The organism is Streptomyces sp. 8N706, assembly GCF_052245415.1.
Classification (GTDB): domain Bacteria; phylum Actinomycetota; class Actinomycetes; order Streptomycetales; family Streptomycetaceae; genus Streptomyces.
Window position 1 is genome coordinate 57,672 of sequence record NZ_JBQQBW010000008.1, and the last position, 55,788, is coordinate 113,459.

At 69.2% G+C, this 55,788-nt stretch carries 51 protein-coding genes and 14 pseudogenes (2 of these 65 running past the window's edge); 37 read left to right on the forward strand and 28 right to left on the reverse strand.

Going from position 1 to position 55,788, the window contains the following annotated elements; genetic code table 11:
- Positions 1-42 (forward strand): annotated as a pseudogene (locus ACTWQE_RS05450) (IS5 family transposase) (its annotated part extends 499 nt beyond the left edge of the window); the annotation flags it as partial.
- Between the two features lie 183 nt (positions 43-225).
- Positions 226-378 (forward strand): annotated as a pseudogene (locus ACTWQE_RS05455) (transposase); the annotation flags it as partial.
- Between the two features lie 596 nt (positions 379-974).
- Here the strand turns inward: ACTWQE_RS05455 and ACTWQE_RS05460 are convergent.
- Entirely contained in the window at positions 975-1,106 is a 132-nt protein-coding gene (locus ACTWQE_RS05460; protein WP_443327659.1) for a hypothetical protein, read from the reverse strand.
- 206 nt (positions 1,107-1,312) lie between these two features.
- On the opposite strand from ACTWQE_RS05460, the gene ACTWQE_RS05465 reads away from it, so the two are divergent.
- The gene (locus ACTWQE_RS05465; RefSeq protein WP_443327660.1) at positions 1,313-1,480 is read left to right on the forward strand and encodes a hypothetical protein; all 168 of its coding nucleotides are present in this window, start codon (positions 1,313-1,315) and stop codon (positions 1,478-1,480) included.
- A 212-nt stretch (positions 1,481-1,692) separates the two neighbouring features.
- On the opposite strand, the gene ACTWQE_RS05470 is transcribed toward ACTWQE_RS05465, so the two are convergent.
- Entirely contained in the window at positions 1,693-2,283 is a 591-nt protein-coding gene (locus ACTWQE_RS05470; RefSeq protein ID WP_443327661.1) for a hypothetical protein, read from the reverse strand.
- Between the two features lie 125 nt (positions 2,284-2,408).
- Between ACTWQE_RS05470 and ACTWQE_RS05475 the strand changes: the two genes are divergently transcribed.
- The 8 genes and pseudogenes from ACTWQE_RS05475 to ACTWQE_RS05510 form a co-directional block, all read left to right on the forward strand.
- Positions 2,409-2,996, forward strand: coding sequence for a hypothetical protein (locus tag ACTWQE_RS05475; RefSeq protein WP_443327662.1), 588 nt, complete (start codon positions 2,409-2,411; stop codon positions 2,994-2,996).
- Between the two features lie 328 nt (positions 2,997-3,324).
- Positions 3,325-3,960 (forward strand): hypothetical protein, encoded by a 636-nt coding sequence (locus ACTWQE_RS05480; protein ID WP_443327663.1) that lies wholly within the window; start codon positions 3,325-3,327, stop codon positions 3,958-3,960.
- A 1-nt stretch (position 3,961) separates the two neighbouring features.
- Positions 3,962-4,396 carry a phage holin family protein gene (locus ACTWQE_RS05485; RefSeq protein WP_443327664.1) on the forward strand — a complete coding sequence of 145 codons (435 nt, stop codon included), beginning with the start codon at positions 3,962-3,964 and terminating at the stop codon, positions 4,394-4,396.
- Positions 4,372-5,082 (forward strand): DUF3618 domain-containing protein, encoded by a 711-nt coding sequence (locus ACTWQE_RS05490; protein ID WP_443327665.1) that lies wholly within the window; start codon positions 4,372-4,374, stop codon positions 5,080-5,082. The genes ACTWQE_RS05485 and ACTWQE_RS05490 overlap by 25 nt, the downstream gene beginning before the upstream one ends.
- 112 nt (positions 5,083-5,194) lie before the next feature.
- Complete coding sequence (locus ACTWQE_RS05495; protein ID WP_443327666.1) at positions 5,195-6,187, forward strand: YihY/virulence factor BrkB family protein; 993 nt, start codon at positions 5,195-5,197, stop codon at positions 6,185-6,187.
- 227 nt (positions 6,188-6,414) lie between these two features.
- Positions 6,415-7,170: a YsnF/AvaK domain-containing protein gene (locus ACTWQE_RS05500; RefSeq protein ID WP_443327667.1), complete on the forward strand. Its 756-nt coding sequence runs from the start codon at positions 6,415-6,417 to the stop codon at positions 7,168-7,170.
- 437 nt (positions 7,171-7,607) lie between these two features.
- Positions 7,608-8,129, forward strand: a complete 522-nt coding sequence (locus ACTWQE_RS05505) for a phosphatase PAP2 family protein (protein WP_443327668.1) — start codon at positions 7,608-7,610, stop codon at positions 8,127-8,129.
- Positions 8,130-8,983: 854 nt separating this feature from the next.
- A pseudogene (locus tag ACTWQE_RS05510) lies at positions 8,984-9,699 on the forward strand (IS110 family transposase); the annotation flags it as partial.
- On the opposite strand, the pseudogene ACTWQE_RS05515 reads toward ACTWQE_RS05510, so the two are convergent.
- The 9 genes and pseudogenes from ACTWQE_RS05515 to sfnG form a co-directional block, all read right to left on the reverse strand.
- Positions 9,700-10,097 (reverse strand): annotated as a pseudogene (locus ACTWQE_RS05515) (RrF2 family transcriptional regulator); the annotation flags it as partial.
- 97 nt (positions 10,098-10,194) lie between these two features.
- A complete protein-coding gene (locus tag ACTWQE_RS05520; protein WP_443327669.1) occupies positions 10,195-11,094 on the reverse strand; it encodes a TauD/TfdA dioxygenase family protein in 900 nt (299 codons plus the stop codon).
- A gap of 55 nt (positions 11,095-11,149) precedes the next feature.
- Entirely contained in the window at positions 11,150-11,518 is a 369-nt protein-coding gene (locus tag ACTWQE_RS05525) for a 4Fe-4S dicluster domain-containing protein (RefSeq protein WP_443327670.1), read from the reverse strand.
- Positions 11,515-13,137 carry an FAD-dependent oxidoreductase gene (locus tag ACTWQE_RS05530; protein ID WP_443327671.1) on the reverse strand — a complete coding sequence of 541 codons (1,623 nt, stop codon included), beginning with the start codon at positions 13,135-13,137 and terminating at the stop codon, positions 11,515-11,517. Before ACTWQE_RS05530 ends, ACTWQE_RS05525 begins: the two co-directional genes overlap by 4 nt.
- Entirely contained in the window at positions 13,134-13,643 is a 510-nt protein-coding gene (locus ACTWQE_RS05535; protein WP_443327672.1) for a hypothetical protein, read from the reverse strand. Before ACTWQE_RS05535 ends, ACTWQE_RS05530 begins: the two co-directional genes overlap by 4 nt.
- A gap of 651 nt (positions 13,644-14,294) precedes the next feature.
- Entirely contained in the window at positions 14,295-15,449 is a 1,155-nt protein-coding gene (locus tag ACTWQE_RS05540) for an LLM class flavin-dependent oxidoreductase (protein ID WP_443327673.1), read from the reverse strand.
- 97 nt (positions 15,450-15,546) lie between these two features.
- Positions 15,547-16,752 (reverse strand): SfnB family sulfur acquisition oxidoreductase, encoded by a 1,206-nt coding sequence (locus tag ACTWQE_RS05545; RefSeq protein WP_443327674.1) that lies wholly within the window; start codon positions 16,750-16,752, stop codon positions 15,547-15,549.
- Entirely contained in the window at positions 16,749-17,300 is a 552-nt protein-coding gene (ssuE, locus tag ACTWQE_RS05550; protein ID WP_443327675.1) for an NADPH-dependent FMN reductase, read from the reverse strand. Before ssuE ends, ACTWQE_RS05545 begins: the two co-directional genes overlap by 4 nt.
- A 40-nt stretch (positions 17,301-17,340) precedes the next feature.
- Positions 17,341-18,465 carry a dimethylsulfone monooxygenase SfnG gene (gene sfnG, locus ACTWQE_RS05555; protein ID WP_443327676.1) on the reverse strand — a complete coding sequence of 375 codons (1,125 nt, stop codon included), beginning with the start codon at positions 18,463-18,465 and terminating at the stop codon, positions 17,341-17,343.
- 390 nt (positions 18,466-18,855) lie between these two features.
- Between sfnG and ACTWQE_RS05560 the strand changes: the two genes are divergently transcribed.
- Entirely contained in the window at positions 18,856-19,791 is a 936-nt protein-coding gene (locus ACTWQE_RS05560; protein WP_443327677.1) for a LysR family transcriptional regulator, read from the forward strand.
- Positions 19,792-19,947: 156 nt separating this feature from the next.
- Here the strand turns inward: ACTWQE_RS05560 and ACTWQE_RS05565 are convergent, their stop codons facing one another.
- Complete coding sequence (locus tag ACTWQE_RS05565; RefSeq protein WP_443327678.1) at positions 19,948-21,213, reverse strand: phosphatase PAP2 family protein; 1,266 nt, start codon at positions 21,211-21,213, stop codon at positions 19,948-19,950.
- A 293-nt stretch (positions 21,214-21,506) separates the two neighbouring features.
- On the opposite strand from ACTWQE_RS05565, the gene ACTWQE_RS05570 reads away from it, so the two are divergent.
- Positions 21,507-21,638, forward strand: a complete 132-nt coding sequence (locus ACTWQE_RS05570) for a hypothetical protein (protein ID WP_443327679.1) — start codon at positions 21,507-21,509, stop codon at positions 21,636-21,638.
- A gap of 464 nt (positions 21,639-22,102) precedes the next feature.
- Here ACTWQE_RS05570 and ACTWQE_RS05575 read toward each other — a convergent pair.
- Together ACTWQE_RS05575 and ACTWQE_RS05580 are read right to left on the reverse strand one after the other, a co-directional pair.
- Positions 22,103-23,616: pseudogene (locus ACTWQE_RS05575) on the reverse strand (FAD/NAD(P)-binding protein); the annotation flags it as partial.
- Positions 23,613-24,644, reverse strand: a complete 1,032-nt coding sequence (locus tag ACTWQE_RS05580; RefSeq protein ID WP_443327680.1) for an amino acid ABC transporter permease — start codon at positions 24,642-24,644, stop codon at positions 23,613-23,615. The pseudogene ACTWQE_RS05575 and the gene ACTWQE_RS05580, both read right to left, overlap by 4 nt.
- Positions 24,645-25,312: 668 nt before the next feature.
- Between ACTWQE_RS05580 and ACTWQE_RS05585 the strand changes: the two genes are divergently transcribed.
- The 15 genes and pseudogenes from ACTWQE_RS05585 to ACTWQE_RS05655 all read left to right on the forward strand — a co-directional run bounded on the left by ACTWQE_RS05585 (position 25,313) and on the right by ACTWQE_RS05655 (position 35,972).
- Positions 25,313-26,443: an LLM class flavin-dependent oxidoreductase gene (locus ACTWQE_RS05585; protein ID WP_443327681.1), complete on the forward strand. Its 1,131-nt coding sequence runs from the start codon at positions 25,313-25,315 to the stop codon at positions 26,441-26,443.
- Complete coding sequence (locus ACTWQE_RS05590) at positions 26,440-26,967, forward strand: GNAT family N-acetyltransferase (protein WP_443327682.1); 528 nt, start codon at positions 26,440-26,442, stop codon at positions 26,965-26,967. Before ACTWQE_RS05585 ends, ACTWQE_RS05590 begins: the two co-directional genes overlap by 4 nt.
- Entirely contained in the window at positions 26,964-27,926 is a 963-nt protein-coding gene (locus ACTWQE_RS05595) for an ABC transporter substrate-binding protein (protein WP_443327683.1), read from the forward strand. The genes ACTWQE_RS05590 and ACTWQE_RS05595 overlap by 4 nt, the downstream gene beginning before the upstream one ends.
- 29 nt (positions 27,927-27,955) lie before the next feature.
- Complete coding sequence (locus tag ACTWQE_RS05600; RefSeq protein ID WP_443327684.1) at positions 27,956-29,050, forward strand: amino acid ABC transporter permease; 1,095 nt, start codon at positions 27,956-27,958, stop codon at positions 29,048-29,050.
- The gene (locus ACTWQE_RS05605) at positions 29,047-29,811 is read left to right on the forward strand and encodes an amino acid ABC transporter ATP-binding protein (RefSeq protein WP_443327685.1); all 765 of its coding nucleotides are present in this window, start codon (positions 29,047-29,049) and stop codon (positions 29,809-29,811) included. Before ACTWQE_RS05600 ends, ACTWQE_RS05605 begins: the two co-directional genes overlap by 4 nt.
- 38 nt (positions 29,812-29,849) lie before the next feature.
- Positions 29,850-30,833: an ABC transporter substrate-binding protein gene (locus tag ACTWQE_RS05610; protein WP_443327686.1), complete on the forward strand. Its 984-nt coding sequence runs from the start codon at positions 29,850-29,852 to the stop codon at positions 30,831-30,833.
- Between the two features lie 201 nt (positions 30,834-31,034).
- Positions 31,035-31,220, forward strand: a pseudogene (locus tag ACTWQE_RS05615) (LLM class flavin-dependent oxidoreductase); the annotation flags it as partial.
- Positions 31,221-31,273: 53 nt separating this feature from the next.
- Positions 31,274-31,805, forward strand: a pseudogene (locus tag ACTWQE_RS05620) (F420-dependent methylene-tetrahydromethanopterin reductase); the annotation flags it as partial.
- Positions 31,802-32,323: pseudogene (locus ACTWQE_RS05625) on the forward strand (LLM class flavin-dependent oxidoreductase); the annotation flags it as partial. The pseudogenes ACTWQE_RS05620 and ACTWQE_RS05625, both read left to right, overlap by 4 nt.
- 493 nt (positions 32,324-32,816) lie before the next feature.
- Entirely contained in the window at positions 32,817-33,710 is an 894-nt protein-coding gene (locus tag ACTWQE_RS05630; protein ID WP_443327687.1) for a glutathione S-transferase C-terminal domain-containing protein, read from the forward strand.
- Between the two features lie 54 nt (positions 33,711-33,764).
- Complete coding sequence (locus ACTWQE_RS05635) at positions 33,765-33,986, forward strand: hypothetical protein (RefSeq protein ID WP_443327688.1); 222 nt, start codon at positions 33,765-33,767, stop codon at positions 33,984-33,986.
- 9 nt (positions 33,987-33,995) lie between these two features.
- Complete coding sequence (locus ACTWQE_RS05640; RefSeq protein WP_443327689.1) at positions 33,996-34,364, forward strand: DUF6640 family protein; 369 nt, start codon at positions 33,996-33,998, stop codon at positions 34,362-34,364.
- 430 nt (positions 34,365-34,794) lie between these two features.
- Positions 34,795-35,034, forward strand: a pseudogene (locus ACTWQE_RS05645) (transposase); the annotation flags it as partial.
- A 57-nt stretch (positions 35,035-35,091) separates the two neighbouring features.
- Positions 35,092-35,493 (forward strand): annotated as a pseudogene (locus ACTWQE_RS05650) (transposase); the annotation flags it as partial.
- Positions 35,494-35,768: 275 nt separating this feature from the next.
- The gene (locus tag ACTWQE_RS05655; RefSeq protein ID WP_443327713.1) at positions 35,769-35,972 is read left to right on the forward strand and encodes a hypothetical protein; all 204 of its coding nucleotides are present in this window, start codon (positions 35,769-35,771) and stop codon (positions 35,970-35,972) included.
- Here ACTWQE_RS05655 and ACTWQE_RS05660 read toward each other — a convergent pair.
- The 7 genes and pseudogenes from ACTWQE_RS05660 to ACTWQE_RS05690 all read right to left on the reverse strand — a co-directional run.
- Positions 35,884-36,269, reverse strand: a pseudogene (locus tag ACTWQE_RS05660) (transposase); the annotation flags it as partial. The gene ACTWQE_RS05655 and the pseudogene ACTWQE_RS05660 overlap by 89 nt on opposite strands.
- Before the next feature lie 154 nt (positions 36,270-36,423).
- Positions 36,424-37,029, reverse strand: coding sequence for an AAA family ATPase (locus tag ACTWQE_RS05665; RefSeq protein ID WP_443327690.1), 606 nt, complete (start codon positions 37,027-37,029; stop codon positions 36,424-36,426).
- Between the two features lie 323 nt (positions 37,030-37,352).
- Positions 37,353-38,258, reverse strand: a complete 906-nt coding sequence (locus ACTWQE_RS05670; RefSeq protein ID WP_443327711.1) for a 2OG-Fe(II) oxygenase family protein — start codon at positions 38,256-38,258, stop codon at positions 37,353-37,355.
- A gap of 5 nt (positions 38,259-38,263) precedes the next feature.
- Positions 38,264-39,166, reverse strand: a complete 903-nt coding sequence (locus ACTWQE_RS05675) for a 2OG-Fe(II) oxygenase family protein (protein WP_443327691.1) — start codon at positions 39,164-39,166, stop codon at positions 38,264-38,266.
- Between the two features lie 33 nt (positions 39,167-39,199).
- The gene (locus ACTWQE_RS05680; protein WP_443327692.1) at positions 39,200-40,147 is read right to left on the reverse strand and encodes a 2OG-Fe(II) oxygenase family protein; all 948 of its coding nucleotides are present in this window, start codon (positions 40,145-40,147) and stop codon (positions 39,200-39,202) included.
- A complete protein-coding gene (locus ACTWQE_RS05685) occupies positions 40,148-41,710 on the reverse strand; it encodes a cytochrome P450 (protein ID WP_443327693.1) in 1,563 nt (520 codons plus the stop codon). It lies immediately after the preceding gene.
- The gene (locus ACTWQE_RS05690; RefSeq protein ID WP_443327694.1) at positions 41,707-42,309 is read right to left on the reverse strand and encodes a 2OG-Fe(II) oxygenase family protein; all 603 of its coding nucleotides are present in this window, start codon (positions 42,307-42,309) and stop codon (positions 41,707-41,709) included. Before ACTWQE_RS05690 ends, ACTWQE_RS05685 begins: the two co-directional genes overlap by 4 nt.
- Before the next feature lie 197 nt (positions 42,310-42,506).
- Between ACTWQE_RS05690 and ACTWQE_RS05695 the strand changes: the two genes are divergently transcribed.
- From ACTWQE_RS05695 to ACTWQE_RS05715, 5 genes are read left to right on the forward strand one after another with little or no spacing between them, the layout of a single operon-like run.
- On the forward strand, positions 42,507-42,923 hold the full coding sequence (locus ACTWQE_RS05695; RefSeq protein ID WP_443327695.1) for a hypothetical protein: 417 nt from the start codon (positions 42,507-42,509) through the stop codon (positions 42,921-42,923).
- Positions 42,881-43,645, forward strand: coding sequence for an ATP-binding cassette domain-containing protein (locus tag ACTWQE_RS05700; RefSeq protein ID WP_443327696.1), 765 nt, complete (start codon positions 42,881-42,883; stop codon positions 43,643-43,645). Before ACTWQE_RS05695 ends, ACTWQE_RS05700 begins: the two co-directional genes overlap by 43 nt.
- On the forward strand, positions 43,642-45,516 hold the full coding sequence (locus ACTWQE_RS05705) for an ABC transporter ATP-binding protein (protein ID WP_443327697.1): 1,875 nt from the start codon (positions 43,642-43,644) through the stop codon (positions 45,514-45,516). Before ACTWQE_RS05700 ends, ACTWQE_RS05705 begins: the two co-directional genes overlap by 4 nt.
- On the forward strand, positions 45,513-45,752 hold the full coding sequence (locus tag ACTWQE_RS05710; RefSeq protein WP_443327698.1) for an acyl carrier protein: 240 nt from the start codon (positions 45,513-45,515) through the stop codon (positions 45,750-45,752). Before ACTWQE_RS05705 ends, ACTWQE_RS05710 begins: the two co-directional genes overlap by 4 nt.
- A 13-nt stretch (positions 45,753-45,765) precedes the next feature.
- On the forward strand, positions 45,766-46,680 hold the full coding sequence (locus tag ACTWQE_RS05715; protein WP_443327699.1) for an alpha/beta hydrolase: 915 nt from the start codon (positions 45,766-45,768) through the stop codon (positions 46,678-46,680).
- Positions 46,681-46,736: 56 nt separating this feature from the next.
- Here ACTWQE_RS05715 and ACTWQE_RS05720 read toward each other — a convergent pair.
- Positions 46,737-47,024 (reverse strand): annotated as a pseudogene (locus ACTWQE_RS05720) (MFS transporter); the annotation flags it as partial.
- A gap of 254 nt (positions 47,025-47,278) precedes the next feature.
- Between ACTWQE_RS05720 and ACTWQE_RS05725 the strand changes: the two are divergent.
- Positions 47,279-47,893 (forward strand): HdeD family acid-resistance protein, encoded by a 615-nt coding sequence (locus tag ACTWQE_RS05725; protein ID WP_443327700.1) that lies wholly within the window; start codon positions 47,279-47,281, stop codon positions 47,891-47,893.
- Between the two features lie 16 nt (positions 47,894-47,909).
- Here the strand turns inward: ACTWQE_RS05725 and ACTWQE_RS05730 are convergent, their stop codons facing one another.
- Complete coding sequence (locus ACTWQE_RS05730) at positions 47,910-48,428, reverse strand: hypothetical protein (protein WP_443327701.1); 519 nt, start codon at positions 48,426-48,428, stop codon at positions 47,910-47,912.
- A gap of 102 nt (positions 48,429-48,530) precedes the next feature.
- Between ACTWQE_RS05730 and ACTWQE_RS05735 the strand changes: the two genes are divergently transcribed.
- Complete coding sequence (locus ACTWQE_RS05735; RefSeq protein WP_443327702.1) at positions 48,531-49,925, forward strand: DUF2252 domain-containing protein; 1,395 nt, start codon at positions 48,531-48,533, stop codon at positions 49,923-49,925.
- Between the two features lie 141 nt (positions 49,926-50,066).
- On the opposite strand, the gene ACTWQE_RS05740 is transcribed toward ACTWQE_RS05735, so the two are convergent.
- Both ACTWQE_RS05740 and ACTWQE_RS05745 read right to left on the reverse strand, forming a co-directional pair.
- Positions 50,067-50,639: an SHOCT domain-containing protein gene (locus tag ACTWQE_RS05740; protein WP_443327712.1), complete on the reverse strand. Its 573-nt coding sequence runs from the start codon at positions 50,637-50,639 to the stop codon at positions 50,067-50,069.
- Positions 50,616-51,234: pseudogene (locus ACTWQE_RS05745) on the reverse strand (DUF2252 family protein); the annotation flags it as partial. The gene ACTWQE_RS05740 and the pseudogene ACTWQE_RS05745, both read right to left, overlap by 24 nt.
- A gap of 558 nt (positions 51,235-51,792) precedes the next feature.
- Here ACTWQE_RS05745 and ACTWQE_RS05750 point away from each other — a divergent pair.
- Both ACTWQE_RS05750 and ACTWQE_RS05755 read left to right on the forward strand, forming a co-directional pair.
- On the forward strand, positions 51,793-52,092 hold the full coding sequence (locus tag ACTWQE_RS05750; RefSeq protein ID WP_443327703.1) for a hypothetical protein: 300 nt from the start codon (positions 51,793-51,795) through the stop codon (positions 52,090-52,092).
- A 57-nt stretch (positions 52,093-52,149) separates the two neighbouring features.
- Positions 52,150-52,335 (forward strand): annotated as a pseudogene (locus ACTWQE_RS05755) (DUF7144 family membrane protein); the annotation flags it as partial.
- 34 nt (positions 52,336-52,369) lie between these two features.
- Here the strand turns inward: ACTWQE_RS05755 and ACTWQE_RS05760 are convergent.
- The 3 genes from ACTWQE_RS05760 to ACTWQE_RS05770 all read right to left on the reverse strand — a co-directional run.
- Positions 52,370-53,986 carry an MFS transporter gene (locus ACTWQE_RS05760; protein WP_443327704.1) on the reverse strand — a complete coding sequence of 539 codons (1,617 nt, stop codon included), beginning with the start codon at positions 53,984-53,986 and terminating at the stop codon, positions 52,370-52,372.
- Between the two features lie 365 nt (positions 53,987-54,351).
- Positions 54,352-54,777, reverse strand: coding sequence for a class I SAM-dependent methyltransferase (locus ACTWQE_RS05765; protein WP_443327705.1), 426 nt, complete (start codon positions 54,775-54,777; stop codon positions 54,352-54,354).
- A gap of 229 nt (positions 54,778-55,006) precedes the next feature.
- Positions 55,007-55,788: the 3' portion of a GTP-binding protein gene (locus ACTWQE_RS05770; protein ID WP_443327706.1), read on the reverse strand. The gene runs 427 nt beyond the window's last position; 782 of the gene's 1,209 nt are visible here — the last part of the coding sequence; its start codon lies off the right edge, out of view — the gene reads right to left on this strand; its stop codon occupies positions 55,007-55,009.

Below are 55,788 nucleotides of genomic sequence, written 5' to 3' on the forward strand. Positions count from 1 at the left end.
GACCTTGGCGCCCAACGTTGGGTCGTGGAGCGCGGGTTCGCCCACTGCACAGCTGGGCCTTGAGACGATATCGGCGACGGTCGAGGGGGTGCGGTCGAAGGCCAGACGTCTGGCGGAGCGCGGGTGGTTGCTCTAGGAGGCGTCGGGGGCGTTCAGTGCCGGTCGGCGGCCCGTGGCCGTGCCAGACGCCGGCTCATCCGTGTGACCATCCGTGAAGAGGTCTAGTCACTGCTGCGGCGCGGCTGACTGTCCAACGTCGCCTTCAGCACGCCGGAGCACCTCATCCGACGCATCCGCCGAGGCTTACGGCACTTCCACTACCACAGCGACCTCATAGACGGCTGCCTCGCCGGGACCGGCTTGACCATCAACCCCTGACCGCAGACGACACCACGAGTTCAATCTCAGTAACCCGGCAGCGCATGAGCATCAGGAGGACTCAATATGTCTGAGTTTTCTACCCGTAGAGCATCATGACGCGATCACAGAGGCTCCGCTCCCGACTGCCGAGGCGGAGCCTCTCCACATTGGAAGGGAATCCGCCTATCTGGCTAATCCGACCTCATTGCCTGTGCTCTCGTCCTCGGGGGCGCTGGTTGGGGACGCGTTGGGGACGCAAGGATAGGAACAGACTGACATGGGCTGAGCAGCATCAGCACGGCTTGCCCCGTCTGAACTGCAAAAAAGCCATGGATCGGCATTGATCGGCAAGGGCCGCCAAGATCTCTAAAGGACTCATAGTCCGTCGGCCGTGGGTTCGAGTCCCACCCGCCCCACCGCCGACCTACGACGCAGAATCGTTTTCACCTCCCGGTTCTCCCGGGCCGGTGATCGACTGCCCCTCCGGAGCGACTCTCCAAGATCGTTAGCTGGCCCGCTGCTGGCCCGAAAGGTAAACGATCAAGAAGCGAAGAGGCCCCGGCCCTCCGCCACCGGGTGGAGCGGACGACCGGGGCCGGTCACGTGCTGCCGTGTCAACCTTCCGGGGTGGGGACGATGAAGCCGCGTAGCGGACGCTCAGGCAACCCGGCCTTCGCCTCGGCTTCCTTGCGTGCCTGGATGTCGGCGGCGACCTGCTTGTACCGCGGGTCTGTCCAGTCCTCCATGGCTACCTCCCTGTCAGTGCCACCACGGTAGCGGCCGGCGCTACTGGCCGGGGTTGCTCGGGCCGGGGCCGGGCTGCGGGTTCGGACCGATCGGTCCGCAGCCTCCCGGCGGGGTGTGCCCGCAGTCCGCCGCGACGGACACGAGTTCCTCCGTCGGCACACGCCACAGCTCACGATCCACCGTGTACCCGGCCTCACCGCTGAGCGTGTTCACCTTCGATGATCAGATGCTGGTGACCCCGCACATCTCGAACCTGCTGGGGCACGAGTCGCCGATGCTGCACTTGCGGCGTCTGGGCGAGGATGGCCTGTACGACCGGTTCGCGTCCCACGTTGCGGCGTTGTGGGAGACGGGCCGCCCGGTCTGGCCCTGAACGCACGAAAGCGCCCCCGCTGGCCGAAGCCAGCGGGGGCGCTGTGGTGTTGAGGTCAGGCGGGGGCGATGGTCGTGACGGTGCCGGAGCTCCCGCGGTACTTCAGGGCGCCGGCCTCCACGTACAGCACGCCGCCGCTGGCCGGGTTGCTGGCACGGTGGTGGCGTTGGCCATGCCGATGACGCCCGATCCGCCGCCCATCGATGTGGTGTTCATCCGCAGGTTGATGCCGATGTGGAAGCTCTGATCCGTGCGCAGGGTGCCGGTGGAGCTGCGAAGAGGGTCGTGTCCCGGGCGCCGGTTTCCGGCCCGAACTCCATCTTTCCGTCGGTGTAGAGCCGGAAAGCGTCGAAGGCTTGGGCGCCGACCAGGCCCGCCACGGCGATGTCGGTGGAGTTGGCCCGGTTGACGGTGACGGCGCCGGTGAGGGTGCCGCCGGCCTTGGACAGGTAGGTGGTCGCAGCGTCGGCGATGGCGGCGGACTGTGCTGCGTTGGCCTTCGTGGTGGCGTCTGTGGCGGCCGCGCTGGTGGCCGCCGACTGGGCGGCGTCGGCCTCCGCATGGGCGCCGCTGGCGGTCTCCAGAACGGACGTGTCAGCGATGCCGTGCACCGAAGTGGTATCCGCTTCGTGGGCGGCGAGGGCAGCCGTCGCAGCCGCGCGGTCGCCGTGCGGGTCCGAGGCTGCGGTGTCAGTGCTCACCTTCGCCGCGGCGATCGGTCGCCCTTCGATGCCCTTGACCCGCTCGGCGAGCAGCTGCACCGCTTGGTCCCGCGCCTGCTGCTCGAGTTGGTACCGCTCCATGCTGACCTTGTCGTCCCGCCGATGGGGCAGCCCATCTGCTCTACAGCGACGGACGAGGCATCAGCTTCCGCCCCATCTTCGGCGGAACCACCGTCCAACTCTGGATCACCGGCAACGCCGCTCCCGTGCTCCCCGACGGCGCCACCCCTGCCGAACAAGCCGGCCACGAAGTGCACATCGCCGCGCGCCTCCCCGAGGGACACCGCTACAACAAGGCGACCACCCTCGTCACCGAAAACGATGAAGACCCCGCAGACATCATCCTGTGCACCCTCGAAGATCACCTTCTCCCCGCCTTCGATTACAAACCCCGCTACGTCGGCCACCAGCCATGGATAGACCACTTCGGCAACGACCTCGCCGCCGTCACCGCCGAATGTGACGCCCCGGCGGCCCCCGACGACCACGACCAGCACCCTGCAGCCGAAGCTGAGTCGACCCCGCAGGCTGACTCCGAGCAGGAGCCAGAGGAAGACGCTGAGGAATTAGAGGTCGAGGAACTCGTGCCGCAGGATCAGGCAGCCGCCTCCGAGGAGAGCCCGAGCCCCGAGCTGGACAACGACACCGAGGCCGCCCTGGAACCCGCAACCGACGACGCCGACAACGGCACGGAGAACCAGACCGCCCCTGAGCCGGCGCCGGCCCCCGGCCGACGCACGCGCAAGCGAAGCTCGAAGCGCCGGGCGACGGCCACCGCCACCGAACCCGCCTGAATCGACCGGAGGGGCGCGGATGAAACCGCGCCCCTCTCAGAGCGCCTTACGGTGCGGCGCTTTGGTCGGGGGCCGTGCCCACAGGCGGCGGCGCCGAAGTGGACTGGTCCGATGACGCCGGACAGGATGCAGCCCGCTGTGTCCAGTCGCAGGCTGGTGGTGTGGGTCGGGGTCCGCACCAGGACTGCGCACCGATGGCTCGGCGGCACCCGCGTATGAAGGTCAGGGTGATCTGGTCGGGAAACGCCCAGGTGGGCCGGGTCCGGGCCTCCGGGAGTCGCCTGGGTATCGGCGGGTACCCGCGGGTGTTGGTAGCGATGCCCGCCCTATGGAGGAGGCACTGATGAGTGAGTCCCCGAACGAAAACACCGGGCCTGCGCAGCAGGCCGGGCAGGCGGCCAAGCAGGAAGCCTCGGCCACGGCGGGGCAGGCCAAGGCAGCGGCCGGTGAGGTGGCTGGCACGGCCAAGGAACAGGCGCAGGCGGTGACGGAACAGGCCAGTGAGCAGGTCCGCACCGCGGTGGTCGATCTGCGCGAGCGCGCCGGTGATGAGGTGCAGTCGCAGGCGCAGAAGGCGGCCGGCAACCTGCGCCAGTGGGCAGATGATCTAGCTGATATGGCTGAGAAGGCCCGTTCCGGCTCCCCGGCGCGGAGCCTGATCGCTCAGGCCGCCGACGGGGGTCGCCGTGCCGCGAACACTTTGGAGCAGCGAGGAGTGGGGGGCCTGGTCGAGGACGTCGAGACGTTTGCGCGTCGCAAGCCCGGCACGTTCCTCGGTGGAGCGGCGCTGGCCGGGTTCGTGGTCGGCCGCCTGGCCAAGGCGGGGAGGAAGGCCGACGAGTCCGATTCAAGACCGTCGTCGACCAGCTCTCCGACACCGCAACGCACACCGCCTGGCCTTGGCACGGGCGGGCAGCCGGGCCGTGGGGAACCGGAAGGGTCGCGTTACCGGGAGGTGAGCTGAGATGGCTGACCTGTCCACGTCACCGCCCCGTCGTCAGGCACGCGGGCGCCCTGGCCATGAGGACCGGTCGGTGGGTGAGCTGTTGTCCGAAGTGGCGGGGGACGTAGAGACGTTGTTCCGCCAGGAGGTGGAGCTGGCGAAGGCCGAGATCCGCGAGGAGGCCACCAAGGCGGGCAAGGCGGCCGGGATGTTCGGCGGGGCCGGGTTCGGCGGCTACATGGTGGCCCTCTTCGGTTCTCTCGCCGCGGTGTTCGGTCTGGCCAACGTCATGGACTGGGGCTGGGCCGCGCTGATCATCACCGGTGTTTGGGCGGTGATCGCGGCCGTGCTGTTCGTCACGGGCCGAGCCAAGATGCGCAGGGTCTCGCCCAAGCCCGAACAGACCCTGGAGACGCTGAAGGAGGATGCGCAGTGGGCACGTCACCCGACCGCATAAGGTCTCAGATCGATACCACTCGTGAGGAGCTTTCCCGCGACGTGGAACGGCTGGCCGACCGCACCAGCCCCCGCCGTGTGGCCCGCCGACGTACCGAGGGGGTCCGCGGCAAGGTGTCCGGTATCCGGGAAAGGGTCATGGGCAGTGCGCCCGACGGCGCGCAGCAGCGTGCAGGCCAGGTCCAGGACCGAGTCCAGGAGCGGGCCCAGCAGACCGCGCAGTCGGTGCAGGAAAGCGCGGGGCAGGCCACCGACAAGCTGAGCGCCACCGCCGAGCAGACGGGCGAAGCGGTGAAGTCGGCGCCGCAGCAGGCGATGCGTCGAACTGAAGGAAACCCCCTGGCGGCCGGTCTGATCGCTTTCGGCGCCGGTCTACTGGCCTCTTCCCTGCTACCGAGCTCAGAAGTCGAGGAGCAAGCGGTCGGCCAGCTGACCGAGCGGGCAGGCGACCTCGCCGAGCCGGTGAAGGACGCGGCCGTGGAATCGGCTCAGCGGTTGAAGGAGGATGTCACCCAGTCCGCGCAACAGGCGGCTCAGCAGGTCAAGGAAACCGCCACCGATGCCGCCCAGGAAACCGGCCAGCAGGCGCGCGAGCGGGCCGATCAGGTCAAGGACCAGGCCCGAGAATCCGGGCAGAACGTGGCTGGCGAGGCACGCGAGCAAACCTCAGGTCCTGCCCAGCCCTGAACGGCCGCAGCGGCCGCCGCACGGGCTGAGTTCCTCCTTCCCCGGGCCGTGCCGCAGTGCGGAACGGGAAGCCGAATTGTGGCGGTCCCGTCCCTCCTGGAGGTCGTAAGCCATGGCGCGAGACAAAAATCAGCACAGCGGCGCGTCCGGCACCAGGCCCGACGCGCAGCCCCCGGCCGAAAAGCAGCCCCCGGCCGAAAAACCGACGGACCTGCCCAAGCAGTCCTGGGTAGGAGTGCTCAAACGCACCGTGAAGGAATTCAAGGCCGACAACCTCACCGACTGGGCGGCCGCCCTGACCTACTACGGCGTGTTGTCGATCTTCCCCGCCATGCTGGCCCTGGTATCGATCCTCGGCCTGCTGGGTACGGACACCATCAGGCCGTTGATCGACAACCTGGGCAGCATCGCTCCCGGAGCCGCCCGCGACGTCCTCACCAGCATGCTGGAGCAGCTGGAGCGCAACCAGGGCCGGGCAGGCCTCGCGCTGATCATCGGAATCGTGGTCGCCCTGTGGTCGGCCTCCGGATACATCGCGGCCTTCATGCGAGCCTCCAACGCCGTCTACGACATCGGCGAGGGCCGGCCCGTGTGGAAGACGCTGCCCACCCGGCTCGGCATCACGGTCGTCGTGGTGGTGCTGCTGGCCGCCATCGCGGTGGGTGTGGTGTTCACCGGCACCCTGGCCAAGAAGACGGGTGAGATCCTGGGGCTGGGCGATACCGCCCTCACGGTGTGGAACATCGCCAAGTGGCCCGTGATGATCCTGCTGTTTGCGCTCATCATCGCGCTGCTGTACTGGGCATCCCCGAACGTCAAGCGCGGCTTCCGCTGGGTCAGCCCGGGCAGCATCATCGCCGTGCTCATCTGGATCATCGCCTCGGCCCTCTTCGCGCTGTACGTGGCGAACTTCAGCAGCTACGACAAGACCTACGGCAGCATGGCTGCGGTCATCATCTTCCTGGTCTGGATGTGGATCTCCAACATCGCCATCCTGCTCGGCCTGGAATTCAACGCCGAACTCGAACGCGGACGCGCCCTCGAAACCGGCCACCCGCCCGGCGAAGAGCCCTACGTCGAGCCCCGCGACACCCGCAAACTCTGAAAGCGGCACCCCACCGGTTCCCCGCGTGCAGGGCGGCGGGTGACTGAAGGCCCATGCCCGCCCAGCGGGCATGGGCCGTAGCCAAGGCATGACAAACAGGCTGATCCACCGCTGGCAGGGCTCGCCACCCTTTCCGGTGCACCCGACTTATTCACTCTTGACCTGTTTCCTTCCCCTGGGGAGGGGCTACCCGCTCATCGAGCCCCCCAGGCAGAAGGAGGCTGGCTGTGATCACCCGAGAGCAGATCCCCACTGTGCTGGACCACCCGGTCTACGACACCAACCACAACAAGATCGGCGACGCCCGGCACATCTTCCTCGACGACGTCACCGATGAGCCCGAATGGGTCAGCGTGAAGACGGGCCTGTTCGGCACCAGTGAATCGTTCGTCCCCATCCATGACGCCGCCATGGTCGAGGACCATCTTGAGGTCCCCTACGCCAAGGACACGGTCAAGGACGCGCCCCATGTGGACGTCGACGCCGGCGGCCACCTCTCCGAGCAAGAGGAACACCGCCTCTACGACTACTACGGCATCGACTGGGACGCGGCCTGGCAACAGGCCACTCGCCCCGGTGCCGGGAAGACCGCCCCCGCCACCGGTGACGCGATGACGCGGTCGGAAGAGCAGATGCATGTCGGTACCGAACGCCGCGAGGTCGGCCGCGTACGGCTGCGCAAGTACGTGGTCACCGAAGAGCAGCAGCAGACCATCCCCGTGCGCCACGAGGAGGTCCGCGTGGAGCGGGAGCCGGTCACCGACGCCAACCGCGGGGAAGCCATGGCCGGCCCGGAGATCTCCGAGGCCGAGCACGAGGTCACCCTGCACGAGGAGCGGCCGGTGGTGGAGACCAGGGCCGAGCCCAAGGAACGGGTCCGCCTGACCACCGACGAGCGCACCGAGGAAGAGACCGTCAAGGGAAAGGTCCGCAAGGAACGCATCGAAACCGAAGGCACCGACGAGGGCGACGACCGCCGCTGATCGCGGACATCAAAAACAGCGCGCCAGTAGTGGAGGCCCTTGCCCCGGGATGGCGCCAGGGCCTCCATACGCGTACTCGGGGGAACGTTTCATGCACGCGTCACCTGCACAACGACGACTGCTCCACCGGGTCACGTACGGCCAGCGGCCAGTCACCGGATGACGGGCGGTAGGCGCACCAAGGCGCCCGCAAGCCTACCGGCTGATCGGCCACCGGTCGTCCCAGCAGGCCCAGGATCACCTCCGCTGACCCGCCACCGCTCACCCCCGCAGGCCCAGGACCATGGCAGGCCACGGGATGCGGGCTTGCGGCGGGATACACCAGTCAGCCGGGGGAAGCGGAGGGTGCCATGCTCGGTGCACACCGTTGGGAGCGGCAGCAGGTCCGCCGGATCGCTTCATGGGATTCGCCATGGGTCCGGCGTGGGCTGCCTGTCGTGGAATCCGCAGCCGAGCGCACCAGACTATGGTGGGGCGCTGCGGCGCTGATGGCCGCCCTCGGGGGACCGGCCGGCCGCACCGCCGCGGTGAGGGGACTCGTCAGCATGGGGCTGGCGGAACTGTTGTCCAACACTGTCGCCAAGCAGCTTGTCCGCCGTCGCAGGCCGCCTGCCCACCTGCTCCACCACGCCGACGTCCGGCGAAGGCCGGCCAGCTCGTCCTTCCCCTCCGGGCACACCGCGGCAGCCACAGCTTTCGCCACCGCGGTCGCCCGCCACTCCCCCTGGTGGGGAGCCGCCGTCGCCGTACCAGCCACCATGGTCGCCGTGGAACGTCTCCACACCGGAGCCCACTACCCCAGCGACGTCACCGCCGGAACAGCCATCGGGCTGGCCAGCACCTGTCTGACCCACCAAACACACTGGCTCTCCGCATCCCGGTCGCTCGAAATGTCTGCTTCCTTGGGGAGGGTCGGAGCTCAGGCTGCTGGTTTCGAAGAGGTGCACTCGGGACGCTGAGTGCCGGTTAGTGGCGATGTCCCGCCGTCGATCGATGGTCTGTTCGCAGACGTCCGGCCTGCATCAACCGCCCTCGGTGCGGTTGTGGGACCCATGTGAGACCGGAGCGTGGGTAACGGTGCGTCAGATTCCATTATGTGAGACAGCCTCGTGAGGTGCTCGTCGTCGACGCCTGTGTTGTGATGACCAGTAGCGGCGTGGATCATGATTCGCCTGAGGGGCCGGCCTCCGTCGTAGGGAGGGCTGAGCAGGATCGCGGTGGGAACGCGCGCTGCGTTTCGGGTTACCTACCCGGCACATGGCTGCCCGCGTCGGGCCGATCGGCCGGGTTAGGCTCCCACGCATGTGTCTCGAAGGTATCGCCAAGTCCAGCCACATGCCGGGATGGCGTCCCGCCGGGGAGGCCGGCCTCTTGCGTGTGGGACCGTTGCACGTATGTCGCACGGCCACCCGTAGAAACGCGGTTTCGTTCGGTGCCAGCCGGACTCCCGGACCGCAGTGGATCTGAAGACTCCAGATCATCGACGCCGATCACCGTGTCTGACTAGCAAAAACGCCGTTCCCTCCCTGTGGGAGGAGAAGCGGGGTGCCCCGTTACCTTCTTCGTGGCCCCGAAACGGGGCTCCTGGCCTCCGGGCCCGGCATGACTGTTGCCCCCTGTCGAGCGGGTGACCTGGGGGGTGGTGTCACCGGGCCCGAGGGTACCGACTGACCGCTGATGAGAGGCCCGGCCGCCATCCTGGCTCGGCGCAATGCCGGGCCGGTTGCGGATGGCAGGTCTGCGTAACGTTTGGATGCGCGCATACGGTGCCACGCCCGAGGCCGGGCGGACACAACCACCCTCGGAGGGTGCGGTGCTCGACACCAGCGAGATCGCGGTCTTCCTCGGCCTGGACGTCGGCAAAGGCGACCACCACGGGCACGGCCTGAGCGCCGCGGGCAAGACCGCCCTCGACAAGCGGCTGCCCAACAGCGAACCCAGACTGCGGGCGGTCTTCGAGAAGCTGAGGGCCAAGTTCGGCCCGGTGCTCGTCATCGTGGACCAGCCGGCCTCGATCGGTGCCCTGCCGCTGACCGTGGCCCGGGAGGCCGGCTGCCACGTCGCCTACCTGCCCGGGCTGGCAATGCGGAGGATCGCCGACCTCCACCCCGGCGAGGCCAAGACCGACGCCCGCGACGCCCGCGTTATCGCCGACGCCGCCCGCACCATGCACCACACCCTGCGCGCCCTCGACCTCGCCGACGAGACCGCCGCCCAGCTGACCATGCTCGTCGGGTTCGACCAGGACCTCACCTGCGAGGCCACCCGCACCTCCAATCGGCTGCGCGGCCTGCTCACCCAGTTCCATCCGTCACTGGAGAGGGTCCTGGGCCCGCGCCTGGACCACCCCGCCGTCACCCACCTGCTCGAACGCTTCGGATCCCCCAGGCCCTGCGCAAGGCCGGCCGCCGCCAACTGATCAACCTGATCCGCCCCACGGCCCTGCGCATGGCCGAGCGCCTGGTCAACGACATCTTCGACGCGCTCGACGAACAGACCGTTGTCGTACCCGGCACCAGCACCCTCGACGGCCGATGCGACGTCGGCGAGCGTTACACCCTCGAGGATCTCGCGCACGTTGGACCGAAGTGCGATCCACAGGGGGAGCAGCGACTGGGCGGGGCCGGTGTAGGACAGGTCCGGGGGGCGGACCCCGCGCACCGAGACCAGCGGTCCGTCCACGACGCGGATGACGTCGGCGATGCTGATGGACTCGGCGGGCTTGGCCAACCGGTAGCCGCCGTTGCCGCCGCGCTGGCTGAGGACGAGACCGTCCCGGCGCATGTCGTTCAGGATGCTTTCGAGAAATTTGTGTGGGATGTCCTGGGCGGCAGCGATGGCCTCGGCCTTCAGTGGCCCCCATCCCGTGACGCAGCGAGCTGCAGCGCGGCACGTACCGCGTAGTCCGCCCTGGCTGAGATCCGCATGTGCGCATTATCCCGTACGGCTTCGGTCGGTGTCCGCTGCGGTCGGGCCGCCGGGCAGGGGCAGGGTGTCCCCGCCCGGCGGCCGAAGGGCCGAGGCTCAGGCCGCGGCGGGGGTGTAGTGGGTGGCGTCGTCGCCCTCGAGGACGTGGCTGAGTGTGCCGTCGATGCCGGCGGGGACGTCGCCCGCGACGGTCACCCGGTGCAGCAGGCGCGGCAGGTCGCCGTAGTCGTCGGGGGCGTAGTGCTGGGTGATGCGGTTGTCGAACAGGACGAGATCGCCCGGCGTCCAGGCCACGCGCACGATGTTCTCGGGCCGGGTGACGTAGGACTGGAAGATGCGGAGCAGGTCGCGGGAGTCGGAGGGGCCGAGGCCGACGATGCTCTGGGCGAAGCCGCCGATGAACAGCCCGCGCTCGCCGGTCTCGGGATGGACGCGGACGACCGGGTGGGCGGTGCGGTACTTCCGTGAGACGAACTGCTTGCGGTGCTCGGCGGCCTTCTCGTCCTTCGGAGCTGCGTAGTCGTAGTCGTTGGTGTGGACCGCCCACAGCTTGTCCGCCAGTTCGCGCAGCGGGTCGGGCAGGTCCCGGTACGCGGCGGCCGAGTTGGCGATGAGGGTGTTGCCGCCGTAGGGCGGCACCACGATGCTGCGCAGCGTGGACGCCTTCGGGGGTGTACGGACGAAGGTGACGTCCGTGTGCCAGTGGTTGGCGCGGATGCCCTCGTCGCCGTCGACGGACAGGATCTGGGGCTGGCCACCGACGGAGGGGACGGTGGGGTGCGCGGTGGTGAGCTCGCCGAAGAGGGAGGCGAAGCGCAGCTGGCCCGCGTCGTCGAGCTGCTGGTCGCGGAAGACCAGCGCCTTGTGTTCCAGGAGCGCAGAGTTGATCTCGGTGACGACGGCGGGGTCGAGGTCGGCGGAGAGATCCACGCCGAGGATCTCGGCGCCGATACGGCCGCCGATCCTGCGGACGTCGAAGCCGGTGCTGGTGGTCATGTGCGGCTGTCCTTTCGGGAGGTGATCAGCGGGGAGGTGATCGGTCGGGAGGTCATCAGGAGGTGATGGGCAGGGAGGTTCTCCTGGACCCCGGCGGTCCGAGGGGAGGGCCGACGGCCCGCAGTGCGCCAGGTGTGCGGCCTTGTCCCCAGCCGATGTGCCGGCGGTAGCTGCCGAGCAGGCCGGTACGGTCCAGGTGCTCCTCGTCCCGGGCGGTGGAGTCATCGGGCAGCGGGCGGGTGAGGGGCACGACGTACAGCGCGTCGGCCGGGCAGTTCGCCTCGCACTGGAAGCAGGTCTGGCAGTCGTCGCGGCGGGCGAGCACCGGGATGCCGTCCTCGCCCCGGTCGAAGACGTTGGTCGGGCAGACCTTGATGCACTTGTCGCAGGTGATGCAGCGTTCCGCCGAGACCAGTTCGATCACGAAGCCACCTCCAGTGGTGCGGCCGGTGCCGCCGATGTGGTCGGCGCGGTCGTCAGGGGCTCGGTGCGGGTCCACACCCGGTCGAGGCCACCCGTGACGATGCTGTGGTGCTGCCCGGGGTCCTGCGACGGGAAGTCGAGGCGTTTGGCCATGCCGCGGGTCTCGGTGCGCGCGAGCGCCGCGGCGTACATCCAGCGGGCGTGCGCCGCCATCGCCGCTGCCTGCCGGGCCCGTACGGTGTCCCCGCCCTCGGCCTGCAGGGAGGCGCGCGACTCCTCCCAGACGCTGTCGAGCACCTCCAGTGAGGCGGCGAGCCGGTCGCCGTGGCGGAGATAGTTCTTCTCGTACGGCAGCACTTCCCACTGGACCGCGGTGACGACCTCGCGGAAGGCGTCGGCAGGACCCGGTGCCCCGGTGGGCCGGAGCCCGGCTCCGCCCGCGGCCACCAGGCGCCTCGTACCGGCGCCGACGCCGAGTGAGCGGGCGTGACGGACCGCGCCCCGGCCCGCCCAGGTGCCGGAGGAGATGGCCCACGCGGCGTTATGACTCCCGCCGCCGGTGAAGCCGCCGCAGATCAGCTCACGGGTCGCCGCGTCCCCGGCCGCGTACAGGCCAGGAACAGTGGTGGAGCAGTCGTGGCCGGTGATGCGGATGCCGCCGGTGCCGCGCACCGTGCCCTCGGCGAGGAGCGTGACGGCGAAACGCTGCGTGAAGGGGTCGATGCCGAGCCGGTCGAAGGTGAGGAAGAAGTTCGGCTGGGCCAGCCGCATCGCCTGCCGGGCCGCCGCGTCCGCCCGGTCGAGGCGGCAGTACACCTTCTCGCTGAGCAGCGTCCTGGCGATCACGGACCGGCCGCCCTGGCTGGCCGCACCCTCCAGGACCGTGCCGTCCTCGCGGTAGAAGGTCGCGAAGGAGTAGAACGCGGTCTTGGTAACGGAGGTGCCCTCGGGCGCGATGCCGTACGCGTTGGAGAACTCCATCCCGGACAGCTCCGCGCCCACCTCGGCGGCGAACAGCGCACCGTCCCCGGTGTTGACGTCGCAGCCCAGCGCGCCGCTGAGGAACGCGCAGCCGCCGGTGGCCAGGACGACCGCCCCGGCGCGCACCCGGTACGGCTGCCCGGCCTGGCGCCGGTGGCCCCTGGCCCCGGCGACCGCGCCGGAGGGGTCGGTGAGCAGCTCGGTGACCGGGCTGTGGTCGAGGATGCGTGCCCCGGCCCGCTGGACCCGGATCCGCATCCGGCGCATGTACTCCGGTCCCTGCAGCCCGTTCCTGAGCTGCCTTCCGTCCGGCCCTGTGGGGAAGGGGTAGCGTCCGGCCGCCGCCAGCTCGTTCACACCGGCGTACGTCTGGTCCAGCACCCGGGCCATCCAGCGCCGGTCGGCCAGATATCCGCCCAGTGCCTCCCGGCTCGCCATGGCCGCCTCGCGCGCGGCGGGCTCCGGGGGGACGTACCAGACGCCGGTACCGGCCGAGGCGGTGGCGCCGCTGGTGCCGCAGTAGCCCTTGTCGGCGAGGACGACGTCCGCTCCGTCCTGGGCCGCCTTGAGCGCGGCCCACGTGGCCGCGGGGCCGCCGCCGACCACCAGGACATCCGTGGTGAGTTCGAGTCCGGTCATGCGGGCACTCCCTCTGCTGCGGCCGCCGCGGACAGCCGGTTGGCGGGGCGGGCCAGGCCGTAGTGTTCGCGCAGGGTGCGGCCGGTGTACTCGGTGCGGAACAGGCCGCGTTGCTGCAGGATCGGTACGACGTGGTCGACGAAGTCCTCCAGGCCGCCTGGGTAATAGCCGATGACGGCCTTGATAGGGGCGTGGCGCGAGGCGAGCTTCACGACTGCGCCGTTGAACGCGCCGCCGAAGTCGATCTGGCCCGTGGCCGCGGACTGGATGTCCTGCGGCCCGCTGATGGTGTTGCCGACCCACTTCAGCTTCACGTCCTCCAGATAGCCGAGGTCCTCGGCCAACTCGGGCAAGGTGACCGGGCCCGCCCAGCCCTGGTACCGGAGCGTCTTGGTCTGGCCCTTGCCGGAGTTGGCTCCGGTTGCGGTGGTGCCGCAGCTCACGGCCACCGCCGAAAGACCGAGCAGAGAAGGGAACTGGCGTCGGGTCGATGCCGTAGTGGCCATGGAAAGGTCCTGTCCAAACGGGTGGGGACTGACGTGGAATCGGCGAACGTGCTTCGTGAAATGGCGAGAAGTGACGACTGGAGAGGTTCTTTGGCGTGAAGAGGCGCCTGCCGAAAGGGGGTGCGCAGAGTGCTCGGCGGTTGGGCGCGGGCAAGGCACACCGAAAGGGGAAAGAGACCGGAATGCCCGCGAGGAATCAGTGATCTACGGCAAACAGCGGCATAGTCGTAGCAGCCGACTGTGAAAAGGAGCGGGAGAGAGCAGCGCCGGTCAGCGGGTCCAGCGGCCGACGGTACAGATGGCGCTGGCCTGACGTCGCAGATCGACGTGCAGGCACTCGGCGAGGTTCTCAGACTTGCTCACATTCAAGAGAGTTGCAGCGAAATCCAGCCAAGTCAATGTCGCTGCACGTGCGTCTCATATTCTCAACCGTCCGACATGTGAGTGAAGTGCGGCGTTCACAATTGCCTGGATGTCAGGTGGCGTGGCGACTGCCGCTCCTGTCGAGCCGGTCGTCGGGGGGATAAGAGGCCAATTCATTGTGGAGCATGCGCCGTTACTGATCCGGCCCTGTGGGCGCGCACGGTCAGACGGGCAGGACGAACGGAGGGTGTGCACCGTTGAGGAAGTAGTCCCCGGGCACCTCGCGTTTCATCCGCCGTGCGCGGCGAAGGGTATCTGTGCGGAGTGCTCTACGCCGGGTTCACCCGCCGGGTGCGACCACAGCCCGTCCTGGCGGAGCAGGGGCAGGACGCCTTCGCCGAACCAGTACGCCTCCTCCAGGTGCGGATAGCCGGAGAGGACGAACTCCTCGATGCCGAGCGCGTGATATTCGCGGATAAGTTCGGCCACCTCCTGGTGGCTGCCGACCAGGGCGGTGCCGGCGCCGCCGCGGACCAGGCCGATGCCTGCCCAGAGGCCCGGGTGGATCTCCAGCCGGTCGCGGCTGCCGCCGTGCAGGGCGAGCATGCGCTGCTGGCCCTCGGACTCGCTGCGCGAGAGTCCGGACTGGACGGTGCGTACGGTCTGCTCGTCGATACCGTCCAGCAGCCGTCGCGCCTCGGCCCAGGCGGCCTCGGAGGTGTCGCGGGTGATGGTGTGCAGCCGGATGCCGAAGCGTACGGTGCGGCCATCACGGGTGGCGGCCGCGCGCACGCGCGAGATCTTCTCGGCGACCTGGGCGGGCGGCTCGCCCCAGGTGAGGTAGACGTCCGTGTGCCGGGCGGCGACCTGCAGGGCGGCGGGGGAGGAGCCGCCGAAGTAGATGGGCGGTACGGGGTCGGGCGTGCGTGCCAGGCGGGCGCCTTCCACCTGCAGGTGTTCACCGACGGCATCGACCGTACGGCCCTGCCACAGCTCGTGGACGATCTGCAGGAACTCGCCAGTGCGTGCGTAGCGGGCCTCCTTGCCGAGGAAGTCGCCGTAGGCGCGCTGCTCGTGGCTCTCGCCGCCGGTGACGACGTTCAGCAGCAGCCGACCCCCGGTCTGCCACTGGTAGGTGGCGGCCATCTGGGCGGCGAGGGTGGGGGAGAGGAAGCCCGGGCGGAAGGCGACGAGGAACTTCAGCCGCTCGGTCTCGCGCGCGACCATGGCGGTGGTGAGCCAGGCGTCCTCGCACCAGGCGCCGGTGGGGGTGAGCGCGCCCTCGAAGCCGAGCTGTTCGGCGGCGCGGGCGATCTGGCTGAGATAGCCGACCGTCGGCGGCCGGTCACCTCCCGCGGCGGTGACGTCGGTGCCGTGGCCGCCGCCGACGACATGGCGGCTATCACCATTGGTGGGCAGGAACCAGTGGAAGGTCAGGGACACGGAGTTCTCCATAAGTCAGAAGCCGGGGAGCCGGAACGCCAGAGGCCGGGAGCAGAAGTCCAAGCCGGTGGTCCGGAGTGTGCGATGTGGGCGGGTGTCAGAGCAGGCCGTGCCGGGGCGGCCGGGTGCCGTTCAGGACGTAGCGGCCGATGTGCTGGACCTTCCAGCGCGCCGGGTCGTGCAGGGTGTGGGTGCGCGCATCGCGCCAGTGGCGGTGCAGATTCAAGCCGTCCAGGGCGGAGCGGGTCCCCGCGAGCTCGAAGAGGGCACTGCTCGTCTCGACGGCTGCCGCTCCCGCCTGCACCTTTGCTGCGGCCACGGCGATCGAGGCCTCGGCGGCCGTGTCATCGGTCAGCCCTTTGGCGGCCGCGTCGACCGTGCGGGCCGCGGAGGCCAAGAGCGCCTCCGCCGCCCGCACCTGGACGGAGAGTTCGCCGAAGCGCTGGATGAGCAGCGGATCCTCGGCCGCGGTCTCCAGGCCGCTCTCGAACCAGGGGCGGCTCCGCGTCCGTACGAACTCGGCTGCCTCCGCCAGCGCCCCGGCGGCGATCCCGGCATCGATGGCCGCGTGCAGCAGCTGAGCCACCGCACCGTGCAACTGCGGCCCGCGGAAGGTGAGATGGTGCGGGACGACGCGATCGGCCGGCACCACGACCCGGTCCAGGCGCACCGTGCCGCTGGCCGTGGTGCGCTGGCCCATGCCGTCCCAGTCGTCCAGCACCGTCACCCCCGCCGCGCCCCGCGGGACGTACGCGACGTACAGCTCACCGTCGTCCGCGGCGCGCGCCAGGACGGGGATCCAGTCGGCGAACAGAGCCCCGGTGGCATAGTGCTTCACGCCGGTCAGCAGGTACGAGCCGTCGTCCTGCGGCCCCAGCCGAGTGCGGATGTCCTGGACGTGCCGGGTCCCCTTCTCCGACTGCGCGTTGCCGAACCGCCGCCCGGCCAGCACCTCGCCGAAGAAGAACTCCTGCTGTGCCGGACTCCCCTGCCTGCGCAGCACATGGACGTACACGAAGTGGCTCTGCGGGATCTGCGCCAGGCTGGCATCCGCGGTGGCCAGCAGCCGGAAGACCTCGGCCAGGGTGGCTGCCGGTACGTCCGCGCCGCCGTGTGCCGCCGGGACAGTGATGCCGAGCAGGCCGCTGGCGGAGAGCCGGCCGAGTTCCTCGAGCGGGAGCCGCCGTTCCGCGTCCCGGCCTGCGGCGCCGGGACGGAAGGACTCAGTCAGCTCGGCGGCGGTCGCGAGCGCTTCCTCGCCGTTCGCGATCACCCGTACCGGGGCGCCCTGGAGCTTGGTCACGCCGCCGCCTCCAGCGCCTCTCGACCGCCGAGTGCGGCGGAGAACTGGTCGACGACCTGCTCGAGCGCCTCCCGGGTGCCGGGCTCGATGACGACACCGTCCTCCTGCACGGTGATGTGCTCGTCCAGCACGAACCAGCCCTGCGTGATGTGCGCGGCGCCCATGGAGGAGAGCACTGGCCGCAGCGCGTAGTCGATCGCCAGGACGTGTGCGGTGCTCCCGCCGGTTACCAGCGGCAGCACAGTCTTGCCCGTCAGCGCGTACTGCGGCAGCAGGTCGAGCAGCGACTTGAGCAGCCCCGAATACGCGGCCTTGTAGACCGGGCTGCCGATGACCACCCCGTCGGCCCGGCGGAAGAGCTCCGTGGCACGGACGATCGCCGGATGCCCGAAGTCGGCGTGCAGCAGCGCCTCGGCCGGCAGCGTACGGACGTCCAGCGGGATCACTTCGTGTCCCTGCGCAGTGAGCCGGGAGTCGAGGTCACGGAGGAGGCGGGCTGTGCGGGAGGTTGCGGAGGGGCTGCCGGAGACGGAAAGGACGGTGGACATCAGAGATCACCTCGGGGAGAGGGAAGGGGAGGACGGGGTGTCAGGCACGGGCGGGGGCGAGGGGGCGCGGCTGCTCCTCGGGCAGCCGGTCTTCCAGCTCCCGTACGAGCGGCAGCACGCGGCGGCCGAAGTACTCGACCTCCTCCTGGTAGTGGAGGAAGCCGAGCAGGAGCAGGTCGACGCCCAGCTGCTTGTACGCGACGATGCGCTCGGCGATCTGTTCCGGCGTGCCGATGAGGCCGGTGCGGAAGCCGTCGTTGTACTGGACCAGGTCCTCGAAGGAGGAGTCCTGCCACATGCCCTTGCTGTCGGCGGTGGACTTCCCCGCCTGCCGCACGGCGTCGCGGAAGCCGTGCACGGCCTCGGTGTCGGCCTTGGCGACGATCTCGCGGAGGGTCTCGCGGGCCTCGGCCTCGGTGTCGCGGGCGATGAGGAAGCCGTTGAGGCCGAAGCGGGGCGGCGTGGTGCGCCCGGCGGCCTCGGCGGCGGCGCGGACGTCCCGCAGCTGCTCCTCGACCCCGGCGAAGTCCTTGCCGTTGGAGAAGTACCAGTCCGAGACCCGCCCGGCCATCGCGCGGGCGGCCGTGGAGTTGCCGCCCTGGAAGATCTCCGGGTGCGGGCGGGCCGGGGAGCCCAGGGGCTTCGGCTTGAGGGAGAAGTTGCGGATCCGGTAGAAGTCACCGGCCAGCTCGGCGTGGTCCTCCGTCCAGATGGCGCGCAGCGCGCGGATGAACTCCTCCGAGCGGCGGTACCGCTCGTCGTGCTCCAGCCACGGCTCGCCCAGCGCCGTGAACTCACCCTTGAACCAGCCCGACACCACATTCACGGCGAACCGGCCGCCGGACAGCTGGTCCGCAGTGGCACCCAGCTTGGCCAGCACACCGGGGTGCCACAGCCCGGGGTGCACGGCGGCGATCACCTTCAGCCGCTCCGTCGCCAGCAGCAGCGCCAGGCTGAAGCTCGTCGACTCGTGCTGGTACTCGGCGCCGTAGCTGGCCATGTAGCGGACCTGGCTCAGCGCGTAGTCGAAGCCGTTGTTCTCGGCGAGCCGGGCCAGCTCGCGGTTGTAGTCGTAGCCCCAGTCGGTGCGTTGCTCGATCTTGCTCGTGACCAGGCCGCCGCTGACGTTGGGAACCCAGTAGGCGAAACGTACGGGATCGGACACAGTGAACTCCTAGGAGAGCGCGAAGAATTGATGGTGGGGCCGCGCGCAACCAGGCGGCGCGGAAACGGGAGCGCGCAGAGTTACCCGGGCCCGGCGGGCCGGAAACGGAATTCTGCGGAGATTGCACGAACCTGCAATGCGCCGTTCACAAAAAGGCGCTGCGGCGCGCGGTCGGGGGCCTGAAGCGCCCGAGCAGGTGCGCCGTCGTCACAGGTCAGCGGCGGCAACACACGGCACTGCAGATGCGCGCCAGATCTACGTGGCGGCGCCGCGTGAGTGTCTCGTTCCGCTGCAACATGCACCCCAGTCTATGGCCGAATTCGCGCAGTCAGGGAGTCGGTATTCGCGAAGCGCTGATAGGGTTTCCCTCGCACCGGGAGAGAGGTTTCCGTGCGAATTGAACAGCTGGAATACATAGCCGCCGTCACCCGCCTCGGATCTCTTCGCCGTGCCGCCGAATCGCTCCACGTCTCCCAGCCTGCGCTCAGCGAGACCGTGCGGAACCTCGAGCGCGAGCTCGGGGTGGACCTCCTCGACCGGCGCCGCTCCGGCGCCCGTATCAGCGACGAGGGCCGTGAGCTGCTGCCGCACATCCTCGGCGTGCTGGACGCCGTCGACCGGCTGCGCCGTGCCGCCGATGACCAGCACCTCACGAGCCGGATGGTCCGCCTCGGCACGGTCAACACCGCCACGGTTCCTCTGCTGGTGCCTACCGTCCGTGAGTTCCGCACCAGCCATCCGCACACCCAGGTCGAGATCGTCGGCGCCCAGCAGGACGCCATCCACCGCGGGCTGCTGGAGGGCAGCTTCGACCTGGGCCTCGTCAACCACCTGGAAGGCGACGACCCGAACCCCGACGTCCACACCACCGAGCTGCTGCGCGGGCGCCCGGTCGTCTGCCTCCGCGCCGACAGCCCGCTCGCCGCCCTCGACGAGGTCGACGTCGACGATCTGCTTGGCGAGCCGCAGATCGTGATGCGTTCCGGCTACGTCATGCACCGCTTCCTGCACCGTCTCCTCGACGGACGCACCCCCTCCTTCTCGTACTCCACAGACGGCGCCGAAATGGGCAAGTTGATGGTCGCCGAGGGAATGGGCGTTACGGTGCTTCCCGACTTCAGCGTCGTCGGCGATCCGCTGGAGCGGCGCGGCGTGATCACCCACCGCCCGCTGGCCGGCGATACCACCGCCGTCCTCCTGGTCCTCCAGCGCAGCCGCACGGGCTCCACCCCGCGCGCCGCGCGTGACCTGCACGAGCTCTTCGTGCGACGCGCCGCCGCGTACCGTGGCCAGCGGCAGAGCCGGGAGGCCCGGGCGGTTTCGTGAAGCTGCCATGATGGGGTATTGAACAGCAGCATCCGGGGGGACCTGCGCCGGCCCAGCACGGCCACCGCGCGCTCGCGCGCCGCGAGACCTGCGACGGGTGGGCCCGACGAAGCCGCGGTTCAGCACAACGCATTCCGTGACCCGAGACAAATTGTCTCAGTGCGCAGGCTGGAACAGCCGCTGGGAGTTGCGCAGGACGTGCCCGGCCACCTTCCTGCCGAGTGTGACTCCGGCCTCGTCGGCGGACCGGGTGTGGATGCCTGAGAAGATCCGCGCGTCGGTGTTCTCGGCCGTCAGTTGGTGCCAGCTCGTGTACGTGCGGGTAACGCCCGGCGCAGTGGGGCTGGTCAGCTCGAACGGCGCGGTCCGTGGCCCGACAAGGGCGCCCAGCACGCGTTCCGCCGCCCCTGCGTACGTGTTGTGGCCACTCGGGTAGTCCGGGTGGGCCGGAGTGGTGTGCAGCGGTGTCCACTCGGGGTCCGGGTCGATGTTGCCCGTGCGGATCGCGGTGACCGGACGCCAACGCTGGTGGGCGTACTTGCTGTCGGAGGTGGCGATCTGCGTGTCGACCAGCGCCACGTGGAACAGCGCCACGAGCCTGGCCCGCTCGGGGGTGGACTTCGGTGACCGGGCCAGCGCGACCCGCAGCGGTTCCGTGTAGAGGGTCAGCGAGGAACCGGACCAGAAGTCGGCCGTCTCGGTCTGCTGCTCGGTGCGCTCCGTACTGTCCAGCGGGCCGTACGCACGCACCTCGGCCAGCTCCGACCGGTAGCGCTCGGAGTCCAGTGCGGGCGGCGGGCCAAGGCGGAACTGGTCGGCGCGCTGGAGCAGGAATGGCTTGGCGAGGCGATTGCCGTACTGCGTGGCCGGGGCGTTCGCGGGAGGCGTCGGCTGCCAGACGCCAGGGGCCGGTTGCGGCACCGGGAAGGGTGCATTCACCGATGCCGGGTCGAGACCGTCGCCCTCCCTCGATTCCAGTACGAGCCGCGCCTGGCGCTCGCCGGCGGCCACACCCCGGTCCTCGGCCGGGCCGTCCGGAATCGCATCCAGGGTGCGGGCCAGCGCGGCATCCAGCTGTTCGGCGCGGTCGGGCGCCACGGTGACCAATGAGTGGTGCACCGCGGCGGCCAGCGCCGCGTCCTGGTAGTCACTACGGTTGCCGACGTCCGCGGGGACCTTCCGCGTGGCCCGCGCCGCCGCCAGCCAGCTGATCGCCCACGTACGGCTGTTGGTCACCTGGGTCGGCGCCCCGGACTCCGCGACCGTGTCGGCCGTGATGTCGTACCAGGCGAGTACTACAGCGCCACGTTCGTGGGCGGACGCGACGGGTGCCGCCGTGGCGGACGGGACCGCGGCGGAGACGGCCAGCAGCACGGTGGCACCGAGGGCCGTCAGGACAGGGCGGGATCCGAGCGTGCCCATATGCTTTCCTTCACAGTCGGGTTGGGGCTCACGGATGGCCTCCCCATTGGGGTCGAGGCCGGTCCCATGAGGGTGAATCGAGGCCTTTCCGCCGTCGAGCGGAAATCTCCGTAAGCGCACGTCAACTGATGGAATCAGAGAGGGAGTATCGACAGCGACTGGCTGGGAGCTTCGGCTGGGGGCCGTCGCGCGACTTTCGTTCGCACGTTGCATTGAGAAATAGAGAAGCAACAAAACGGCTGTTATTGCCGGAGCGCCTTGAACCCAACTCGCCGCGGTCGACAGGGAAAGCGGTGTGGCGGCTCCACGGCGAGGGCAGCCAGGGCGGCGAAGCCGGTACGCCCCGCGCGGCCGCCCGCGACCTGCATGAGCTCTTCGAGCGCCGGGCCGCCGCGTACAACCGCTCGGTCGGCGGTGCCAGATGAGACGACTGCTACCAGCCGCGCCGGTGGTGAGTGCCGGAGCGGGCCGGGGACGGCAGGTAGCCGGAGCGCAGGCGGGTCACCAGTTCACGGCGCAGATCCCGGTCCTCGTCCGTCTCCACCGGAGTATCGAGCTGGACGATGTCCACCCCCGCCGCGCGCAGCAGGCCGATCCGGTGGGCGACGTCGGTCGGTGATCCGACGAAGGCCGCGGCGATCGAGTGGCGGATGTACGCGGAGACCTGACCCGCGTCCGGCCCGGGTCCGTATCGGCCGCGTTCGCGGTCCCGGTCCAGCTGGACGGCCTCCTGCCAGCGGGAACTGCCCGGTCCCGCGGTCAGGCGCAGGGCGTCCCGGCGGATCTGCTGCCCCGACGAGGATGCCGACCAGGCCGAGCGCCGACACCGACAGGCCGAAGCGCTGTACGAGTAACGCTCCGAGGAAGGTGTACGCGCCCAGATGGGCCGCATGGAAGAGCCGAGGAGGCGGACGATGCCCGCCCGGGACAGGGCGAGCAGCTCGCGCAGCCGGAACCCGGGCGGGCCCGACGCCAGGAAGCTGAAGAAGCCGTGCCACCAGCCGTCGAGGCCCTCGGCGAGCGAGCGGGCGGTGAGACAGCCGGAGGCGACGAGGCGGGGCAACTGGCCGTAGACGGACAGCAGGGCGAGGAAGGCGCCGAGGTCTGCGCTGTGGGCGGAGTCCTGGCGGCGGGTGACGTCCCGGTCGATGTGGGTGCGCAGATGCTCCTGCAAGGCGTCGGCATCCGGGAAGGCCAGGTCCGCCAGCGGGCGGTCGAGGGCTTCGTAGTCCAGCCGGTCGGCAGGGTCGGGCACCGCGGCGGCGACAAGGGCGTCCATGTCGTCGGAATACCAGTCGAGGCGGTCGTAGGCGGGGAGGAAGTCCGGCCAGGGGAGGGCGGTGCGTTCGGGGTGGGCGTGGAACAGCTCGTGGTAGTGGCCAAAGCCGATCTCCTTGGCCATCAACGGCCATACGTCGCGGCGCAGATCGAGCGGGCGGCCGTCGGCGAGCAGGGCGTCGACGGCTTCGGGCCCGAAGTGGCGTGGCAGCGGCGGGCGGGGACCCTGGAGCCGGTAACCGGTCTTGGAGTGGTACGGCACGCCGCGCCGTGACCCGACATGGAGGACGGGTTCGTGGCCGGACGGGCGGTAGGTGAGACTGCCGTCGGCCTCCCGGTGATACGTGCCGCCGCGCCCTTCGGTCAGCAGCACCATCAGATCGATGAAGGCGAGCCCGAAGCCGCGCACGATGACGTGCTCACCTGGTCGCAGGCCCGACAGATCGGCGTCGGAGGAGAACTCCGGCGGTAGGTGGAACCGGTGGTGGCGGCGGGCGAAGTCGGCCAGTCCGTGGTGCTCTGCCCCAGGCGCCGAGCCCAGATGCCCCTGGGCGAGGACGACGGCGTCGGCGGTGAGGTGAGCGCCGCCTGCCAGGTACACCCGTTGGGCCCCGCCGGCTGGACCGGTGACGGCCGTTGCGGTGGCTGGATGCCATTCGACGGTGACGGACGAGGGCAGTTCGGCCAGGCCCTCCGGAACACCCAGTCCAGGTAGGCGCTCTGGGCGCGCCGGGTGGGGAAGTCGGCGGGGTCCAGGTCGCGCAACTCGGCGAAGACGTCCGGGTCGGTGGGCTCGGCGTACGGTGCGAAGCGCGGGCCGTGGCCGGAGAACTGGGCGGCCCACTCGGCCAGCGAGGGGCCTGGCCGTACCGGGCCCTCAATGGTGGACGCCTCGTCGGTGAATATCGTGACGTCCTCTGCCATGGAGTTCATCCGCAGCAGCGGGGACTGATCGTGCCGCCAGATCCTTCTCGGGCCGGGCGCATGCGGGTCCACCAGATGAATGCGCAACTTCCGCTCCTCGTCCCAGAGTTCGGGGGCGTTGGCGGCGATGCGCTCCAGCGCGCCTGTGGCACGCGGACCCGCGCCGACGATGACCAGGACGGCGTCGGGGACGGTCCTCACCGGTCTCCGCCGATCGCGGGGCGGGCGTCGGCCGCGGTTGCCGCGTGCAGCCGGGCGCGCAGAGCGAACAGGCGGACCCGGAGCCGTTGCACCGGGGTGGGTGGCAGTGTGCGGGCGGCGCCGCGCGCGTAGTACCGCTCAACATAGAACTGCCCTGCGCTGAGCACGGTGGTGACCGCGATGTACCAGAGGGTCGCGACCATGAGCAGCGGGATGACCTGGTACGTCTGGTTGTAGACCAGCTGCACCGAATACAGCAGGTCGTGCACGGCCAGCACGCTGACGATGCTGGTGCCCTTCAGGGTTCCGATCAGCATGTTCCCGGCGGTCGGCACGATGGAGCGCATGGCCTGCGGGATGACGATCCGGCGCAGCGTACGCCGTCGGCCGAGGCCGAGCGCCTGGGCGGCCTCGGTCTGGCCGGTGTCCACCGACAGGATGCCGCCGCGCACCACCTCGGCGGCGTAGGCGGCCTCGTGCAGGGTCAGGCCGATGACGGCGGTCAGGGTGGGGCCGAGCAGGTTCACTGTCTTGACGGTGACGAACTGCGGCCCGAAGGGGATGCCGAAGCCGAGCGTCGGGTAGAGGGCGCCGATGTTGAACCAGAACAGCAGCTGCACCAGCAGCGGGGTCGAGCGGAAGATCCACACATAACCCCAACTCAGCGACCGTAATGCCGCGTTGCCCGACAGCCGCATCACCGCCAGCGGGGTGCCCAGCAGAAAGCCGAGCACCATCACGGCACCGGTCAGCCACAAGGTCAGCAGCAGCCCGTCGAGCACGGCGCCCGTGGTGACATACCGGGCCACGACGTCCCACTGGAACGCCCGGTTGCGGAGGACGGAGTTGACCACCATGGCGAAGACGAGCAGCGCGGCGACAGCAGTCAACCACCGCCCGATGTGCCGGCGCGGCACGATCAGCGGCAGGTCGTCGTCGGCATCGGGGCCACCGGCCTTGGAACGTCCGGGGGATGGGACGGAAACGGATACGACGTCGGATGAGTTGACGTCGGAAGGCGAGACCATGGAAAGGCTCTCCGGGGGAGGGAGTCGCAGGCGTCGGTGACCACCCGGTGGCACGCGTACGCGGACACTGCGCGTACGGCGCGGCCGGGCCTCGGCGTCATCACGAGCAGCGCCGCGTCCCTCAACGCGGCCGGAGGGGCGTCCGCACGCAGCGGAGCCGATCCTCCATCGATCGTATGTGCCCACGGCGCGGATCTGTCAACCGGCATTCAGCAGGCACGGGAACCGGGCAGCGGAGGTCCGGTATCCGGGCGCTGGTTGACGTGAGGCGTTGTGTAATGCTCAATGGGTTGCATGAATGCTGAGCGGCGTCTGGTCACCCGTGACCACATCGACTTCGGTCGGGTGTGGTCCGCCGCGTGTTGCGCCTGACTCGGCAGCGGGCTGTCTGACCGGCCCTTCCCTCCCTCGGTGACCCCGTCGCGGGCCGAGTTCCCCCTTCGTATCACCGCCCTGTCCGCCCGCTGAACCGGCGTACGGACGGTCCTGCGAACGAGGACGCGCGCTGCCGCAGCCCATCACCCCGCCCAGGGGCCCATGCCCCGGCGTCATCACCCCTGCTTCTTCTCACCCCTTTGAACGGCCGTCATGCCTGGCCGTGCCAAGGGCCGCTCCGCCTTGCCCGCGGGCGGTCCACCCCTTGAGGTTCTGAGGAAAGGCCATCTCCCATGCCCGTGGAGTTCCTTGGCATCGCCGCCACCAACGACGGGTCGGAAACGACCCCTCGCTCCGGCGCCGCCTTCGACAAGCAGTACACCCTCCGGCTCGCCCGGGCACACGAGGAGCACGGCTGGGACCGGGTGCTGTTCGCGTACGGATCCGGATCGCCGGATCCCGCGCCGGCCGCCGCCTACATCGCGAGCAAGCTGGACACCCTGCAGATCCTGCTCGCTCACCGGCCCAACGTCTCGTACCCCACGTTCGCCGCCAAGACCTTGGCCACGCTCGACCAGATCAGCGAGGGCCGGCTGACCGTGCACTTCATCACGGGCGGCAACGACCACGAGCAGCAGCGCGAGGGGGACACCCTCACCAAGGACGAGCGCTACGCACGCACCCGCGAGTACATCCAGATCGTCAAGAGGATCTGGACCACCCACGAGCCCTTCGACCACAAGGGCGAGCACTACCGCTTCCACGACTTCGTGAGCGACGTCTTCCCCGTCCAGCAACCGAGGCCACGGGTCTCCTTCGGGGGATCGTCCCCGGCGGCGTACGCGGCCGGGGGCGCCGAGGCTGACATCTACTGCCTGTGGGGCGAGCCCCTGGAGAAGACCGCCGAGCAGATCGAAGCCGTGAAGGCCGCCGCGGCGGCCGCGGGCCGCACGGAGGTTCCCCGTATCCAGGTGGCCTTCCGTCCGATCATCGCCCCGACCGAGCAACTCGCCTGGGAGAAGGCCCACCGCACGGTCGGCGCCATCCGCGAACGGCGCGAAGCGGGCCTCGTACGGCACCGCCGAGGCGCCGCCCCGGAGAACACCGGCTCCCAGCGGCTGATCGCCATCGCCGAGGCCGGGGAGCGCTACGACCGCGCGCTGTGGACTCCGACCGCTGCCGTCACCGGAGGCGCGGGCAACTCCAACGCCCTGGTCGGGACCCCGGAAACGGTCGCTCAAGCGCTGCTCGACTACTACGACCTCGGTGTGGAGATCCTCTCCGCCCGCGGCTACGACCTGCTCGGCGATGCCATCGACTTCGGGCGGTATGTGATCCCGATCGTGCGCGAGGAGGTCGCCAAGCGCGACGCCGAGCGTGCTGCGGGCAGCGGCCCTCAGACGCTCGCGGCGGTGCACGGATGACCTCCGTCACCCCGTTGCCACTCCAGCTGACGGTCATTCAGGTACCTGTCGCCGACCCTCGTGTGCGGCCGCTTCTGTACGAACTGGGCCACGAATACTCGACGCGCTATGGCAAGGACGCCCACGCCGAGCTCGCCCGCTACCCCGACGAGGAGTTCACCGCTCCGCACGGGGGAGTGCTGCTCCTGCTGCTGGAGCACGGCGAGCCGATCGCGGGCGGTGCCTTCCGCCGGTACGACGAGACCACGGCCGAGCTGAAGCGGATCTGGACGCACTCCGCCCACCGCCGGCGCGGCCTGGCCCGCCGGGTTGTCGAGGAGCTGGAGCGGGAAGCGGAAGCCCGCGGCTACCGACGGCTCTACCTGACCACGGGTCCGCGCCAGCCCGAGGCGCGCGGCCTGTACCTGGCCACCGGCTACACACCGCTGTTCGACACCGAGGCCGATCCGGAAGCCATCGGCCCGCTGCCCTTCGAGAAGCACCTCACCACCGAGGCGCGCAACGGAAAGGTCTCCAGCCCGTGAACCTCCTCGGATTCAGAACCGGCCTGCACCTCGCCACCGCCGCCGTCGCGCTGCTGCTCCTGCCGGCGCTGACCGCCTGCGGCGGTTCCGGTACCGCCGACGGGACCACTCCGGGCGGCGTAAAGGCCTCTCCCGCGCCGACCGCCGACCCGGTGGCCGCCGTACGGAAGGTGGCCTCGGTCGCTGCCCTGCTGCCCGCCGACGTACGCAAGGCGGGCGCCCTGCGGGTCGGGAGCGCGATCGGATTTCCGCCCGGTGCGTATTACCCGGATGGGGCACAGAAGGAGCCCCAGGGTCAGGACATCGACATCGCGGATGCGGTGGCCAAGGTCCTCGGCCTCAGACTCAAGCGTCAGGACGCGTCGTTCGAGACGATCCTGCCCGCCCTCGGCAGCAGCAAGTACGACGTGGGGACTGGCAATTTCGGCGTCACCACCGAGCGGCTGAAGACGATCGACTTCGTCACGTACATCAACGACGGTCAGGGCTTCGCGGTGAAGAAGGGCAACACCGCGCTGGGGACGAAGGTGACCAGGCTTACCCAGCTGTGCGGGATGACGGTCGGCACCGGGGCCGGCACCACCTTCGAGGCGGCCCTCACCGCGCAGAAGCGGGTGTGCGCCAAGGCCGGCAAGAAGCCGTACGACGTGAAGGTCTTCTCGGAGAACGGGGCCATCCTCACCGCGCTCCAGCAGGGCCGGATCGACGTGGAGATGTCCACCATCAACGGCCTGCGCTACCAGACCGCCCAGCCCGCTTCCCAGTCCACCTTCCTGGGTGAGTTCCACCGCCTGGACGTCGGCTTCGCCTTCAAGAAGGGCTCCCCGCTCACCCCGGCCTTCCAGGCCGCCGTCAATGAGCTGATCAAGGACGGCACCTACGACCGGATTCTCAAGAAGTGGGGCACTACCGCCTCCGCGATCAGTGAATCGCGGATCAACCCGCCCGAGCACAAGTAACCCGAGCACACGTAAGCAGGAACACCACGATGGGACTCACCACCGAATCTGCGCCGCCCGACGCGGCCAAACGCGGCGGCGGCCCCGAAGCCCCGCCCGCCCGGGACGACCTGGCCTCGCTCAAGGTCGTACCCGCCCGCCACTACCTCCGCTGGGCGGCCGCCGTCGCCGTACTTGTCCTGACCGCACAGTTCGTACACGGCCTGGCCACCAACCCGGTCTGGGAGTGGGAGGTCTTCCGGGCGTATGTGCTGTCCGAGACCATCGTCGAGGCGGTGGGGGTGACGCTCCAGCTCACCGCGTACGCCACGGTGCTGGGGTTTCTCCTCGGCACGGTGCTGGCGTTCATGCGGCTGTCGTGCAGCGCGGTCCTGCAGACCGTGTCCTGGACCTACATCTGGATCTTCCGGTCCATCCCGGTGATCGTCCAGCTGGTGTTCTGGTTCAACCTGGGCGCCCTGTACAAGGAATTGGGCGTCGGCATCCCCTTCGGCCCGGTCTTCTGGTCGGTGGACAGCAACAGCCTGATCGGGACGATCGGGGCGGCTCTGATCGGGCTGTCGCTCCATCAGGCCGCCTACGCCGCCGAGATCGTGCGCGGCGGGGTCATCGCGGTCGACGCCGGTCAGCTGGAGGCGGCGGCCGCGCTGGGCATCCCCCGGCTGCGGCAGATCCGGCGGATCGTCCTGCCCCAGGCCATGCGCGCCATCCTGCCCACGGCAGGCAACGAGATCATCGGCCTGCTCAAGGGCACCTCGGTGGTCTACGTCATGGCGATCGGCGAACTCTTCTACCAGGTGCAGGTCGTCTACGGCCGCAACGGGCGGGTCATCCCACTTCTGATGGTCGCCACCGCCTGGTACGTGTTCCTGACCTCGGTACTCTCCGTCGCCCAGTACTACGTGGAGCGCCGCTTCGCCCGCGGTGCGAACCGTACCCCGCCGCCCACCCCCCTCCAACGCGCGCGGCACTTCGTACGGAACCTGCGCTCCCGCCCGTCGCCCACCACCGCCCTCAACGGAGGCGCCGCGCGCCAGAGCCCTGTTGCCGCACAGCGCAACCAGCCCGTGCCGACCGGTCGCCCTGCCCTGGCACAGCTCGGAAAACCTGGAGGGAACCCATGAGCGAGGTCATGCTCGACGTCCGCGGCGTCCACAAGAGCTTCGGGCCGCTGGAGGTGCTGCGCGGCGTGGATCTCCGGGTCCGCGCGGGCGAGGTCACCGTGATCCTCGGCCCGTCCGGCTCGGGGAAGTCGACGCTGCTGCGCACCATCAACCACCTGGAGAAGGTCAACCGCGGCTGGATCAGCATCGACGGCGAGCTGATCGGCTACCGCCGCTCCGGCGGCAAGCTGCACGAGCTGAACGAGAAGCAGGTCCTGAAGCAGCGCACCCATATCGGGTTCGTCTTCCAGAACTTCAACCTCTTCCCGCACCTCACCGTGCTGGACAACCTCATCGAGGCCCCGGTCTCCGCGCTGCGCCGACCGCGCAGGGACGCCGTGGAGGCGGCCGAACGGCTGCTGGAGCGGGTCGGTCTCACCGACAAGGCTGACGTCTATCCACGGCAGCTCTCCGGCGGCCAGCAGCAGCGCGTGGCGATCGCCCGCGCGCTCGCACTCGAACCCAAGGTGCTGCTGTTCGACGAGCCCACCTCGGCGCTCGACCCCGAGCTGGTCGGCGAAGTCCTGGACGTGATCAAGGACCTGGCCCGCACCGGCACCACCATGATCGTCGTGACGCACGAGATCGGCTTCGCCCGCGAGGTCGCCGACACCGCGGTGTTCATGGACGGCGGTGTCGTCGTGGAGCAGGGGCCGCCCGCGGCCGTCCTGGACGACCCCCAGCACGAGCGCACCCGCGCCTTCCTCTCCAAGGTCCTCTGACCGACCCTCACCCCGTTCCACACGCAAGGAGAACGACCATGTCCACCGGCCTCGCCCGCCGTACCGCCGCGCTCTCAGTCGGAGTCGCCGTAGCACTCGTCCTTGCAGGCTGCGCCAACCCCACCGACGGCGGTACGACCGACGTCGCCGCTCCCGGCAAGGGCACCACGAAGATCAACAACAGCCCGGACCAGAAGCGCATCATCACGGACAAGGTCGACTCCATAGCCGCCGAGGTACCGAAGGAGATCCGCGAGAGAGGCACCCTGAAGATCGTCGGCTCGGCCGAAAGCGAGCCGCCGCTGGGCTTCTACGCCACCGACAACAAGACGCGCATCGGTGTGGAGATCGACCTCGCCTATCTGGTCTCCAACGTCTTGGGGCTGAAGCCGGATTACACCGCGGTCTCCTGGGAGAACATCTTCGTCGGCCTGGACAGCGGCAAGTACGACGTCGGCTTCAGCAACATCACCGACACCGAGGAGCGCAAGGAGAAGTACGACTTCGCCAGCTACCGCAAGGACAACCTGGCCTTCGAGGCGAAGCAGGGCAGCGGGCTGAAGGTCCGCGGCTACAAGGATGTGGCGGGCAAGAAGGTCGCCGTGGACACCGGCACGAACCAGGAGAAGATCCTGGTGGAGTGGAGCGAGCAGGCCGAGAAGGCGGGCCTCGAGCCGGTGGACATCAAGTACTACAAGGACCAGAGCGACACCTACCTCGCGCTCGACTCAGGCCGACTCGACCTGTTCCTCGGCCCCAACCCGACCGCCGCCTACCATGTGGCCTCCGCCGGAAAGACCGAGATCGTCGGCACCTACTCCGGTGCGGGAGCCTCCCTCCAAGGCCTCATCGCGGCCACCACCAAGAAGGACAGCGGCCTGAACAAGCCGATCGCCGACGCGCTCAACGAGATCATCGACAACGGCACGTACGCCAAAGTCCTCAAGCGCTGGGGCCTGTTCGACGAGGGTGTGAAGAAGTCGCAGATCAACCCGCCCGGCCTGCCCAAGCCCAACAACTAGCCGCCTCGGGGCGCGGAGGCCACACGGCTTCCGCGCCCCGACTCCCACGTGCACGGTGCATGGCGTGGCCGACGGCAGGCGGTGCCACGCATCAGGGACTCTCAACGGCCCGCCGTCCGCCGCCGTCCGCCGCCTGCAGCCTCTGCTGATGACGCAGGCGCGGCGGCGATCACGTACGGTCGATCAGGAAGGCTCCCTGTCGTGTCCTCATCCTCTTCGCGTCCTTCTTCGCTTCACCTCGCCGTCGCGCTCGACGGCGCGGGCTGGCACCCGGCCGCGTGGCGCGAGGCGGGGGCCCGCCCTGGGGAGCTGTTCACCGCCAGGTACTGGTCCGACCTCGTCACCGAGGCCGAACGCGGCCTGCTCGACTTCGTGACGACCCTCGATCACGCCCCGGCCACCCCAGGGTCAGCCTCTGGTCAGCCCTCTGGCCCAACAGAGCCCGGGAGCTGGCGCACGAGGTGCGACGGCAGCAGGTCAGCGGACAGACCGCGATCAAGTACCTGGAGCACGTCTGGAACCGCGACCTGTCCGGCTACGACCCCGACGGCCCGCTGCCCGAGATCGACCCGGTTCCCGGAGAGAACACCATCGCCCGGGGCCGGGCCAGCGTGCGGATGTTCCGGGACCCGCTCGCCGTCGCCCAGCAGTGGCGCGAGCGCGCCAGGGCGGAGAACCTGTCGATCCGCGGCTGGTCATCGCAGTCACCGGCCGTCAGTCGTTCATCGGCTCCCCGGCCACGGTTGCCGAGACCATCAACGACTTCGTCCAGGCGGACGCAGCCGACGGTTTCATCCTCGTCCCGCACATCACCCCCGGCGGCCTCGACGCCTTCGCCGACACCGTGGCCCGCTGCTCCAGGAGCGCGGCGTGTTCCGGCACGACTACACCGGCACCATGCTGCGCAACCACCTCGGACTGGACGAGCCCACTCCCAGCGCGCAACCGTTGAACCGGCGGATGGCGTCGTGAAGTTTCTGGCCGTCACCCTCATCATCCATGCACCCGACCCGGTGAACGGCGGGCAGAAGACGACCAACGAGCGTTTCCGCGAGGTGATCGACAACGCGCTGCTGGCCGAGGAGCTCGGTTTCGACGGCTTCGGTGTCGGCGAACGGCACGAGCGACCGTTCATCTCCTCCTCGCCGCCGGTCGTGCTCAGCCACATCGCCGCCCTCACCTCCCGGATCCGGCTCTTCACCGCGGTGACCACGCTGAGCCTGCTCGACCCTGTTCGCGCCTACGAGGACTACGCAACACTGGATCACCTGTCCGGGGGCCGGCTCGACCTGATCATCGGCAAGGGCAACGGCACCGCCCAGCGCGAGCTGTTCCAGGTCACACCCGATGACCAATGGGACCGCAACGCCGAGAGTTATGAGCTGTTTCGCCGGATCTGGCGCGAGGACACGGTGACCGCCTCGCCGCGCTTCCGTCCCGAGCTGGCCGAGGCGGAGGTGTGGCCTCGGCCGTTCCAGCAGCCCGTCCGTGCACAAGTTCCCAACTCCTAGCCGAGTGCTGCCCCTGACCCATCCGGCCATGGGCTCGCCGGGTCGTAGAGGTTGCGGTGGTTGAAGTTGGCACCGCTCTTGAGGATCTGACGGCGTCGAAGATCGAGGCGAGAGACGGGTCGTATCCCCTTCCCGCCATGTGAGACAACCGGCGGGAAGGCGGAAGGCCCTCTTGACGAGGCCTGACGGCCGCTCGACACTCCAGAGTAGATCCCTAGCGAACAGGTGGGAAATCATGGGGCGCCCGGAGTCGGCCAACGACGGTGCGGTCCGCACGCGTCCGCTGTCTCCCTTTCTGACCTCCCGCCGCCACATCGATCTGCTGCGTGTCTGCAGCGCGGCAACCCCTCTGCGCTGAGCCCTCGGCATCCCGCAGACACCGCCACCTGTGCGTGGCTACGCGCCGACGCTGCCGCGTGCCCGTTACCCGCCCGCCCCATGTCTGAGATCCAGAACCGGACCCGGGAGACATATGTCCGCCACACCCCTGACAGCTCTGCCGTCCTTCCCGTCCCCGCCGTCGTTCCGGGGCAGGGTCGGCGGTGACGCGCGCAGTGGCCACTACGCCGTGCCGCGCCGGTACCACCTCCACCTCTCGCTGTCCTGTCCGCGCTGTCTGCGGATCGCCGTCACCCACAACCTGCTCGGCCTCGACGACATCCTGCCGGTGTCGCTGCTGCCCGCTGTGCCCGACGACCCCGACGGCGGTCACTCGGCGCTGCGCCCGCTGTACGAAGCCAGCGCGCACCGCTATTCCGGAGCAGCCACGGCACCGGTGCTCAGTGATGACTGGACGGGGCGGATCGTCAGCACGCACACCCCCGACATCCTGTGTGACCTGGCCTTGTGGTTCGGCGGTGATGGCCCCAGCCGCCCCGCGCTGTACCCGCACGGCGCGAATGCGGAGATGGAGGCCATCGGGCGCCTCTGCGAGCTGGGCATCAACGAAGCCGCACAGCGCGCCGGGCAGCCCGGCGCCGACGACGCGGCGCGCGCCGCCGCCCTCGGCTCCCTGCTGCACGCACTGGACGCGCTGGAGCGACGGCTTACCTCCCAGCACTACATCGTCGGCGGTGAACTCAGCGCCGCCGACGTGCAGTTGTGGGTGGCCCTGGTACGGCTCGACACCGTGCACCGCTGGCACCTGGACGCCGCTGCCGTGCACCGCATCGCCGACTATCCGCACCTGTGGGCTTATGCACGGCGATTGGCCGCCCACCCAGCATTCGGCTCCCACCTCGACCTCGACGGCATCGCCAGCAGGCACCACGCGCAGTGTCAGGGTCTGGAGGCTGCCGGGGCGGCGGTGCAAATCATCGACTGGGCGGCACAGGCACCGGACAGGGCCATGGCCCCGCCCGGCTGAGCTCCCCCGGGCACGTACGCCATCACAGGAAGCCGGACGTCCTTCTTCGGCCTCATGAATGAAATCGAGCGCATCACCGGCACCCCGCTGGAGCGCCAACAGCGGGGCACCCTGGACGACCTCCGGGCCGCCGTCGACTCCGCGGACCATCCCTGGGCGGTGATCGCCGAGTGGTACAACTACGCGATGATCGCGACGCCTCCTTTCGACGCCACGCACAACGACCGCTACGCCGACACCTGTCCGGCCACTTGCGTGAGTACCTCAGCGGCGTGATCCCGTTCGATGGCTGACGCACCCATGGGGGCCGTCCGTATCGGCCCCCGCGTTGTCCGGAAGCTTCAGCCAGCAAACGGAAAGGACCGCGTCAATGGGCTCATCGAAGGGTGCTCTCTCTCCCGCCTCGGCCGATTCCCCTTCGTGAAGATGTGCCTGGCCGCGGTGTCCGTCGCCGCCGGTGCCGGCGCCCTTCTCGCGGACTGGAACGAGACGCACATCCACAACCCCCGCTGGACCCCGCATGCCAAGTTCCACAACGCCCAGACCATGTCGCTCGGCGTTCACTTGAGTGCGGTCATCCTATGGCTGCTCTGGGGGCGTAAGCCGTACAACCACACGGCCCTCAACTGGGCCACTGTAGCCGCCGCGACGTAGGCGTCGGCCCTGTTCTTCCCGGGCACCGCTCTCGTCGACGAGGAGTTCGCCGACCGGCATCCCGTCGTCGCGGGGGTCACCGTCGACCAGATCACCGGGCAGCTCGCCGTCCTCTACCCGCTGCTCGCCGCGGGCTATCTGCTGGAGGCCCGGCGCTTCCGCCGCGTCGAGTGAGACCGGTGCCGGCGCGACCTCCTCGTGCTGCAAACCGTGCATGAGGTGACGAGGCCGCAACTTCGCGCTGGGGCCTCATCGTTTTGCGTGGCTTGTGGACCCGAGAGATCGTCATCCGCCGTCCTGCGGTGACGCGCTGGCAGGAGCCGGAGCCCACGGCGTGAGCTGATCCCGCAACGAGACGCCGGTTCTGGCAGCGCGGCTGCCAGAACCACCGGCGTGGCAACTCCACCGTGCGGGATCTCTCCGACACGGCGCGGTCAAGGCCCGCGGTCACTTCCCGAACGAGCAGGCCGCGCTGAAGTGCGTCTACATGGCCATCATGTCGCTGACCCGGGGTTTGGAGCGAGACCGCGACGCTGTGATCGCCGCGTTCACCCTGCTGTACCACAACGGCGGCACCGAAGGTGTCAACACCAAGACCAAGCTGATCGCGCGGCAGATGTACGGTCGCGCAGGTTTCCCCCTCCTACGCCACCGCATCCTCCTCGGATAACGTCACCCTCCGCTACCACCGAATGTGAGCCAGGGCCGCTCGTGTTTGACAGACCCCCATCAGGTGTTCCTCACCGACACCCCCTACTCCGGTGGTGGTTCCGCCCAGTTCCTCGAAGCCCGCCACCGCGGGCATGCCACCGTCGAGGACCGCATCCGGTGCGGCGAGACCACCGGCTTCGGCCGCTTCCCCTCCCGCGACTTCGGTGTCAATGCCGTCTGGCTCGAACTCAGCCTCGCGGCGATCGACCTGCTGGCCTGGACGTGTGTCCTGCTGCTGGACGAGGAACTGGCCACTGCCGAGCCGAAGAAGCTCCGCTACCGGCTGCTGCACGTCGCCGCCCGCCTCACCCGCGGCGGTCGGCGCCTGCGCTTGCGGATATCGGCGACCTGGCCCTGGAGACATGAACTAGCCAGGGCTTTCCACCGCCTCGCTGCACTGCCCCGTCCCGCGGGCTGACCAGCAAACCCCTGACCGCCCACGACCCGAAAGACATAGGAGAACCCCGACCCCCGTGCCGGGATCCGCCATGCCCAAGCAACGACAATCACCCGCCCCACCCGACAGCAGACGATCAGCGGCCTCTCATCACCCCAACCGAAACGCCGAGGCTAGGGCCTCCATTCCGCAGAGGCGGTACCTGCTGGATTGGCTATCGCGCGAGGACGACCTCCACTGGGGCGTTCGAGCAGCGGCTCAGGGTCTCGGAGAACGCCGCTTCTTCAGGGGGATTCGTGGCCAGCTTGTACCTGACCCGCTGGTGGGCTCACGACCACATCCGCGCCCTCACCATCGTCACCCTGGCCGGCGGCCTCGCCTCCACCGTCTTCGCGCCCGTCACCGAGGCGCTCACCGACCACCTGTCCTGGCGCGCGACCTACGTCGACCTCGCCCTGGTGCTCGCCGCCGTACTGTGCCCGCCCACGCCTTCGTCCTGAACGCACGGTGGCCAAGGTGCCACCGTCCCCCGCCCACGTCACCGGCGGCGCGCACCACTGGCCGGGCCGCGTCGCGGTCCTGCACGCTCGGCGCGGTCACCGCGACGATCAGCAGGAGCCCGAGGGTGTTCACCACCAGATGCCGCTTGCGGCCCGTGACCTTCTTGCCCGCGTCGTAGCCGCGTGAGACTGCCGCACCGTCGCGGCGGCGCGCATGGGCTGTGAATCGACGATCACGGCGGTCGGCTCCGCATCCCTGCCCTCCACCTCACGCACCCGGCCGCGCAGCCGGTCATGGAACTCGCCGATCAGACGGCCGCCCATTCCCTGTCCGTCATGTCCGAGGGAACCGCCTCACCCGTTCCGACCGGTCAGCCGCGTTCCCGTACACGTCCGCGACACAGTCACACGACCGTGCCGCCGCGTTGGACCCGCCGCTGACCCGGGGGTGTCACCGGTCTGTCGTGGACCCCAGGCCCAGGAAGTCCAGGACGAATCGGACCCGCTCCTCCACCGCGGCGAGCGGGAGGTGTACCAGCTCGTATCCGTAGTCGGTGTAGGTCACGACATGCGACTCATAGGTCCGCACCGCTTCCTCGAAGCTCTGCTTGCGCTCGGTGTCCTGCTCGTAGATCTCCGGCCACGGCGGGGCGATGAAGACCCTGCGGTGGTACAGGAAAGTCTTCGCCGCGGCATGGACATGCGCGGGCACCGGGTGCCCGATGAGCCGGAGATAGCCGACGACATCGACCACTCCGCGGTCGAAGATGACGGGCTCGCTGCGGGCCGAGGCCGCCTGGTGAGAGCGCATATCCTGGGCGAGCATCAACTCGGCGAACAGGTCGGGATCGACCCAGGGCAGAGCTCGTCCGGCGATGGTCACCTGGTCCTTGATGATGCTCCGGCCCGCTTCCGGCGCGGACGCGACACCGCGCTCCTTGAGTTGCTCGATGAGCGTGGTCTTCCCGGCACCGGGGCCACCGGTCACCACGATGAAGCGATCGAATTCGCCCTGGGAGGCGAGCTGGAGGGACTGGGAGGGCTGGGTAGAGGGCATAGTGGGTCGTCCTCACGGATCGTCGTGTACAGAGCGGAACAGGTGCAGAAACACAAGCATCAGAAAACTTGCGCTGCCGCGCCGGGAAGGCTGGGAAAGGTTCAGAGAAGCCGGAAGGCATGAAAAGGGATATGGCGGCTACGCCGGTCACCTTGGGAATTGATCACGGAGCACGGGCCGAGTGGTGCGGCGGTGGTCCGGAGTCCAGCTGAGACCGGGGATACGATCACCGTATCCATCGCCGCTTACGCTGGTCAAGGCGCCCCGCCGCGCATGCACGCCCGCGCGCCCGACGGGAAAGCCGGGCGCGCGGGACGTAGGCCTCAGTACAGGCCTGTGCTGTCCTCCCGGTACGTGTTGCGCAGAATTTCCTCCAGGAAGTCTCCGAAACTCTTCTCCAGGAGGAGACCTGCCTCGGGCTGGTAGCGGAACAGGCCCGGCGACACACCCTCGTCAAGACTGCTGTCGACGAAGAGCGCGTAGGAGAACCGGTCCGGCCGACGGGTGCCCCCGCGCCAGGCCTTGGACTGCTCGACCACTCGGTGGGCGACCGCTGCCACCGGCATCCGGCTCGAGCGCGTGAGGATCTCCATGGCACAGCCGAAGTTGACGATGAACGTACCGGGGATCGGGTCGATGGGATGCCACGCCCCGTCCCGCTCCACCTCTAGACCAGGTTCGAGCGACCGCAGTACCGTCACCCAGCCCGAGTCCTTGTGGATGTTCAGCCCCCGCGCCCGTATCTCCGGCCTGAAGTGGTTGAACGTCAGCGTGTACGTACCTCGTGACGACAGGGCGCCACCTGTCGCCTCGTCCCAAGTTTCACGGGGCAGATCCAGCCGCGCGAGCACCGACCGCAGAATATCCACTGCGAACTTCCGCATAGCTACAGCCTGTTCAACCAGTGCGGGCGGGACGACCCGTTCCCAGTGGGAGCTCTCCAGGAAGAACTGTTCCGTCTGGTCCGCATCGCGCCGGTAGTAGCCCTGGTGCTCGCCGCCGATCCGTTCACCGGCCCAACGCTGGTAACCGCGGTACGGGTCTGGAGCGTCGGGCCGCTCCGGCAGATAGAAGCCTTCCGCGAACCGGTCTCCGGCGGAGAGGTCCATCCCAGCCGGCTGCGCCACGAAGAAGAAGCCGTCTCTGAGAGCGCGTTCGAGACCGTCCGGCCGCTCGAAGGCGAGCGTTCCGTCACGCAGCTCCGCCTTCTGCCAGTCCCAGCCGCGCACCCCGGTCAAAGACGTGGGTGGAACTCGTAGCCGAGCTTCCTTGCCTTCTCCACCGAGAAGTCGCGGAAGCCTTGGTACGTGCCGAGGACCCCGTCGGCGCTGTACTGGTAGAGATCCATGTCGTAACGCGGGCCCATGAATACAGTGAACGATGAGCGGTCGCCGTCAGGCCGGTCAGCCGCGCTCTCCGGCACCCGGTGGACCACAGCCGTGACAGGGCGCGGCAGGTTCCGCGTCAGGATCTCCACTGCATCACCCATGTTCACGATGAAGTGGGCCTCCTTCACCTCCAGCGGCCGCCACTCGCCGTCCGTGAGGACCTCCAGGCCCGACTGGTCGGCGTACAGCACAGTGATGAAACCGCTGTCCGTGTGGTGAACGATCCCGGCACGGCCGCTGAGATTCGTGCGGTAATGGTTGACTGTCGAGTGGCACCAGCCGGTGCCCTCGCTGGCGCCGCCCGTGATGGCCTCCCAATCCGACTCAGGGATCCCGGCCGCCGCGAACACCCCGTAGAGCGTGGCGAGGGTGATCTCCTCCATCTCACGTAGCAGCGACACCACTTCGGCGGGTAGATAGGTGTCCCAGTGGGCACTCTCCAGCTGCAGCTGCTCCACCTGGTCGGGCCGGTCGGAGTAGCCGAGCTTGGAGTCGGCGTGCTCCTCCTCCTTGTGCCCCCGATAGCGGTCGCCGGTCCCGCTCTCGGCGGGCTTGTAGAAGTTGCGGCAGAGCTCCAGCCCGGGACTGACGTCCAGATGTTCAGGGATCGACACGAAGAAGGCGCCCAGGGATAGTGCCTGCTCGAGGCCGTCGGGTGTGTCGAACACCAGCGTGCCGGAGTCGACCCTGGAGTAGGGGAGTTCGAGTACCTCCCGCTGGTCCGTCTCGTCCGCAAGGGAAATCGTCATGCCAGACCTTTCGTCTTGTCCATGGCCACAGGGCTACAGGCCGCTGTCGTTGTCGTCATAGGTGCGGCTCACCTCTTGTACTGCGAAGTCCGCGACCGACTGCACGGCACGCGGCTCGCCGGCCTCGTACCGGTAGATCGTTCCGGCGAGATCGGAGTCGAGGAATGTCACGTACGAAGTGCGGTCCGGCTGTCCCGGCGCACGCTCGGTCCGTACGACACCGTGCACATTCGCCCGGACGGGGCGGGGGAGACGCTCGGTGAGCACCTCGATCGAGCTGCCGAAGTTGACGACGAAGTAGCCGGGCTCGGGATGGATCGAGCCGAGCTGGCCCTCGATCAAGGCCAGCAGCCCCGGCTCGACCGAGCGCAGAATCGTCACCCATCCCGAGTCACGGTGGAACTTCGAACCCCGTACGGCCTTCTCGGGCCTGAAGTGGTTGAACGCCAGCATCTGGTGGCCGCGCCGCTCGGTGAGGCCGCCGGTAACCTCCGCCCAGTCACGCTCGGGCAGACCGAGCCCGGCCAGCACGTCACGGAGGATCGTGATGCCCAGATCGGTCATCCGGTGTCCGAGCCGGGCGACGTCGGCGGGCAGCAGGGCCCAGTTCGACCGCTGGATGTAGAAGTTCTCCCACTGGTCGTGCTCACGGTCGAAGTAGCCCTGGTAGTCGCCCTCCACCTCGATCTCCTGGAAGCCGCGGTAGGCGTCCAGGCCGTCGCCCTTGAACGGCTCGTAGAAGTGGGCTGCGAACCGGTCGCCCGCCGTGGTATCGACGTCGTCCGGGACCCGCACCAGGAAGAAGCCCTGCGTGAGCGCCCGCTCGAAACCGCCGGGGCGCTCGAAGACCAACCGCTCGCTGTCCACCCGGGAGCGTTCCAGCTCGACGGGTGGGTATTCCTGTGCGGCTGCCCGTTCACCGGGCATCGGGGGCAGCGGGACAGGAGCCCGGAGCGTGCTGGATTCGGATGACAGGGACATTCAACGATCTCCCTCGGACGGGGTGTGGAGCGGTGCGGACGCAGGTGAGATGACGAGCGTCCCCGGGTGGGTGGGACGCGGCATGGATGAGTGGTGGCGCAGGCGCAGATCAATGCCGTGCGTGGTCACGTCGTATCGTGCGTACAGCTCCGAGAGCAGCAGGGCCTGCACCCGCACGGAGAACAGTCGCCCGGGGCATTTGCGTGGGTTGCGCTCGGAGTTGATCATGCTGAACGAATTGATCTCGTATCGGCTCCGGGAGAGCAGCGAGGAGACAGATTCCCGGTCCGAGCGGTAGATGGCGCGCATGTTGTCGGGGTCGAAGGCGCGGGGAGAGGGGAACACCGCGGAGTCCCGGTTCGCGCGACGGCGGTCCAGCCACATCATGGTGCCCGGCGGGACAGTGACCGACCGGCCGCGGTGACGCAGTACGAACGGCCTGGTGGTCCGTCGCCACAGGGCGGTCGGGTTGCTGCCGCCCAGCCGCAGCGCCTCGAGCACGGCCAGATCGATCACGGACGGGCCCTCGGCCGCCTCCCGGCGTTCGCCGCGGGCGGCGCGGTGCGCCTCGGCTGTGATCAGCTCCTTGTGCCGCGGAGAGGTCTCCAGATAGCTCAGCGTCCAGAGCAGGCTCAGCGCGGTCGTGTCGTACGTTGCAACGATGAGGGTGCCGAGTTCCTTGAGCCGGTCAGGCCCAAGCTCCTCAATGGCGGCACGGGTGAACGGCATCTCCCAGAGGGCGAAGTACCGCCGGATCATGTTGGAGCCGGAGGCGGCGGCCAGCGCGTCCGCGTTGTCCAGCAGCAAATCGCGGACGAACGGGACGATCAGATCGAACTCCTTCATCGCGTCCCGGTTGACCTTGCTGATCACATCGGACGCGATGTCGAAGAAGCCCCGGAGCACCCGGCCGTACTGCGGCGACCCCAGATAGGCGTCCAACGGTCGCTGGGTGAGGTCGAGCACCCCGGGAACCAGCGAATCCACGTGTGCCACCCAGCACAGCGCGAACTCATCGAGCGCCAGCTCGCGTCCGGATACCCGCTCCAGATACCTCGCAGCGTGCCGTCGTATCTCCGGATCGAGCCCGTCGATGAATCTGCCGTTGCCCAGGGTCCGTTCGACGGCCGCCCGCTTGCTGGGGCGGGCGGGGTCGTCGTTGGCCAACGACCCCATGAAATCGCCGAAGAGCTCGCGGTTCGTGTCGGTCGACGGCGCCAGCGCGTCGTCGTCCATCAGCGGCGTGTTGGTGATCTGGTATATGGCAACCCGTCGGCCCATCCGGAAAGTGCACAGACCGCCGTTCTCCTCGGCACGGGCGGTGATGCCCGAGTCACGGAAGTAACTCGATGCCTGCTCGCCCCGGGTGACGGTCGCTGCGTGAAACGACTTGCCGTGCCCGGTGAGCGGGTCCGTGCCACGGTGGTGGGCCAGAACACCCCGGAACGGGGAACGCAAGGGGAGCGGCGGCCATACCTGTCCCAGCAGCTCTCTGCTCCAGCTGCGCAGCCTCTCCCCAGGTCCGGGACGACGCGGAGGGGCCGCACGGGTTGCGGTGTTCATGGGCGCGCTCCGGCGGCCGGCCGCGTGGTGTCCGGCTCCGCGGATCCGGCGATCCCGAAGTCCGCATAGCGGTCGTTCCAGGTCGTCTCGTTGAACTCCCGGAGGAACTCCTCGACGCTCTGGACCGCCCGCACTGAGCCGTCGTCGTACACCTGGTGGAGATCGCCGGTGGCGGGCGGATTTGCGAACGCCGCGAACGAGAAGCGGTCCTCGGTGTCCGGGTTGGGCAGGCACTGGCGCACGCGGTGCAAAATCGCGCGGACCGGGCGGGCCAGCGGCCGGGTGAGCATTTCCAGGGCACCGCCGAAGTTCACCACGAAGTGTCCGGGAACGGGATTCACCGACATCCACTCCTCGCCCACCAGGGCCTCCAGCCCTTCCTGCTCGATATAGAGGATCGTCACGAACCCCGTGTCCTGGTGGGGCGCGCAGCCAAGCCGGTCGCGCTCGGACCGATAGTGGCTGGCCGCGAACCAGTGGGTGCCCAGACCGTCGACAGCGCCGCCGGTGACCTCGCTCCAGATCCGCTGGTCGATGCCGAGCGCGCCGAGCACCTCACGCAGTACGCGCAGGGCGAGCGCGTTCATCCGGTCGGTCATCACGATCAGTTCGGGCGGGTAATGGCGGTCCCTGGCCGGGCCGTCGGCCAGTACGTGCTCGGTCTGGAATTGCTCCCGGTCGAAGTGGATCTCCCGCTCCCGGAAGCCCCGGTAGGCCTCGAACGTCGCCTCGCCCCGTCCGCGCGGCCGGTAGAACTCGCGGCACAGCCGCAGGCCGGCTGTGGACGGTTCACCTTGTGGCCGCGTTGCTGCCCACGGCGGCGGGCGTGGTCACCGGTCTGCTCATCGGGGGACTGCTCGTGCCGTCCCCCGACTCGGCCGCGCTCACCACTCTCACCCTCGCCGTATGCGCGCTGGTCCTGGCATCGCAGGCCGTCGAAATCATCGCGGCTGCACTGAAGTTCAGCGTGGCGCGCCGGGTGGACGGCGACCATCGGCTGCGGATCGCCGAGGTGCTCGGCCGACCGGGCGGCATCGCGCATCTGGAGAGCGCGGCGGTCCAGGACGAGCTCTCGCTGGGAGCGCGAGCGGGCGTACGGGCGGTTCACTGCCGCCGCCCCGAGTCCGCTTCGAAGGTGTGGAGTTCCGTTACGCTCTTGGGGAGCGGCCGGTGCTCAGCGGACTCGATCTGGAGATCGCGCCCGGCGAAATGATCGCCCTGGTGGGCGTGAACGGCGCGGGAAAGACGACCCTCACCAAACTGCTCACAGGTCTCTACCAGCCCACCGGTGGCCGGATCACTGTGGACGGCACTCCGCTGCGGGACCTTGCCTCCCGTGCGTGGCGGGACCGGATCACCGTGGTCTTCCAGGACTTCGTACAGTACGAACTCTCCCTGCGCGACAACGTGGTGCTCGGGGCGCCGAACCGGGAGGCCGATGAGGCCCTGCTGGCCGACGTGGCACGGCAGGCGGGCATCACCGACCTCGTGACCGGGACCTGCCGGGGCTGGGACACGCCTCTGTCCCGGGTCTTCTCGGGCGGTACCGATCTGTCGGGCGGTCAGTGGCAGCGCGTCGCGCTCGCCCGGGCCCTGTACGCCGCCGCGTGCGGCGCACGGCTGCTGGTGCTGGACGAGCCCACTGCCCATCTCGACGTTCGCGCGGAGATCGACGTCTTCTCCCGCGTCGCTGCGCAGGCGGGGGAAGCGGGGGTGGTGCTGATCTCGCACCGGCTGTCCGCCGTGCGCAAGGCCGACCGGATCGTCTTTCTCGACGGCGGAGTGGTGACGGAGAGCGGATCGCACGATGAACTGATCGCTCTGGGCGGATCCTACGCGCGCATGTATGCCCTGCAGGCGGACCGCTTCGCCGAGGCATCCGAGCCCGACGATGCCCACCAGCCGGGACCGGTCGAGAGGACACTACGGCGGTGAACCGACGCTCCATGCTGGCCTGGCTGTTCCGCGAGGTCTGGCGCATCCGACGCGGAATTGTCCTCATCTACCTCACCATCGTCTTCACGGACATCCTCGCCGTCGCCGGGTTCGCGCTCGGTCTGCGCTTCCTCGTCCAGGAGGCGACCAGCCGAGATCTCTCCGGCGCGTTGCTGGGCGCTGCGCTCGTCGCCGTGTGCTGGACCGTATCCACCATCGGTACATCGGCCCGGGCCAACTTGGGCTATCTGCTGGCCGAGGCCCTCAGCGTCGAAACCGACGACCACATTCTCCGTACCGTCGCCGGGCGGGACGATCTGGAGCACCTCGAACGCCCCGAGTACGTCGACCGGATCTCCCTCGTCACCGGCAGGGGTGATGTCATCGCGCGCTCCAGCTGGCTGCTCGTGGAGGTCGCGGCGACGGTGGTACGCCCCACCGTTGTCCTGGTCATCCTGGCGGCCATCGCTCCCGTACTGCTGCTGCTCGCGGCTCTGCTGATCCCCGCACTCGCTCTGCCGCGCCACGGACAGAAGCGGATTCACCGCGCGACGCTGGAGACTGCCGAGGACGCCAGGCGCGCCGAGCATTTGCACAGCCTGCTCACCGAGCCGGGGCCAGGCATGGAGATCAGGATCGCAGGGGCCGAACGGGCACTGCGGGACCGGGCCTCTCATGCCTGGCATCAGGTGACGCAGTGTCAGGAGCGTGCGAGCTGGGCCGCGGCGGGGCTGAGCATCGCCGGGTGGACACTCTTCGCTGTCGCCTACGGGGCGGCACTGCTCCTCGTCGTCAGGTCGGCCCTCGCGGGGGAGACCGCGCCCGGTGACGTACTGGTCCTTGTCTCCTTGACGGCGGCCCTGCGGACCCAGGCCGAGGGCATGGTCTCAGCGGTGCGCCAAGTCGCCGGCGGCATGCAACTTATGGATCATTACGTCCAGTTGGTTACAGTCACCGGCTCACAGGCTCGCGCCTCCTCGGCGCCCGCCGCTGTTGGGGACGACGCCGCTCCCCCCGCCGTACCGGAGCGACTGCGCGACGGCATCACCTTGCGCGGGGTCTCCTTCCGCTACCACGGCACGTCGGCCGCCGTACTGCGTGACATCGATCTGGACCTCCCGGCGGGCGCGACGGTCGCGATCGTCGGCGAGCACGGCTGCGGCAAGACCACACTGGTGAAGCTGTTGTGCAAGCTCTACGGTCCGACCGCTGGCGCCATCACCGTAGACGGCGTGGAACTCGGGCGGCTGTCCACGCCGGACTGGCGCAAACGCCTGACAGCAGGCTTCCAGGACCATGCCCGGTTCGCTTTCCTGGCTCACGAGACGGTCGGCGTCGGACAGCTGACCGCGCTCGATGACCGCATGCGAATCGAGCAGGCCGTGCGCGACGGCGGCGCGACGGACGTCATCGCCGGTCTCCCCTCCGGTCTGGACACCCAGCTCGGCACGGAGTTCGACGGGGTGGACCTGTCCGGCGGACAGTGGCAGCGGCTCGCGCTGAGCCGCGCCGGAATGCGGGCTGCGCCGCTCTTGTGCGTACTCGACGAGCCGACCGCATCGCTCGATGCGCGAGCTGAGTACGCGGCCTACCGGCATCAGATGCGGTTGGCCAGGCGGTGGGGCGCCGCCCACGGAACCGTGACCCTGATCATCTCGCACCGCTTCTGGACGGTACGGATGGCTGACCGGATCGTCGTTCTCGCGGGCGGAGCCATCGCCGAACAGGGCACCCATGAGGAGCTGATGGCGCTCGGCGGCAGCTACGCCGGGCTTTACCACCTCCAGGCCGCCTCCTATGGACACATCGGCGGATCCCTGGCCACCCCGCCGCCGGCTCCAACCTCCCACCGATCAAGAGAGGCCCCATGAACAGCAAATCCACGCAGACGCGGCTGGCCGAGCTGTGGTCGCGAGTGCTGGACGTCCCGGACGTCGCACCTGCGGACAACTTCTTCGCCCTCGGCGGCGGTTCGATGGACGCGGTGATCCTGCTGGCGCTGGTGAACGAGGAGTTCGCCACCCTCGTCCGCTTCTCCGAACTCTCCGAACTGGAGACGCTACGTGACATGGCAGACCACATCGACCGGGCCCGCGTGGCCGACTGAGGGGGGACGCGCCGTGCCCAGCAAGCAGCACGCGGCGATGAGCGCACGGTTCCGCGCGGCCCGTGACCGACCCGCCCCGCCGAGCTCGTTGGCCGAGCAACGGCGACAGCCCGGGCTCAACTCCGTACCGTACGCGCCCGTGCCTGGCGTCGCCCTCGCTCCGGCACCCGGGCTGCGGCCGGGCTCGTACCTGCTGACTCCAGATGGGCCGCGCGACGACCTACTCGTGCTCTTCCTCCATGGCGGCGGCTTCCGAAGCGGCAGCCCGGATACGGTGAGGGGCGCGGGCGCGCGGCTTGCGGCCGCCCTCGGGGTCCGGGTGCTCCTTCCGGCCTACCGGCTCGCACCCGAAAAGCCCTTCCCTGCTGCGCTCGACGACGCCGAGGCCGGCTTTGTGTGGGCCACCTCGCTCCTGCCCGGTGCCCAGATCGCGGTCGGCGGCGAATCGGCGGGCGCCAACCTCGGCCTCTCCCTGCTGCTGCGCCGACGCGACGCGGGGGACCGGCGCGCGCTCGCCGGTTTCCTCTTCTCGGGGGCCTTCGATCTGCGTCCGGAGCGCCATGCAGAGGGCAGCTGGGTCACGAACGAGGAGACCGACCTGCTGATGAGCGCCCGCTTCGGCCTGGCCACCAGCCGTGACTATCTGGCGGGACACGACCCGGCTGACCCGGCCGCCTCGCCGTTGCTGGCCGACCTCACCGGCCTCCCGCCGCTCCTCCTGGAGGTCTCGGGCGCGGAAGTGCTCCTCGATGACTCCCTCGAACTGGCGGCGCGAGCGGCCCGTTCGGGTGCATCCGTCGCACTGGATGTCCAGCCGGATCTCCACCACTCCTGGCAGGTCGCCGCGGGTTTCCTCCCTGAGGCCGACGCGTCGCTGCGCCGCGCGGCGGCGTTTATCGAACGAGCCACCCACGGGCCAATTCCGTGACCAGCAATCAGTCGTCGATACGACCTCGCGGTGGCGCCCCCGAATCGCAAGAGTCGTCCGCCGATGACGCCGTAGGCGACGGCCCGGTCCCGGCCGATGTGGGCGGCCGGGACGAGAGCGGCCGGCGCCGGGAAGGCCAGTGACGCGCCCAGCCCCTCGATCATCGACCAGGATCATGAGGGCAGCCATGACGAGGGTGTAGAGGCTGATGACGGCTTGGATCGCGGTGACCTCGGTGTCGAAGTCCTCGACCAGCCAGCTGATCGCTACGTTCTCACTGAGGTGTCGAGCACCATCAGGAACTGGGCAGTCCCGAGGATGATCAGAGCCCGCCGGCGCCCCATCGCGTCGCACCTCCACAGCTTCCGCCGCAGCCTCACGGCGGGTGAGCGACATCAGAGACCACAGGGACATAGATTTGGATGTGACGGGACATATGAGGTGTTTTTGTCCCCTTCATGTCACTCGCACGGAGTGTCCACGCACCGTACGGTCCGCTGAACGCTCGTAGTGAGCGACCGGCCGTCGCAGCAGCCGGGTTTCTCGGCATCGCCTCGTGTTCGTGAGCCCGGTGGCCGCTCGTTTCGAAGGAGGCACCATGGCCATATCGCCCGATACCGCACCGGAGCGCGGGCCGGCCGACCCTCAGGAGTTCCTGGGTGCTCTCGGCGGCTCTTGGCTCTGGGCCCTCGGCTTCGCCCTCGCTACCTTGGTACCGGGCATCCTGGTGCTGGTCTGGCCCGAGGCGACACTGCACGTGCTGGCCGTCATCGTCGGACTGCATCTGCTGGTAGCAGGCGGGTTCCGCTTCGTGACGGCCTTCCCACGGGACGGGGACCGGGGCGGCAGCGGGGTGGCCGGAGTGCTCGTCCCGGTCGTGGCTGTCCTGGCAGGGGTGCTGGTTCTGCGGCACCCGCTGCAGACGATCGCCGCGCTGTCCCTGATCGTCGGAGCCTACTGGCTGCTGTCGGGCCTGCTGATCGCGTTCGTGGCGATCGCCGACCGCGGCCTCGCCCACCGGGGCCTGGCCTTCGCCGCCGGCGCGCTCGGCGTCGTGGCCGGGATCGTGGTACTCGGCTATCCCGTGGAGTCGGCGGTGGCGCTGACCCGGCTGCTGGGCCTGTGGCTCATCCTGCTCGGCGTCGTCGAGGTGGCGATCGCCTTCGCCCTCCGGGCCGAGACCCGCCGGACCGCCGCCGTGGGCTCGCGCTGAGCGCGGAGGCTAGCGCTCAGTGCTGGAGGACGACCTTCACGACCACGATGACCATCCCGAGAAGGAGGTTGACCGCACCCGCGACCAGCATCAGACGGCGCGAGGCGCCGGCACGGGCGGCGGCTACGGTCGCCCAGCCGACCTGCCCGGCCAGGGCGACAGCGAGTGCCAGCCATGCCGTCCCCTGGACTCCCAGCCCGAGGAGTGGACTGATCGCCACGGCACCGGCCGGTGGGACGGCCGCCTCGACGATCGGCCGCTCGTCGGCGCATACGCGGCGGACTTCCGCCCGGCTCAGGTGGTGCACCATCCGGGACCCGAAAAGGCGGGAGAAGACGTGCGCGGCCCAGAACACCACACTGGTGCACAGCAGGAGCAGAACGAGCTCCAGCCGCGGAAACGAGCCGAGTGTTCCGGCGCCGACCACCACGGAGGCGGCGAGCAGCGAGCCGTAGACGGCGCCGGTGTAGTCGAGGTGGGCCGCGGCGGTCTGCCCCCGGGTCTCCGAGGCCTCGGCAGGGGTCCGGTGTGACATGCCTCCAGGGTCGCCGAGCGGGTGGTGGCACGCACGGTCACTGTCCGCCATGGCCTCGGGGTACGGCCGCGCGACCCCCGAGGGGGAAGGAGTGGGAGGCGTATGCGTGACGAGTTCCCCACACCGGACCAGCGCGCCGCGAAGGGAAAAGCGGCCCGCTCCCGAGTTCCGCGCTCCGGCCAGGCGCGGTTCGTGCCGGCCGGGGACCGGCAGGATCCCCTCGCCATCATCGAGGCGCAGTCCGCCACGCGCGTACCGGAACTGGTGCCGATCCGCTACGGCCGGATGCTGGAGTCGCCGTTCCGCTTCTACCGGGGCGCCGCCCCGATCATGGCCGCCGACCTCGGGCGGGCACCCCACACCGGCATCACGGCGCAGCTGTGCGGCGACGCCCACCTGCTGAACTTCCGGCTTCTGGCCTCTCCGGAACGGCATCTGGTCTTCGATATCAACGACTTCGACGAGACCCTGCCCGGTCCGTTCGAATGGGACGTCAAGCGGCTCGCCGCCAGCTTCGCCATCGCAGGGCGCGCCAACGGCTTCGGCGACCGCCGGCGCGGTGCGATCGTACGGGAAGCCGTCCAGGCGTACCGGGAGCGGATGCACCGCTTCTCCACCATGCGGACCCTCGACATCTGGTACGCCCGCGACGAGGCCGAGGACTTCCGGGACCTGCTGCAGGAACGGCCGGACAAGAGCATTCGGCAACGGACCGACCAGGCCATGGCCAAGGCCCGTACCCGGGACCACCTCCAGGCGTTCGCCAAGCTCACACACGTCGTCGGCGGGGAGCGCCGGATCGCCCCCGACCCACCACTGATCACCCCCCTCGGCGACCTGCTGCCCGGGTCCGCACGCGCCGACCTGGAGCGGAACCTGCGGCTTCTGGTCGAGCGGTACGCGCAGAGCCTCACGTTGGAGCGGCGCCATCTGCTCGGTCGCTTCCGCGTTGTCGACATGGCGCGCAAGGTGGTCGGGGTCGGCAGCGTGGGCACCCGGTGCTGGATCATCCTCCTGCTCGGCCGGGACGACGAGGATCCCCTGCTGCTCCAGGCCAAGGAGGCCGGGCAATCGGTACTCACCCCGTATACCGGGCCCAGCCCGTACGAGAACCAGGGGCAGCGGGTCGTCGCCGGGCAGCGGCTCATGCAGGCCGCCGGCGACATCTTCCTCGGTTGGGAACGGGTCACCGGCATCGACGGCCGGCAGCGCGACTTCTACCTCCGGCAGCTGCACGACTGGAAGGGCATCGCCCAGCCCGACACCATGACCCCGGACATGATGCGGCTCTTCGCCCGCCTGTGCGGCGCCTGCCTGGCCCGAGCCCACGCCCGCTCCGGAGACGCGATCGCCATCGCCGCCTACCTCGGCACCGGTGATGCCTTCGACCGGGCCCTCGTGGAGTTCGCCGAGGCCTACGCCGACCAGAACCAACGCGACTACGACACCTTCGCCGAGGCCGCGCACACCGGCCGGATCACCGCCGCACCCGCCTGACACGGCACCGGTGACTCGCCCGTTCTGGGTGATGCGGGGGGCATCGGACTGCCGCTGAGTATCGGGGCGGGCCGGCTGCTCGCCTGGCCCCTGCCGCTCCTGGCAGCCATCCCGTGCACGCGGCATGCGCTCAGATCGGCGTCAGGACGTCAGGACCTTCTGCTTGGCGTGCTGGAACTCCGCCTCGGTGATATCGCCCTTGTTCTTGAGCTCGGAGAGCTTGACCAACTCGTCCGCACGACCCGTGCCCGTACTTGCGGCGGTTCCCCGGATGTACGCGTCGAGCGACTCCTGCCGTGCCCTGGCGGACTGCTGTTCACGCTTGCCCATGTCACGACCCCGGGCGATCAAATACACGAAGATGCCGAGGAAGGGCAGGATCATCACGAAGAAGGTCCACCCCGTCTTCCCCCAGCCACTCAGCGAGTCGTCGCGGAAGACATCGCCGATGACGCGGAACACCAGGACGATCCACAGGATCCACAGGAAGATCCACATCATCGTCCAGAACGCGCCCAGGAGCGGATAGTCGTATGCCAGATGCAGGTTGTTGCTCATAGTGGTGCTCCTGCCTTTGCCGTGCCTCGCGGCGCGACAGTCGTCTCCGGCCCCCTTTACGTGGTACGCGGCTTCGGCGGGGACTCGGCCGGTGTGTACGGCGTCGGTGAGGGCCTGGTGGTCGCGTTCGTCTGCCAGCGCCTGCAGCACATCCATGTCGGCCTGGGTGTACCAGACAGCGAGGTTGCCCAGGCCGGCGAAGCCGCGCATCCGCTCGCGGTACGACCGTACCGGTGGCCCGTACGACGGAGGCCCGTTCGGCTTCTGTATCGCCGTTCTCGCGTCCGGCGATGGCCAGGCCGCCGGCCAGCCGCTTGACGTCCCAGTCCCAGGGGCCGGGCAGGGTCTCGTCGAAGTCGTGGATGTCGAAGACCAGATGCCGCTCGGGTGAAGCGAGCAGCCGGAAGTTCAGCAGATGCGCGTCCCCGCACAATTGCGCGGCGATTCCCGAACGGGGCGTGTCGGCCAGGTCACCGGCCGTGATGGCGGCGGCACCCCGGTAGAAGCGGAAGGGGGACTCCAGCATCCGGCCGTAGCGGATGGGCACGAGTTCCGGCAGCCGGGTGGCCGACTGCGCCTCGATGATGTCAACCGGGTCCGGTCGTTTCGCCGAGGGCTGGTACTCCGCGTGGGCGGAGCGTGGCGCGTCTGCCCGGGCGGCCCGGCCCCGCGCCGCCCGTTCCTCCGGAAGGGTCCCGCTGCCCTGGTCAGCCGTGACGCCACCTCCTCGACGGGGCGGCCCTGCGGGCAACTGCCACGATCGGGCCTGCTTCCCGACCCTCTCCCACCGTCCCACGTTCCGCACCAGCAGGCATGTCGGCCGACCGCGTTCCTGCGGCGGACGGCCTGTGACGAGACGGTGACGGGAGGGCCCCGAGCCGCCGTCTCCATCCCTGCCTCGCCCGCTTCGCAGCGTGGGCCAACCCGGCCTGGAACCGCATGGGCCGGCGTGGCCGACGCCGTACCGGGCACCACCATCGCCTCGGCACCACCATCGCCTCGGCACCACCATCGCCTCGGCACCACCATCGCCTCGGCACCACCATCGCCTCGGCACCACCATCGCCGTCGGACACCACCATCGCCGTCGGCGCCGACGGAGCCGGCAAGATCAGCTGCTGCTCGGAGGGCTGCCGCCCTCGCTCGGCCCTGTGCTCAGGGGGCGGTCCAGCCCTCTGAGCACAGGCCGCGTTCGTCCGTGGCAGCCATGCGGATGCGCCATCGGCGTGACTCGCTGGCTTCAGCGGTCATGACGCGCACGGGCTGCGGTCTCTTCGGTGGCGAGCCGCGTGCTGGGAGAGGACGCTGGATGCAGGGCACCGTGATTGAGGGGCATCCCATGGCTCGAACCAGTACAGACCAGCAGCCGCGCACACCATTCCTTTCCCGCCCCGGTGTCCGCCGGCTCACGCCGTTCGTTCTGATCACTGCGATCGCTCTGATCTTCATCTTCGAAAACCGCACGAGCGCCAAGATCCGCCTTCTCATCCCAGAGGTGACCATGCCCCTATGGGGTGCCCTTTTGATCGCCTGGGCCCTCGGCATGCTCGCCTGCGCCTTTACCGTGCGTCGGCGTCGGCACCGAAATACACGACGACCGAGCGCCTGATGTCCAGGGCCCCAGCCAGTATCAGCTAGTCACCCGCAAGAGTGTCGACATGGCCACGTATTCGTCACCACCCGCAACTACGTGTACGAGTTCGATCTCACTGGATGGGGCTGGATCCATCTGATCATGGGCGTAGTTATCACTCTCGCCGGTTCAGCCCTGTTCCAGGGCGCCACCTGGGCCAGGGGCGTCGGTGTGGGGCTGGCCGGTCTGGCCATGCTCGCGAACTTCCTTTGGATCCCCAGCTCCGGACGCGGAACCTCACCGGGCAATACAGCTAGGGCTGCGTCGAACTGGGCTGGGCCTTCGGGATCCGGTGGGTGAAGAACATCGCGAGGAGAGCAGTGAAGGCGAGGATGGCGAGTGCGGCGCGCAGACCGTTGAGCCTGGCGGCGTCGTTCGCGTCGAGCGCCGCCTGAGTCACCTCCGTGCTCGTGCCCGCCTCGTCGAGGGCGGTCTTGAGCTGGGCGTCCGACAAGAACGGTACGCCGCTCTGGAGTTCCACGGTCGCCCGGCTCTTGACGTCGGCCGGGACCGCCGGATTCTGGTCCACGCTGGTCAGGAACGAGGTCGTGAGCGTGGCGATCATGATCGATCCGGCGAGTGCCGTACCGATCGAGGCGCCGAGGTTGGTGACGGCGTTCTGGACGCCGCCGACTTCTGCGCTCTGTGCCTCCGGCACCGCGGATACTGTGACCGCCCCGAGCTGGGACGCCAGCGCGCCCATCCCGAACCCGATCAACAGGAGCGGGATGGCGACGATTTCCGCACCGGCGTCTGCGTCGAGCGCGGCCATCAGGACCACCGCGCCCGCGAGCAACGCGAGGATCCCGAGCCGCACCACCCGCCGCGGAGAGACGTCCGGAAAGAAGCGCGGGATCAGGACCGCGGCCGCCAGCAGTGTGACCGACAGCGGCAGGATGCGGGCACCGGTCGCGAGCGCGGACAGGCCCAGGGCCACCGACAGGTAGAGCGGTACGACGAAGAACACACCCATCTGCACGAGGTACTGGAAGAAGAACATCGTCAGCCCGCCGGTGAGTTGCTTGTTCTGCAACATGGCCGGGTCAATGAGTGGCTCCCTCCGCCGCTCCACCAAACGGGCTTCCCAGCGGAGAAAGAGCCAGATCAGAAGGAGACCGGCCAGCATCAGCCACACGACCAGCGAAACTCCGAGCCACGAAGGCGCGTCGGGCTTCGGCCGGAACCAGCCCCATTCGTCCGAGCGGAGTACGCCGTAGACGAAGATCCCGAGCCCGAGCGCGGACAGCACGGCGCCGACGAGATCGATGCGAGGGCGTTCGCCGATCGGCGCGTCAGCGATGCGGCCGGCGAGCACCAGGATGCCGAGCACCATCACGACCTCACCGGCGAAGACCCACCGCCAGGAGAAGTACGTCGTCGCGACACCCCCGATGAGCGGCCCGACCGCGATCGCCACGGCCCCTGCGGCCGCGACGAGACCGTAGGCGGCGGGACGGCGTTCAGCGGCGAAGTTGCTCGCCACGAGCGCCACGATCGCGGGCAGGATGAGTGCCGCCCCAATCCCCTCGAGGAACGACCAGCCGAGCAGCAGCACGGGCAGGTTCGGCGCGAGCGCCGTGGTGAGGGAGCCGCAGCCGTAGATGACGCAGCCGATCATAAACGCGCGTTTGCGGCCGATCAGCGCCCCTACCTTGCCGCCGGGGATCATGAACATCGCCATCACGAGGGTGTAGGCCGTGACGGCGCCTTGGATACCCGTCACCGTCGTGCCCACGTCGTCGGCCACCGTCGCGATCGAGACGTTCATGACCGAGCTGTCGAGCGCCATCAGGAACTGACCGGCCGCGAGTGTCAGCAGGACGATTCGCGCCGTTGCCGAACTCTCAGCAGTGCCCGCCCTGGGTGCCATGCGCGAATCGTCCCAGCCGCCCCGGAGGGCGATCCGCGACCCGCCACGGAGATCAACCGGTTGGCGGACTCCTCAGCGGCGACTGGGCCCCGCATCAGGCAGGGGCACGCAGTTGCCTGGGGTAGTCCGTCACCGGTCGGTAGCCTGTTCGTAGAGGTCCTGGCCTGCGACAACGGCCACCGAGGCTCCGTCCCTGTATGGGGGCGGAGCCTCTGCGTGCGAAAAGGGCAATCCGCTGCGCACAGTTCGAGCCGCTTCCTCAAGCTGGGGACACGGCCGCTGAACCGGCTGGGCTCGTCCATCCGGGACGCGTTCGGGACGCAGGCGGGACACAAGGACAGGAACAGACTGACAAGCCCCGGGAGTCATCGGCACGATGCACTCCACTTGACCTGCGAAAACGTCAAGAATGAACGTTGATCGGCAAGGGCCGCCAAGATCCCGAATGGACTCATCATCCGTCGGCCGTGGGTTCGAGTCCCACCCGCCCCACCACAAGGGCGAGCTAAAGAATCGTTCTGACCAGCAGCTTCGCTGGTCGGGTGCGGCACTCGGCACTCATGGAGCATCCGTCGCCGTTCCCCATCGGCGAAGAAAGCGGGGCGCAGCTCGATCACATCGGGCAGGTCCACGTCGAACCAGTGGGCCCTCCCATCGGCGACACGCTCGTAACGGGTGTTGAGGCCGGTGCCGAGCTCGACGACGGTGCCGTCCGGGTGCCGCCGAAGGAAGTCGCGGACCCAGTGGTCGAAAAGGAGCGTGCGCAGTGTCGCCCCGACCAGACTGGGCACCCCGTCGAAGCGGGAGAAGTAAAGTCGTAGTCCAAGGACTCAACCATCTCCTCGGCACGAGGGTCGCTCAGCAGGCCGTCCGGTTTGCGGCTCTCCACGGCCCTGCCGTAGAGCGGGATCAGCAACGTCTCCTGAACCGCCCCAGTTGCACGGCACGGCGGGACGGGCGTGGTGTGGGCGTGCGTGGCATGTGATTCATGGCCGACCTCCTCGGAGTGCTGCTGCTGCCTCAGCGCTGCGCCACGGGCTGACGCTCGTGCGGGTCGTGCTCGTGCTCGCAGATTTCGTCCAAGCCGTACGTCTCCCAGGCGGGGAATGGGTCGGGGAAGCCGGACCAGTGTTGTGGGCCTCGTGTGTACTCGTCGTCGGTGAGCAGGCAGGAAGCCAGCGCGGCCCGCAGAGCCTGGGCCTCCAGTTTCGTCCCGATGAAGACCAGCTCCTGGCCGCGGCCGGCATCCGCAGCGGCGTCACGCGCCCCGGACGGCTCGAACCGCGCCACCGCGCCCGCCTGCGACCACAGGCCCGTCACCTGTGGGCGGGACGCCAGCCAGAAGAAGCCCTTCGAGCGCAGGACGTCTCCGTACACGCCGCTGTCGAGCTCTTCGGCGACGAAGCTCCACAACCGCCGGGGGTGAAAGGGGCGTTCGGAGCGGAAGACCGTGCTGGAGATGCCGTACTCCTCGGTCTCTGGAACGTGGTCGCCGTTGAGCTCCATGACCCAGCCTGGCGCCTGCTGCGCGCGCTCGAGGTCGAAGAGACCGGTACCGAGCACCTCGGCCGGAGCCACCCGGCCGTGCCGGACGGGCACGAAACGGGCCACGGGGTTGAGCCGGGACAGCGTCGCCCGCAGCCGGTCGGCCGCATCGGCGTCCACCAGGTCGAGCTTGTTGAGAACGATGACGTCCGCGAACTCGACCTGGTCCATGAGGAGGTCGCTGACCGTGCGCTCGTCGTCCTCGTACTGGTCCAGGCCGCGCTCGACGAGTTCATCGCCGCCTTCCAGCTCCCGCA

Coding starts and splice junctions, on each gene's coding strand:
- ACTWQE_RS05460 (WP_443327659.1), bottom strand. CDS start 1,106: ATGGAGGACTGGACAGACCCGCGGTACAAGCAGGTCGCCGCCGACATC.
- ACTWQE_RS05470 (WP_443327661.1), bottom strand. CDS start 2,283: ATGGAGCGGTACCAACTCGAGCAGCAGGCGCGGGACCAAGCGGTGCAG.
- ACTWQE_RS05480 (WP_443327663.1), top strand. CDS start 3,325: ATGGAGGAGGCACTGATGAGTGAGTCCCCGAACGAAAACACCGGGCCT.
- ACTWQE_RS05485 (WP_443327664.1), top strand. CDS start 3,962: ATGGCTGACCTGTCCACGTCACCGCCCCGTCGTCAGGCACGCGGGCGC.
- ACTWQE_RS05495 (WP_443327666.1), top strand. CDS start 5,195: ATGGCGCGAGACAAAAATCAGCACAGCGGCGCGTCCGGCACCAGGCCC.
- ACTWQE_RS05520 (WP_443327669.1), bottom strand. CDS start 11,094: ATGACCACCAGCACCGGCTTCGACGTCCGCAGGATCGGCGGCCGTATC.
- ACTWQE_RS05530 (WP_443327671.1), bottom strand. CDS start 13,137: ATGACCGGACTCGAACTCACCACGGATGTCCTGGTGGTCGGCGGCGGC.
- ACTWQE_RS05535 (WP_443327672.1), bottom strand. CDS start 13,643: ATGGCCACTACGGCATCGACCCGACGCCAGTTCCCTTCTCTGCTCGGT.
- ssuE (WP_443327675.1), bottom strand. CDS start 17,300: ATGTCCACCGTCCTTTCCGTCTCCGGCAGCCCCTCCGCAACCTCCCGC.
- ACTWQE_RS05565 (WP_443327678.1), bottom strand. CDS start 21,213: ATGGGCACGCTCGGATCCCGCCCTGTCCTGACGGCCCTCGGTGCCACC.
- ACTWQE_RS05580 (WP_443327680.1), bottom strand. CDS start 24,644: ATGGTCTCGCCTTCCGACGTCAACTCATCCGACGTCGTATCCGTTTCC.
- ACTWQE_RS05585 (WP_443327681.1), top strand. CDS start 25,313: ATGCCCGTGGAGTTCCTTGGCATCGCCGCCACCAACGACGGGTCGGAA.
- ACTWQE_RS05590 (WP_443327682.1), top strand. CDS start 26,440: ATGACCTCCGTCACCCCGTTGCCACTCCAGCTGACGGTCATTCAGGTA.
- ACTWQE_RS05600 (WP_443327684.1), top strand. CDS start 27,956: ATGGGACTCACCACCGAATCTGCGCCGCCCGACGCGGCCAAACGCGGC.
- ACTWQE_RS05605 (WP_443327685.1), top strand. CDS start 29,047: ATGAGCGAGGTCATGCTCGACGTCCGCGGCGTCCACAAGAGCTTCGGG.
- ACTWQE_RS05610 (WP_443327686.1), top strand. CDS start 29,850: ATGTCCACCGGCCTCGCCCGCCGTACCGCCGCGCTCTCAGTCGGAGTC.
- ACTWQE_RS05630 (WP_443327687.1), top strand. CDS start 32,817: ATGTCCGCCACACCCCTGACAGCTCTGCCGTCCTTCCCGTCCCCGCCG.
- ACTWQE_RS05635 (WP_443327688.1), top strand. CDS start 33,765: ATGAATGAAATCGAGCGCATCACCGGCACCCCGCTGGAGCGCCAACAG.
- ACTWQE_RS05640 (WP_443327689.1), top strand. CDS start 33,996: ATGGCTGACGCACCCATGGGGGCCGTCCGTATCGGCCCCCGCGTTGTC.
- ACTWQE_RS05665 (WP_443327690.1), bottom strand. CDS start 37,029: ATGCCCTCTACCCAGCCCTCCCAGTCCCTCCAGCTCGCCTCCCAGGGC.
- ACTWQE_RS05675 (WP_443327691.1), bottom strand. CDS start 39,166: ATGACGATTTCCCTTGCGGACGAGACGGACCAGCGGGAGGTACTCGAA.
- ACTWQE_RS05680 (WP_443327692.1), bottom strand. CDS start 40,147: ATGTCCCTGTCATCCGAATCCAGCACGCTCCGGGCTCCTGTCCCGCTG.
- ACTWQE_RS05685 (WP_443327693.1), bottom strand. CDS start 41,710: ATGAACACCGCAACCCGTGCGGCCCCTCCGCGTCGTCCCGGACCTGGG.
- ACTWQE_RS05690 (WP_443327694.1), bottom strand. CDS start 42,309: ATGACCGACCGGATGAACGCGCTCGCCCTGCGCGTACTGCGTGAGGTG.
- ACTWQE_RS05710 (WP_443327698.1), top strand. CDS start 45,513: ATGAACAGCAAATCCACGCAGACGCGGCTGGCCGAGCTGTGGTCGCGA.
- ACTWQE_RS05725 (WP_443327700.1), top strand. CDS start 47,279: ATGGCCATATCGCCCGATACCGCACCGGAGCGCGGGCCGGCCGACCCT.
- ACTWQE_RS05730 (WP_443327701.1), bottom strand. CDS start 48,428: ATGTCACACCGGACCCCTGCCGAGGCCTCGGAGACCCGGGGGCAGACC.
- ACTWQE_RS05735 (WP_443327702.1), top strand. CDS start 48,531: ATGCGTGACGAGTTCCCCACACCGGACCAGCGCGCCGCGAAGGGAAAA.
- ACTWQE_RS05740 (WP_443327712.1), bottom strand. CDS start 50,639: ATGGATGTGCTGCAGGCGCTGGCAGACGAACGCGACCACCAGGCCCTC.
- ACTWQE_RS05750 (WP_443327703.1), top strand. CDS start 51,793: ATGCAGGGCACCGTGATTGAGGGGCATCCCATGGCTCGAACCAGTACA.
- ACTWQE_RS05760 (WP_443327704.1), bottom strand. CDS start 53,986: ATGGCACCCAGGGCGGGCACTGCTGAGAGTTCGGCAACGGCGCGAATC.